The 56,676-nt window shown below is 68.2% G+C and carries 53 protein-coding genes and 1 tRNA gene (2 of these 54 running past the window's edge); 26 read left to right on the top strand and 28 right to left on the bottom strand.

Annotated elements, in window-relative coordinates; genetic code table 11:
• Together EV138_RS12995 and EV138_RS13000 are read right to left on the bottom strand one after the other, a co-directional pair.
• Window positions 1-462: the 5' portion of a sigma-70 family RNA polymerase sigma factor gene (locus EV138_RS12995; protein WP_166678570.1), read on the bottom strand. The gene continues 69 nt to the left of window position 1, outside the view; the window shows 462 of its 531 coding nt (coding positions 1-462); its start codon is at window positions 460-462; the stop codon falls past the left edge of the window.
• Window positions 463-482: 20 nt separating this feature from the next.
• Window positions 483-884, bottom strand: coding sequence for a DoxX family protein (locus tag EV138_RS13000; RefSeq protein WP_133979030.1), 402 nt, complete (start codon window positions 882-884; stop codon window positions 483-485).
• A 223-nt stretch (window positions 885-1,107) separates the two neighbouring features.
• Between EV138_RS13000 and EV138_RS13005 the strand changes: the two genes are divergently transcribed.
• A tRNA-Lys gene (locus EV138_RS13005) sits at window positions 1,108-1,180 on the top strand.
• Between the two features lie 286 nt (window positions 1,181-1,466).
• Window positions 1,467-2,375, top strand: coding sequence for an NADP-dependent oxidoreductase (locus EV138_RS13010; protein WP_133979032.1), 909 nt, complete (start codon window positions 1,467-1,469; stop codon window positions 2,373-2,375).
• A gap of 276 nt (window positions 2,376-2,651) precedes the next feature.
• Here EV138_RS13010 and EV138_RS13015 read toward each other — a convergent pair whose 3' ends face one another.
• Both EV138_RS13015 and EV138_RS13020 read right to left on the bottom strand, forming a co-directional pair.
• Complete coding sequence (locus tag EV138_RS13015) at window positions 2,652-3,074, bottom strand: hypothetical protein (RefSeq protein WP_133979034.1); 423 nt, start codon at window positions 3,072-3,074, stop codon at window positions 2,652-2,654.
• Window positions 3,075-4,221: 1,147 nt separating this feature from the next.
• On the bottom strand, window positions 4,222-5,205 hold the full coding sequence (locus tag EV138_RS13020; protein WP_238158102.1) for a phosphotransferase family protein: 984 nt from the start codon (window positions 5,203-5,205) through the stop codon (window positions 4,222-4,224).
• Window positions 5,206-5,574: 369 nt separating this feature from the next.
• On the opposite strand from EV138_RS13020, the gene EV138_RS13025 reads away from it, so the two are divergent.
• Window positions 5,575-6,459 carry a hypothetical protein gene (locus tag EV138_RS13025; RefSeq protein ID WP_133979036.1) on the top strand — a complete coding sequence of 295 codons (885 nt, stop codon included), beginning with the start codon at window positions 5,575-5,577 and terminating at the stop codon, window positions 6,457-6,459.
• Between the two features lie 118 nt (window positions 6,460-6,577).
• Entirely contained in the window at window positions 6,578-7,396 is an 819-nt protein-coding gene (locus tag EV138_RS13030; RefSeq protein WP_133979038.1) for an endonuclease/exonuclease/phosphatase family protein, read from the top strand.
• Here the strand turns inward: EV138_RS13030 and EV138_RS13035 are convergent.
• Window positions 7,389-8,717, bottom strand: coding sequence for an MFS transporter (locus EV138_RS13035; RefSeq protein WP_133979040.1), 1,329 nt, complete (start codon window positions 8,715-8,717; stop codon window positions 7,389-7,391). The genes EV138_RS13030 and EV138_RS13035 overlap by 8 nt on opposite strands.
• Before the next feature lie 417 nt (window positions 8,718-9,134).
• Between EV138_RS13035 and EV138_RS13040 the strand changes: the two genes are divergently transcribed.
• Complete coding sequence (locus EV138_RS13040; protein WP_255513749.1) at window positions 9,135-10,076, top strand: cation diffusion facilitator family transporter; 942 nt, start codon at window positions 9,135-9,137, stop codon at window positions 10,074-10,076.
• Between the two features lie 117 nt (window positions 10,077-10,193).
• Window positions 10,194-11,147, top strand: coding sequence for an SMP-30/gluconolactonase/LRE family protein (locus EV138_RS13045; protein WP_133979044.1), 954 nt, complete (start codon window positions 10,194-10,196; stop codon window positions 11,145-11,147).
• A 5-nt stretch (window positions 11,148-11,152) separates the two neighbouring features.
• On the opposite strand, the gene EV138_RS13050 is transcribed toward EV138_RS13045, so the two are convergent.
• Window positions 11,153-12,115, bottom strand: a complete 963-nt coding sequence (locus tag EV138_RS13050) for a methyltransferase (RefSeq protein WP_166678571.1) — start codon at window positions 12,113-12,115, stop codon at window positions 11,153-11,155.
• 113 nt (window positions 12,116-12,228) lie between these two features.
• Between EV138_RS13050 and EV138_RS13055 the strand changes: the two genes are divergently transcribed.
• Window positions 12,229-12,729, top strand: a complete 501-nt coding sequence (locus EV138_RS13055; protein ID WP_202866705.1) for a tetratricopeptide repeat protein — start codon at window positions 12,229-12,231, stop codon at window positions 12,727-12,729.
• Between the two features lie 9 nt (window positions 12,730-12,738).
• Here the strand turns inward: EV138_RS13055 and EV138_RS13060 are convergent, their stop codons facing one another.
• Both EV138_RS13060 and nhaA read right to left on the bottom strand, forming a co-directional pair.
• Window positions 12,739-13,194 (bottom strand): rhodanese-like domain-containing protein, encoded by a 456-nt coding sequence (locus EV138_RS13060; RefSeq protein ID WP_133979048.1) that lies wholly within the window; start codon window positions 13,192-13,194, stop codon window positions 12,739-12,741.
• A 101-nt stretch (window positions 13,195-13,295) separates the two neighbouring features.
• The gene (gene nhaA, locus EV138_RS13065; RefSeq protein WP_133979050.1) at window positions 13,296-15,233 is read right to left on the bottom strand and encodes a Na+/H+ antiporter NhaA; all 1,938 of its coding nucleotides are present in this window, start codon (window positions 15,231-15,233) and stop codon (window positions 13,296-13,298) included.
• A gap of 115 nt (window positions 15,234-15,348) precedes the next feature.
• Here nhaA and EV138_RS13070 point away from each other — a divergent pair, with 115 nt between their 5' ends.
• Together EV138_RS13070 and EV138_RS13075 are read left to right on the top strand one after the other, a co-directional pair.
• Window positions 15,349-16,500, top strand: coding sequence for an ROK family transcriptional regulator (locus EV138_RS13070; RefSeq protein ID WP_238158103.1), 1,152 nt, complete (start codon window positions 15,349-15,351; stop codon window positions 16,498-16,500).
• Window positions 16,501-16,538: 38 nt separating this feature from the next.
• Window positions 16,539-17,249, top strand: a complete 711-nt coding sequence (locus EV138_RS13075) for a GNAT family N-acetyltransferase (protein WP_166678572.1) — start codon at window positions 16,539-16,541, stop codon at window positions 17,247-17,249.
• On the opposite strand, the gene EV138_RS13080 is transcribed toward EV138_RS13075, so the two are convergent.
• The gene (locus tag EV138_RS13080; protein WP_133979055.1) at window positions 17,187-17,750 is read right to left on the bottom strand and encodes a CGNR zinc finger domain-containing protein; all 564 of its coding nucleotides are present in this window, start codon (window positions 17,748-17,750) and stop codon (window positions 17,187-17,189) included. The genes EV138_RS13075 and EV138_RS13080 overlap by 63 nt on opposite strands.
• A 24-nt stretch (window positions 17,751-17,774) precedes the next feature.
• Entirely contained in the window at window positions 17,775-18,884 is a 1,110-nt protein-coding gene (locus tag EV138_RS13085) for a hypothetical protein (RefSeq protein ID WP_133979057.1), read from the bottom strand.
• Between the two features lie 244 nt (window positions 18,885-19,128).
• Here EV138_RS13085 and alr point away from each other — a divergent pair, with 244 nt between their 5' ends.
• The 5 genes from alr (at window position 19,129) to EV138_RS13105 (ending at window position 23,640) form a co-directional block, all read left to right on the top strand.
• A complete protein-coding gene (gene alr, locus EV138_RS13090) occupies window positions 19,129-20,256 on the top strand; it encodes an alanine racemase (RefSeq protein WP_133979059.1) in 1,128 nt (375 codons plus the stop codon).
• Window positions 20,253-21,233, top strand: coding sequence for a D-alanine--D-alanine ligase family protein (locus EV138_RS13095; protein WP_166678573.1), 981 nt, complete (start codon window positions 20,253-20,255; stop codon window positions 21,231-21,233). Before alr ends, EV138_RS13095 begins: the two co-directional genes overlap by 4 nt.
• A complete protein-coding gene (locus tag EV138_RS13100; protein ID WP_133979063.1) occupies window positions 21,230-21,883 on the top strand; it encodes a M15 family metallopeptidase in 654 nt (217 codons plus the stop codon). The genes EV138_RS13095 and EV138_RS13100 overlap by 4 nt, the downstream gene beginning before the upstream one ends.
• Window positions 21,884-21,967: 84 nt before the next feature.
• A complete protein-coding gene (locus EV138_RS37255) occupies window positions 21,968-22,117 on the top strand; it encodes a hypothetical protein (protein ID WP_166678574.1) in 150 nt (49 codons plus the stop codon).
• Window positions 22,087-23,640: an N-acetylmuramoyl-L-alanine amidase gene (locus EV138_RS13105; protein ID WP_202866706.1), complete on the top strand. Its 1,554-nt coding sequence runs from the start codon at window positions 22,087-22,089 to the stop codon at window positions 23,638-23,640. Before EV138_RS37255 ends, EV138_RS13105 begins: the two co-directional genes overlap by 31 nt.
• A gap of 78 nt (window positions 23,641-23,718) precedes the next feature.
• Here the strand turns inward: EV138_RS13105 and EV138_RS13110 are convergent, their stop codons facing one another.
• From EV138_RS13110 to EV138_RS13135, 6 genes are all read right to left on the bottom strand, one after another.
• A complete protein-coding gene (locus tag EV138_RS13110; RefSeq protein WP_133979065.1) occupies window positions 23,719-24,153 on the bottom strand; it encodes a MerR family transcriptional regulator in 435 nt (144 codons plus the stop codon).
• Window positions 24,154-24,206: 53 nt separating this feature from the next.
• Entirely contained in the window at window positions 24,207-25,256 is a 1,050-nt protein-coding gene (locus EV138_RS13115; RefSeq protein WP_133979067.1) for an aminotransferase class V-fold PLP-dependent enzyme, read from the bottom strand.
• 72 nt (window positions 25,257-25,328) lie between these two features.
• Window positions 25,329-25,898 carry a COG4315 family predicted lipoprotein gene (locus EV138_RS13120; RefSeq protein ID WP_166678575.1) on the bottom strand — a complete coding sequence of 190 codons (570 nt, stop codon included), beginning with the start codon at window positions 25,896-25,898 and terminating at the stop codon, window positions 25,329-25,331.
• Between the two features lie 13 nt (window positions 25,899-25,911).
• The gene (locus tag EV138_RS13125) at window positions 25,912-26,397 is read right to left on the bottom strand and encodes a Rieske (2Fe-2S) protein (RefSeq protein WP_133979071.1); all 486 of its coding nucleotides are present in this window, start codon (window positions 26,395-26,397) and stop codon (window positions 25,912-25,914) included.
• Between the two features lie 26 nt (window positions 26,398-26,423).
• Window positions 26,424-27,017 (bottom strand): DUF6529 family protein, encoded by a 594-nt coding sequence (locus tag EV138_RS13130; RefSeq protein WP_133979073.1) that lies wholly within the window; start codon window positions 27,015-27,017, stop codon window positions 26,424-26,426.
• Window positions 27,018-27,103: 86 nt separating this feature from the next.
• Window positions 27,104-27,526, bottom strand: coding sequence for a MarR family winged helix-turn-helix transcriptional regulator (locus EV138_RS13135; RefSeq protein WP_133979075.1), 423 nt, complete (start codon window positions 27,524-27,526; stop codon window positions 27,104-27,106).
• A 58-nt stretch (window positions 27,527-27,584) separates the two neighbouring features.
• Here EV138_RS13135 and EV138_RS13140 point away from each other — a divergent pair, with 58 nt between their 5' ends.
• From EV138_RS13140 to EV138_RS13150, 3 genes are all read left to right on the top strand, one after another.
• Window positions 27,585-27,989, top strand: coding sequence for a VOC family protein (locus EV138_RS13140; protein WP_133979077.1), 405 nt, complete (start codon window positions 27,585-27,587; stop codon window positions 27,987-27,989).
• 65 nt (window positions 27,990-28,054) lie between these two features.
• The gene (locus tag EV138_RS13145; RefSeq protein WP_133979079.1) at window positions 28,055-28,330 is read left to right on the top strand and encodes a hypothetical protein; all 276 of its coding nucleotides are present in this window, start codon (window positions 28,055-28,057) and stop codon (window positions 28,328-28,330) included.
• The gene (locus tag EV138_RS13150) at window positions 28,311-28,961 is read left to right on the top strand and encodes a TMEM175 family protein (protein WP_133979081.1); all 651 of its coding nucleotides are present in this window, start codon (window positions 28,311-28,313) and stop codon (window positions 28,959-28,961) included. The genes EV138_RS13145 and EV138_RS13150 overlap by 20 nt, the downstream gene beginning before the upstream one ends.
• On the opposite strand, the gene EV138_RS13155 is transcribed toward EV138_RS13150, so the two are convergent.
• Window positions 28,936-29,397: a GNAT family N-acetyltransferase gene (locus tag EV138_RS13155; RefSeq protein WP_238158104.1), complete on the bottom strand. Its 462-nt coding sequence runs from the start codon at window positions 29,395-29,397 to the stop codon at window positions 28,936-28,938. The genes EV138_RS13150 and EV138_RS13155 overlap by 26 nt on opposite strands.
• Before the next feature lie 85 nt (window positions 29,398-29,482).
• On the opposite strand from EV138_RS13155, the gene EV138_RS13160 reads away from it, so the two are divergent.
• Window positions 29,483-31,537, top strand: a complete 2,055-nt coding sequence (locus EV138_RS13160) for a penicillin acylase family protein (RefSeq protein WP_133979083.1) — start codon at window positions 29,483-29,485, stop codon at window positions 31,535-31,537.
• 423 nt (window positions 31,538-31,960) lie between these two features.
• Here EV138_RS13160 and treZ read toward each other — a convergent pair whose 3' ends face one another.
• Genes treZ through glgX form a run of 3 tightly spaced genes read right to left on the bottom strand, consistent with a single transcriptional unit; the run spans window position 31,961 to window position 38,248 of the window.
• The gene (treZ, locus tag EV138_RS13170) at window positions 31,961-33,679 is read right to left on the bottom strand and encodes a malto-oligosyltrehalose trehalohydrolase (RefSeq protein WP_133979087.1); all 1,719 of its coding nucleotides are present in this window, start codon (window positions 33,677-33,679) and stop codon (window positions 31,961-31,963) included.
• 1 nt (window position 33,680) lies between these two features.
• Window positions 33,681-36,128, bottom strand: coding sequence for a malto-oligosyltrehalose synthase (treY, locus tag EV138_RS13175; RefSeq protein ID WP_238158105.1), 2,448 nt, complete (start codon window positions 36,126-36,128; stop codon window positions 33,681-33,683).
• Between the two features lie 2 nt (window positions 36,129-36,130).
• Entirely contained in the window at window positions 36,131-38,248 is a 2,118-nt protein-coding gene (gene glgX / locus EV138_RS13180) for a glycogen debranching protein GlgX (RefSeq protein ID WP_133979091.1), read from the bottom strand.
• A gap of 184 nt (window positions 38,249-38,432) precedes the next feature.
• On the opposite strand from glgX, the gene EV138_RS13185 reads away from it, so the two are divergent.
• Both EV138_RS13185 and EV138_RS13190 read left to right on the top strand, forming a co-directional pair.
• Window positions 38,433-38,903 carry a hypothetical protein gene (locus EV138_RS13185; protein ID WP_133979093.1) on the top strand — a complete coding sequence of 157 codons (471 nt, stop codon included), beginning with the start codon at window positions 38,433-38,435 and terminating at the stop codon, window positions 38,901-38,903.
• Window positions 38,900-41,035, top strand: coding sequence for a bifunctional polysaccharide deacetylase/glycosyltransferase family 2 protein (locus EV138_RS13190; RefSeq protein WP_238158106.1), 2,136 nt, complete (start codon window positions 38,900-38,902; stop codon window positions 41,033-41,035). The genes EV138_RS13185 and EV138_RS13190 overlap by 4 nt, the downstream gene beginning before the upstream one ends.
• A 6-nt stretch (window positions 41,036-41,041) precedes the next feature.
• Here EV138_RS13190 and EV138_RS13195 read toward each other — a convergent pair whose 3' ends face one another.
• Window positions 41,042-43,066, bottom strand: a complete 2,025-nt coding sequence (locus EV138_RS13195; RefSeq protein ID WP_133979095.1) for a DUF1906 domain-containing protein — start codon at window positions 43,064-43,066, stop codon at window positions 41,042-41,044.
• A 95-nt stretch (window positions 43,067-43,161) separates the two neighbouring features.
• A complete protein-coding gene (locus EV138_RS13200) occupies window positions 43,162-43,887 on the bottom strand; it encodes a GAF and ANTAR domain-containing protein (protein ID WP_133979097.1) in 726 nt (241 codons plus the stop codon).
• A gap of 117 nt (window positions 43,888-44,004) precedes the next feature.
• Here EV138_RS13200 and EV138_RS13205 point away from each other — a divergent pair, with 117 nt between their 5' ends.
• The gene (locus EV138_RS13205) at window positions 44,005-44,793 is read left to right on the top strand and encodes a S1 family peptidase (RefSeq protein ID WP_133979100.1); all 789 of its coding nucleotides are present in this window, start codon (window positions 44,005-44,007) and stop codon (window positions 44,791-44,793) included.
• Between the two features lie 2 nt (window positions 44,794-44,795).
• Here EV138_RS13205 and EV138_RS13210 read toward each other — a convergent pair whose 3' ends face one another.
• Together EV138_RS13210 and EV138_RS13215 are read right to left on the bottom strand one after the other, a co-directional pair.
• Window positions 44,796-45,998, bottom strand: a complete 1,203-nt coding sequence (locus EV138_RS13210) for a hypothetical protein (RefSeq protein ID WP_238158416.1) — start codon at window positions 45,996-45,998, stop codon at window positions 44,796-44,798.
• Window positions 45,982-47,025, bottom strand: a complete 1,044-nt coding sequence (locus tag EV138_RS13215; RefSeq protein WP_133979102.1) for a glycosyltransferase family 2 protein — start codon at window positions 47,023-47,025, stop codon at window positions 45,982-45,984. Before EV138_RS13215 ends, EV138_RS13210 begins: the two co-directional genes overlap by 17 nt.
• A gap of 324 nt (window positions 47,026-47,349) precedes the next feature.
• On the opposite strand from EV138_RS13215, the gene EV138_RS13220 reads away from it, so the two are divergent.
• From EV138_RS13220 to aceB, 3 genes are all read left to right on the top strand, one after another.
• A complete protein-coding gene (locus EV138_RS13220; RefSeq protein WP_133979104.1) occupies window positions 47,350-47,907 on the top strand; it encodes a TetR/AcrR family transcriptional regulator in 558 nt (185 codons plus the stop codon).
• Window positions 47,904-48,767, top strand: a complete 864-nt coding sequence (locus EV138_RS13225; RefSeq protein WP_133979106.1) for an LLM class F420-dependent oxidoreductase — start codon at window positions 47,904-47,906, stop codon at window positions 48,765-48,767. Before EV138_RS13220 ends, EV138_RS13225 begins: the two co-directional genes overlap by 4 nt.
• A 70-nt stretch (window positions 48,768-48,837) precedes the next feature.
• On the top strand, window positions 48,838-50,409 hold the full coding sequence (gene aceB / locus EV138_RS13230; protein WP_238158107.1) for a malate synthase A: 1,572 nt from the start codon (window positions 48,838-48,840) through the stop codon (window positions 50,407-50,409).
• Window positions 50,410-50,418: 9 nt separating this feature from the next.
• Here the strand turns inward: aceB and EV138_RS13235 are convergent, their stop codons facing one another.
• Window positions 50,419-50,814: a cupin domain-containing protein gene (locus EV138_RS13235; RefSeq protein WP_133979110.1), complete on the bottom strand. Its 396-nt coding sequence runs from the start codon at window positions 50,812-50,814 to the stop codon at window positions 50,419-50,421.
• Between the two features lie 84 nt (window positions 50,815-50,898).
• Between EV138_RS13235 and EV138_RS13240 the strand changes: the two genes are divergently transcribed.
• Window positions 50,899-51,831 carry an aldo/keto reductase gene (locus tag EV138_RS13240; protein WP_133981885.1) on the top strand — a complete coding sequence of 311 codons (933 nt, stop codon included), beginning with the start codon at window positions 50,899-50,901 and terminating at the stop codon, window positions 51,829-51,831.
• Between the two features lie 28 nt (window positions 51,832-51,859).
• On the top strand, window positions 51,860-52,201 hold the full coding sequence (locus tag EV138_RS13245) for a YciI family protein (RefSeq protein WP_133979112.1): 342 nt from the start codon (window positions 51,860-51,862) through the stop codon (window positions 52,199-52,201).
• 89 nt (window positions 52,202-52,290) lie between these two features.
• Here the strand turns inward: EV138_RS13245 and EV138_RS13250 are convergent, their stop codons facing one another.
• The 3 genes in view from EV138_RS13250 to EV138_RS13260 are tightly spaced (at most 5 nt apart) and all read right to left on the bottom strand, a layout consistent with a single transcriptional unit that may run on beyond the window.
• On the bottom strand, window positions 52,291-53,454 hold the full coding sequence (locus EV138_RS13250; RefSeq protein ID WP_133979114.1) for a VWA domain-containing protein: 1,164 nt from the start codon (window positions 53,452-53,454) through the stop codon (window positions 52,291-52,293).
• A gap of 5 nt (window positions 53,455-53,459) precedes the next feature.
• The gene (locus EV138_RS13255; RefSeq protein WP_238158108.1) at window positions 53,460-55,724 is read right to left on the bottom strand and encodes a DUF5682 family protein; all 2,265 of its coding nucleotides are present in this window, start codon (window positions 55,722-55,724) and stop codon (window positions 53,460-53,462) included.
• Window positions 55,721-56,676: the 3' portion of an ATP-binding protein gene (locus EV138_RS13260; protein ID WP_133979116.1), read on the bottom strand. It continues 124 nt past the right edge of the window; only the last 956 of its 1,080 coding nucleotides appear in the window; its start codon lies off the right edge, out of view; it ends in the stop codon at window positions 55,721-55,723. The genes EV138_RS13255 and EV138_RS13260 overlap by 4 nt, the downstream gene beginning before the upstream one ends.

The following is a 56,676-nucleotide window of genomic DNA, read 5'->3' on the forward strand; positions in this document are numbered from 1 at the left end:
CTTGACCGTCCCGGCCGGGATGTCGAGCTCCTCGGCGATATCGGTGACCGTGCGACGTCCGTAGTACGCGCGCACGATCACCTGCCGATGGTCGTGCGACAACTGCGCGAGCGAATCGGACACCAGCCACGCGTCCAGTACCGCGTTGGCATGGTCGGCGCTCGGTCGCTCGGGCAGATCGTCACTGGCCACCTCCCGGTTGACCCGGGCGCTGCGCCGATCGTCGATGACCAGATTGCGCGCCACCGTGAACAGCCAGGCCCGGGCCCCCGCCTCGTCCTCGGTCAGGATCTGCGGCCGGCGCCAAGCGCGCAGCAGCGTCTCCTGAACGATGTCCTCGGCGAACCGGTCGTCCCCCGTCAGCCGGACCACGAACCGCCACAACGAGGGCGCGTGCACATCGTGCAACTCACGCAACAGCGCCGCCCGGTCGTCGGCCATCGGCGCTCCAGCTTCTGTCATCGTCGTGGGGCTCGGTCGGGTCAGTCTGCCGCAGCCACCAGCTCACGATCCCGCCGGAGACTGCTCTCGAGAGCCCACGCCCCCGACCCGAGGAACGCGATCAGCAGGAACGCGAACGCGAACAACGCCGCCTTCTCCCCGCCATTCTGCACAGGCAGCAGCGCGTCCTTCTGGTGCACGGTGAAGTAGGCGTAGGCCATCGACCCGGAGCACAGCAACGCGGCGTACCGCGTCCCCAACCCCAGCATCACGAACAACCCACCGACCGCCTGGATCACCGAAGCCCACCACCCCGGCCAGACGAACGCCTGGATCTGATCCGTGCCCAGTACGCCGAACAACGCGGCGGCCCCATGAGTGGCGAACAAGAACCCCACCACAATCCGGAACAACCCCAGTACCTCGTGACGCCAGCGCTCCATACTCACTCCTCAGGTGAACGGGACGGGTTCAACGCCACCGGCCGGCCTCACCCGCCCAGCAGCGCCCTTCTCCCGCTTGAACGAACCGCCCCACCATCCGGTTCAACCGTCCGTAATCTTTTAATCACCCTCCGAATCCATTGACATCCCACCCTCCGACCCGCTAGACCACCCCAACGAGCGAAACCACCCGCAAACCTGACACACTGTCCCCACCACCCAGGGGCCTCTAGCTCAATTGGCAGAGCAGCGGACTTTTAATCCGCGGGTTGTCGGTTCGAGTCCGACGGGGCCTACGCATCTCGTACGCCGGGGAAGTACGCCCGCTTCGCGCCTCCTTCGTCGGCGCTCGACCCACCCACCCCAAGTCCGCCGCTCCTTCGTCGCGGCTCGCGGTTTGGTGCGGGTTGTCTGCTGCCCGGTTCGTCCCTGCCTAGAGGGTTGCCGCCAGTAAGGAGTGCTCAGGCGATCGCTGAGCTGCCAGTGGCCCATCGAAACTGCTTGTGAATGGACCAGTGGTCGTGGGGTGCGGGTGTCTACGGTCGAGGGGAGGGATTACAACGACGACTGCGAAGGATTCTCATGCGTGCCATCACTGTCCGGGATCGGGAGGCTGACGGCTTTGGGTTGTCGCTGAGCGAGCTGCCGTCTCCCAGCGCTGCTGAGAACGACGTTGTTGTTGAGGTTCATGCCGCCGGGTTTCTTCGGGGTGAGCCGGAGTGGCCTAGTACCTGGGCCGATCGTGCGGGGCGTGATCGTACGCCGAGCGTTCTTGGCCACGAGGTGTCTGGTGTAGTTGTCGAGCTCGGATACGGTACGACCGGTCTCACGATTGGGCAGCGGGTCTTTGGGCTGACCGACTGGGCTCGCAACGGTTCGCTCGCCGAGTACACCGCCGTCGAGGCTCGCAATCTGGCGCCGCTGCCCACCGACGTCGACCACACGACTGCAGCGGCTGTGGTGATGCCGGGGCTGACGGCTTGGCAGGCGCTGTTCGACCATGCTCACCTCCAAGCGGGCCAGAGCGTCCTTATTCATGGTGCCGGCGGCTCTGTCGGCTCGGTCGCCGTACAGCTGGCCCGCGAGGTCGGAGCCCACATCATCGGCACTGGTCGGGCCGCCGACCGGGACCTGGCTGGCACGTTGGGCGCTCATGAGTTCGTCGACCTGGACGGCGACCGTCTCGAGGACGTTGGCGAGGTCGATGTGGTGTTCGACGTGATCGGAGGGGAGATCCTCGACCGCTCTACCGCGCTGTTGCGCCCCGGCGGCACGCTCGTCAGCGTTGCCGCGCCGCCAACTGTCCATCCTGACAACGGCAGGGCAATCTTCTTCGTCGTCGAGCCTCATCGCGAACAGACGGCCCAGTTGGCTGCTCGCCTGCGCGATGGTCGACTCACACCGCTCGTCACGGCCGTCCGCGACCTGGCCGACGTCCCCGCCGCCTTCACAGAACGCACACGCGACAGGATCATCATCAAGGTGAAATGAATGAATCAACCGTCCTCTTACTGGAACCCCGGAAGACAGAAGCCAGTCGCACGATCGACCACCAGCTGAGTGTGTTGTTCGGCTTCTATGAGTGGGCGTGCTCGACCGGCGCGGGCCGCTCGTTAACCCCGTGCCGGCGTTGACCGGGCGTGGTGTCGTTCTGGTTGGCGAGCGGTGCGCGTGCGACCGACTTGCTGGGCCCGAGTTATGACCGTGACGTGATGCGGGCGCACGAACACGTGCATTCACGGTCTGCATTCATCGTCAGGTCGGGATCTACTGCGTCAGGCCGATCGCGATCATATGAACGGTCGCCCGGGCCAGGTACTCCGCGCTCTTGTACCAGGTCGTGAAGGTGACCGACAGCTCGTACGGCGGCGCCGAATAGCGCGCCGACACCTCGGTAGCACCCGACCCGCCGACCAACTCCAGGGGCTGGCCGAGCTTGCCGACGACCACGGGATAGGTGTCGGTGAAGGCCAGGCCTCCCGGCAGACTCCCGGCGTACTGGGAGAACCCGCCGCCGCCTTCGTTGGCGTACAGAACGATCGACGTGACGGTCATTGACGAATCCATGTCGAGTTCGAACCCGTAGTCGTTGCACATGATGTTTCCCAGTTGCCCTGGCCGCAGTCCGCACCGCTGGGCCCACGCATCCACCCGCGGGTCCGACATCGGCCGGCCCAGCAGCCCCAGCACGCCCACTTCAGGCTGCGGAGCGCTCGAAGGAACGGAACTGGGTGCCCTCGAGGGACGGGTACTGGTCGGCACCGGCGAAGGCCGGGTGCTGGTCGGCTGCGGAGACGGAATCGCCGTCGGGGACGGCAACGTCTGAGTCGGCACCGGAGTGGGGATCGGACCGACTTTCGGGTCCTGAGGCCACAGAAGCACCCCCGCCACCAAAACCACACACAACAGAGCGACACCGGCCAGCACCCACCAGACCCGCGCCGGCCCTCTCGATCCCGGCGACCGACCCGGCCCGCCCGGTCCACCGGGTCCGCCCGGACCGGGCACGCCGGGACCTGGGGGACCACCAGGACCGCCCTGGTACGGATCCACCGGCCCAGGCTGGTACGGCCAACCGGGCGTCGATCCCCCCAGCGGTGTCCGCGGCGGGTACGGCAGCGGTGGCGGTGGCAGTGGCGGTGGCGGTGGCTGCGGCGGTGGCTGCGGCGGTGGCGGTGGCTGGGCGGACTGCGACGACCCCATGATGACGACCTCTCGGCTGTTGTCTCGTGTGGCCACCATCGCTTGCCCGCCCGGTTCACCGCAGGGGCGAAAGGCACCATCTGACCAGGCATTTCGCCCAGCCACTGCCGCGTGGAAAGGATCGGCAATTGGACCGGTCCGCCATGACGGCCGGGTGACAACCGCCGAAGAAGTCTTCGCGAGCAACAACCTCGGCCTGGGGTCTTCGAACGAACGCGGTCTTTGCTGGAAGAAGCGATCGAAGTGCGGGCGGCGAAGGGCCGATCACCTTCCGGCGCCGACGCGGCTTTGCTTACCTCTGGAAGCCCGGCCGGTAGCTCCACGCCCAGACCGCCAAGGTCGTGCTGCCGATACCTCTCGGCAAACACGACCCCGTCGCAGCGCCGTTTGACTATTTCAGTGAAGGAAGTCATCTCACTTCAGCTCGAACCGCGAACGATCCATCGCCAGCGTCGCCACCGCGACCTCGACCAGCAGCCCCGCCCGGCATGCGGTTAGGCCCGGGGAGTTGGATTTCGGCCCGGGCCAGTTCCGGCGCTACCGGCCCGAGGAGATCGGGGCCGGCTTGGCCGCGATCTCAGTGTTGCTCGAGGCAAGCTTTCGGCCTGCCAAGCTGACCGGCCGCCGGCGGCTGCTACCAGACGAGGTTGTCTAGGTGGTTGTGGCCGGAAAGTAGGTTAGCGATTCGGTGTTGCGCCGCTGCGCGTGTCTCGGGCTCGGGGTGGTGGGCGTAGAGCGCGAGTTCGCCGTACATGTCGTAGAAGTTCAGCCGCTCGCGCAGATGCTCGCGCTCGAACAGTTCCGGATATGCGCTGTGGAGCCATCCGGGGATTGCTGTGAGGATGGTCTCGTCTAGGCCTTGTTCGTTGGGGGTGGGTGGGTATTCGCGTGCCCTCGCGCACCAGCGCAGGATGGTGTCGAGTTCGACGTCCGCTGGCTGAGTTAGCGCCTCGGCGAAGTCGATAAGACCGGTGACTCGCCCTTGGTCGACGATCACGTTGGATCCGTGGAGATCGCCGTGGACGAGGACGGGTTCGTCGGCGGCGAACAGGGCCAGCCGGTCCTGGATCCAGTCGGCGACGTCCGTGAGCAGGCGCGAGTCGTGGCTGGGCTGTCGTCGGGCGGCCTCGACCTGCTGGAGGGTCGCGCTCACTACGGGTGGGTGGAACGCGGGCCACGGCTTGCCGGCGAGCGCGTCGGCCAGCCAGGGCGGCAGGAGGTCGGCGGGGGCAGGAATGCGGTGAAGTGCGCGCAAGGCGGCGCCGAGGCTTTCGATCATTGCTTGGCGCGTGTGCGAGTCGGCCGCCGGCCATGCGTCGTACAGGGTTCGGCCGGGTAGGCGTTCGGAGATGTACCACGGGCCGTCGGGGCCGTCGCCGTGGGCGAGGTGGCGGGCGTGTGGGACCTCGGTGCCGGCGAGCAGGTTGACGACTGTGGCCTCGTGGCGGTAGGCGTCGCGGAATTGTGCGTTGGTGTTCAGCCGTACGACGTACTCGTCGCCGACCCACACGCGGCTGACCCAGCCGGCCTTTGATACAAAGCGCCCGGTTGCTGGAAGACCAGCGGCCGCCAGTGTCCTCCGCAGCGCCGGATCGGTAGCCCAGTCGCCGTCGGTCATGAGCGCGAGCCTATTCGTCAGGGGGCTGCGGCGATACGGGTTTCCAATTAGCCGCCGCCGCAGACCGCCGGCCTGTGCAATACGTCCCGAGCGGCTTTCCCAGTGATGACCACTACCTGTGTCACCGGCATTCGGCCGCCGGTGTCGCCGCGGCCGCGCAGGCTATCGCACCGGCCGAGATGTTGCTTTCGGCAAGTTCGAAAGTTGCTGAATGCTCTCAGTTGACCACTCCTTGCGGCTGGTTCGGGTCGACTTTCTTCTGGAGATCGTGGTCTCCGGGGGGGCGATTGATTGCCTGGGGCATCAGAAGGTGCTGCGCCGCGGGGCAATGTCTGGACGGGCGGGGAGGCGTCGGTGCACTGTGGAAGGGTGGATCTGGATGCGGTGGCGGTGGAGCTGTACGGGCTTGCGCCGGAGGAGTTCACCGCTGCTCGTAATCAGTTGGCCAAGACGGTTGGTGGTCAGGCCGCTGCCGTGATCAGGGCGCTGCGGAGGCCTACTCTGGCGGCGTGGCTGGCCAACCTGCTGGTCCGGACCGATCCGGACGGCGTTGATGCCCTCACCGAATTGGGCGAAGAGCTGCGCGCTGCTCACCTGTCGGCCGACGGCGCCAGGCTGCGCTCTCTCACCCCGAAACGCCACGCGCTGGTCAAAGAGCTCGTGGCCTCCGCCAGAGCTGAGGCAAGCGCCCTCGGTCGGTCGATCACTCCCGCGGTCGTCGAGCGCCTTACCGAGACGCTTGATGCCGCGCTCATCGATCCCGGCGCCGCGCAGCTGCTTCGGACTGGCCAGCTGACCAGCGCGTTGCGGCATGTCGGGTTCGGTGTGGTCGACGAGTCGGGCGAACCGGCCAAGCTCGCGCCGATGAAACCTCGCACTGTCCGCAGCGCGCCGGCCAAGAAGGCGACCAAGGCGGCGCGGCCGCAGCAGTCTGGTGCTGAGCGAGCTCTGCAGCGGCGCCGGGAAGAGCTACAGAGCCACGCCGATGAGCTCGAGCAGGAGTATCTACAGGCCGAGAAGGAACGGGCCGAAGCCGAGTCGGTCCTCGACGCGCACCAGCATCACGCCGGCGATCTGCAGGCCACGATCGGCCGGCTGACCGAGGAACTCGACCAAGCCCGGCAACAACTGAAGGGCACGCAGCGCGAAACAGCACGGCTTGAACGGGCACTGGACCGGGCAACGCGGACCGCCGCGCTGGCACGACGACGGCGCGACGCCCAACTGGAGCGGATCGCAACCTTCGACGCCTGAGCCCTGCCGCTGGACGAAGGGCGGCGCCTCCTCTCGAGGGCCTGGTGGGATCAGTGGTGACCCAGTCGTGTGGTTCGGTTTGGGGAGGAGAACTGGACTACACCAGAAAGGTTGTGCCGTGCGTAAGAGCAGCCGCCGCCTGTTCGCAGTACTGACCGGATTGCTTTTGCTGACGCCGACGGTTGCCGTCGCGGCGCCGGCTCGGGAGGTCAGTACGTTGTCTGTGTTGACGTACAACATTCATCACGCCGCCGGGGTGGACGGGGTGGTGAATCTTGAGCGGATTGCTGGGGTGATCAGTCAGTCGGGGGCTGATGTGGTGGGGCTGCAGGAAGTGGATGTTCACTTTGATGCGCGGAGCAATTGGGTGGATCAGGCTGCCTGGCTGGCTGATCGGCTGGGGATGGAATACCGGTTCGCGGCGAATCTTGATCAGCCGCCGGTGAATGAGGGTGAGCCGCGCAGGCAGTACGGGACGGCGATTCTCTCGAAGTACCCGATCAAGGATTTCAGCAACACCTTGCTGCCCTTGTACGCCGGTAGCGAGCAGCGCGGGTTGGCTGTGGCGACCCTGGACGTGGGCGGGCGAGATGTGCGGTTCGCCAATACCCATCTTTCCAAGCTCACCTCGGCGGAGCGGGTCGAGCAGGCGCAGAAGATCGTTCAGCTGTTGTCGGGGTCCACTGCGCCGACGTTGCTTGTCGGCGACCTGAACGGCGTACCGACGTCGCCGGAGATCAAGACGCTGACCGCGGTTTGGGCCGACACCTGGGCCGAGGTCGGTTTCGGGCTGGGCTTCACCAATCCGTCGCTGCTCCCGACCTCCCGGATCGACTTCACATTGCACTCTTCGGCTTTGAAGGCGAAGACCGCCAAGACCCCCAGCACGCTCGCCTCCGACCACCTTCCCTTGGCGACCACCTTCGAACTCAGCTGACCGACGCAACCGTCGTTGGGGGTAGGGCGAAGTAGGCGTAGATGCCGGCGCAGAGGATCAGGGCTGCTGAGGTGAGGAAGATCGTGTCGATTCGGCCGAGGTGGAGGCCGAGGACGGTGGCATGGAAATCGCGGAGGGTAGTGCTGGCCAAGGAGCCGGCCACCACCACCGAGATCATTGACGCTGCCGTGACGATCGGGCTGAGGACGCCCATCATGCGGCCGGTGAATTCCTTGGGAGTCACCGCCAGCAACTGTGGGCTGATGCCGGCATTCATGACTGCTACAGGAATGGCCATCACGAACATGAGGGCCACTGCGACGGAGTAGTGAGTCTGGCGGGAGAGGGCTGCGATTCCGGCGCCGCCGAAGATCAGGCCGAGCCAGGTGACGTTGCGGGCATGGAGGAGTCTGGTCAGACGGCCTGAGATCAAGGAGCCCGAGACCGCTCCCGCGCCGTACGCCATCCAAAGGATGCCGAGGAGGCCGGCGCTGACGTGCAGGTTGTCGGTGACGAAGAAGACCATCAGGGCGGTGAGTGCGCCGGTGCCCAGCGACGAGATGACCATGACCGCGAGCAGAGCGATGAGGAAGCGGTTGCGGGCGAACATCTTGATGCCGTCGGCGAACTGCGTGCGCCACGGCGTCCGATCGGCGGCCGAGACGTCGGTCCGGGTGGCGTCGGCGGCCGGGAAGCGGACCGAGCGGATGGCGAGGTAGGAGACGACGTACGAGGCGCAGTTGATGAACATCGCCCATTTGATGCCCAGGGCAAACAAGAGCGGCGCGGCGATCGGCGGGCCGAGGATGACGGCGGTCGCGGCGGTCGCCTGACCGAGCCCGAACGCCTTGGCCCGATCAGCCTCGCCCTCGACGATCTCGCCGATGGTGGCGAACCGTGCCGGGTTGAAGAACTGCCCGGCGGAGTTGACGACGAGGACCACGGCGTACAGCAGAATCAGCCAGACACCGACCGGGAGGGTGGAGGTCGGCAGAAGGGTGATCAACGCGAGGGTGCCGACGACGAGGCCGCGGATCACTTCCGAACGGAGCAGCGTACGGCGAAGGCTCCAGCGATCCACGAAGACACCGGCCATCGGTCCGACCACCATCGTCGCGAGGAACGCGCACAGCATCAACCCGCTGACGGCAGCCGGGGCCCAGTGGCTGTGGGCCAGCAGTTCGGTAGCGATCCAGAGAGTCAGCGTTGTGTCGAAGACGTAGTCGCCGATCGACGAAACCGCCTGCCCATACCAAAGCCGAGCAAAGTCCCGATTAACCAGAAACCTCGAAACCCGTACGCCGGTTACCTCCTCCGCCATGGACCCCCGCCTCCTCGGATCAGAACCGCCGCGTGACTCAAACTTTGTAGATCAACCACCGGTGGAAAGCCGCCGTAATTGTCGACTGCGGTCGGCGGTTTGTACAGAGCGTCCGCCACGGCAAAAGCTGCAATTGAGTTGGCGGCGGTTGCCTCGTCGAACCAGGCGGCGGCTCGACTCACGGACGGTAGGAAGCTAGCCGCAGGTGACCGCGAGCCGCGACGGAGGAGCGGCGGATGGGGGTGGGTGGGTCGAGCGCCGGCGTAGGAGGGGCGATGCGGGGCACTTTCCCGGTGTACTTGAAGTGTTCAACCCGCGGGCGAAAGTTCGGTGTGCTACGACTGGCTGATGGTGTCTGAGCGGGATGGTGAGCGGGTGGTGCCGCCGGGGGATGGGCGGCATGAGTTGTTGAAGGAGGTGCCGGGGGCGCAAGGGGGTGGTGGGTCGGAGAGTTTGACGACTGTTTTGGTCGCGTTCTTGGCCAATGTATTGATTGCGGTGGCGAAGTCGGTGGCGGCCTTTATGACTGGGTCGGCCTCGATTTTGGCCGAGGCGGCGCACTCCTGGGCTGATGCGGGCAACGAAGTGTTTCTCCTGATCGCTAACCGGCGGGCGCACAAGCCGTCCGACGAGTTGCATCCGCTTGGGCATGGGCGGGAGGCGTATGTCTGGTCGTTGTTCGCCGCGCTCGGGTTGTTCGTGGCCGGCGCGGCGGTGTCCATCACGCATGGGGTCCAGGAGTTGATCACGCCCGAGCCGGCGGGGCATTTCGTTGTCGGGTACGTCGTACTGGGTGTCTCCTTCGTGCTGGAAGGGATCTCGTTCCTGCAGTCGGCGAGGCAGGCCAGGGCGGAGGCGCAGACGCTGCAGCGGGATTTGATCGAGCATGTGCTGGCCACGTCGGATCCGACGCTGAGGGCCGTGTTCGTGGAAGATGCGGCCGCGCTGTCCGGCCTGATCATTGCGGCGATCGGCCTCATCGCGCACGAGGTGACCGGGTCTTCGATCCCGGATGCGATCGGGTCGATCCTGGTCGGCGTACTGCTTGCGTACGTCGCGCTTCTGCTGATCAACCGCAATCGGCGGTTCCTCGTCGGGCAGGAGGCCGATCCGCGGGTTCGCGAGGCAGCCCTGCAGGCGCTGCTCGCTGCTCCGGAAGTTGCCCGGGTCACCTATCTTCGGCTCGAGATCGTCGGCCCGCGGATGATTTCGGTCATCGGCGACGTCGACCTGGCCGGTGACGACACCGAATCGCATGTGGCGGTGCGGCTGCGAGCCCTCGAAGCCCGGATCAGCGCGTCCCCGGCGGTTGCGGGCGCAGTACTGAGCCTCTCGGCACCGGACGAACCGTCACTCTGACGACGACGCTGCGAAGCCGCTGACTGGCACGCAGTGACAGGGGTTTCGGAGCCTGGACGGTCCGCAAATACAGGCCTAGCGTCGAAAGGAAGGGGCACGGTCAGGGGAGGAAACGTCATGCGGAAGGTCACGAGGCTGCTGGTCGCTGTGCCGGCCATGGTGATGATGCTCGGGATGGGCGCGCCGCCGTCGGTGCGGTCCATACCGCTGCCGAACGATTTCTCGCCGGAAGGCATCGCGGCGGGGGCAGGATCGACCTTGTACGTCGGGTCGCTGGTCGACGGGGACATCTATCGCACCGATCTGCGCGGACGCCACGGCAAGGTCTTCGTCGACGCGCCGGCCGGGCGGACGGCGCTCGGGATGAAGTACGACAACGCCCATCACCGGCTCTGGGTGGCGGGCGGGCCGACCGGTCACGCGTACGTCTACGACACCCGGACCGGAAGGTCGATCGCGGACCTCAGTCTCGGTACCGCCGGTGCATCGTTGATCAACGACGTGGTGATCACCAGGCACGCCGCGTACTTCACCGATTCCTTCAATCCCGTGCTGTACAAGGTGCCGATCGGGTACCACGGCTGGATCGGCCGACCGCACAAGATCACGCTGAGCGGGCCGGCGGCAACGATCGTCGCGGGCGGCTTCAACCTGAACGGGATCGCCGCACCCGACGACCACACGCTGATCGCCGACCACTCCGCTCTGGGCACCCTGGTCGCGATCAATCCGCGCACCGGCTCCAGCCACAGCATCCAGGTGACCGGCGGCACGCTGACCCCCGGATCACCCGACGGCATCCTGCTGCACGGCCGATCGCTGTACGTCGTCGAGAACTTCGCCGAGCGACTGGTCACGCTCAAACTCGGTCACGAGCTCCGTACTGCGCGGATCACCTCGGTGGTCACCGACGCGGACGTCCACGGCGCCTTCCAGATCCCGACCGCGGTCGCCGAGCAGAACGGCCGGCTGGCGGTGGTCAACGCCCGCTTCGACGTCGGCCTCCCGCCGCCGCTGGGCACCGGCGTACCACCTGGCACCGAGTACAACCTCGTTGTCCTCAAGCGATAACGACGTCAGCGGGCCTCGAGGACGGACATCCGGGCCGAGGTGTGGATGACCCGGGACAACTCGAGGTCCGCGGCGGCGAAGAGCGCGGCGTACTGCGCTTCGGTGCGCTCGCGGCCGCCGGGAAGGGTCAGCATGTTGAGGTCGGAGAACGCGGCTTCGGCCTCATGCCCGGGCAGACCGAGGAGGCCCTCGACGACCAGGACGACGCCGCCAGGCGCGAGGGATCGACGGCAGGTCCGCAGGATCGACACGCATTCCTCGTCGGGCCAGTCGTGCAGGATCGACTTGAGGAGATAGGCATCGGCGACCGGCACGGATTCGAAGAAGTTGCCGCTGGCAAAGGACCAGCGGTCCTCGACGGACGGTGACGCACCGGGCGGCGGCTTGTGGCCGACGACATGCTCCTGATCGAAGACGACCCCGGTCACCTGCGGATACCTGTCCAGTACTGCGGCCAGCAGCACGCCCAGTCCCCCGCCCACATCGACGACGGTCTTCACCTCACTGAAGTCGTAGGCCTCCGCGACCGCACCGGCGACCACTGAACTGAGCGCCGCCATGTTGTCGTTGAAGATCTCGTTGAATTCGGGATGCTCGACCCGATGCTCCCAGACATCCACCCCGTGTAAGGCCTTGAACGCGTTCTCGCCAGTGCGGATGCTGTGCGCGAGGTTCCCCCAAGCCGCCCAGAGAGCCGGATCCTGCATCATCCTCGCCAACGGACGCAGACTGCCCGGTACGCCGGTACGCAGACTCTCCCCCATCGGCGTATTCGCATACGCGCCGTCTTCCTCCGCATACACCCCCACGGCACACAGCACCCTCAGCAACCGCAGCAGCGAGTCCTCGTCGGCACTCGCCTCGGCCGCCAGTTCGGCGACCGTTCGCGGCCCATCGGCCAGCCGGTCGGAGATCGCCAACTCGGCGGCCACGCTCAGCGCGGCCGACAGCCGGAACCCAGTGATCATCGCTTGAAGTTCTTCTCGTCCCCCCATGCGCCAGATCATCCGCCACCAGACCCTCAAACACCAGAGCGGAACTGCTGCACCCATCCTGATCCGGTCGCGGGCATGATGGTGGGGTGAGTGACGACCTGACACCGGAACTGGCGGCGACGATCGCGGACGCGTTCGCCCGCCGGGACCGGCAGAACATGCAGCCGACCATCGACTTCTTCGAGGACCTGCTGACGAAGCATCCGGGCAATCCCTCCGTGCTGTACGAGGTGGGCGGGTCGTACGACACGGACGGGCAGGAAGAGAAGGCGATCGGCTACTACGAGCAGGCGCTGCCCGGGTTGAGCGGTGACACGAGGCGGCGTTGCCTGTTGCAGTACGGGAGCACACTGCGCAACCTGGGCCGCCTCGACGAGTCACTCGCGGTGTTTGTTGCCGCGTGCAAGGAGTTCCCCGAGTCGGACTCGCTCCGGGTCTTCAAGGCACTGACCCTGCACGCGGCGGGACGGGAGAGCAAGGCACTGGCGACGATGCTCCTGCTCGTCGCCGACCGGCTCGAAACTCCCGAGATCAAGCGCTACGAGGCCGCCATCCGCGGCAACGCCGACTACCTCGGCAATCTCTAGCCGGAGAGGTCAGCAGGCGCAGGCGATCCCTAGTGGGGCAGTCAAGGGGTCGGTCGCGCGGCGGTCGATGCCGGCCGCGGTTTCGACCGGGAGCCCTTCGCGCGTCCAGTACTCGAAGCCACCGATCATCTCCTTGGCCGGGTAGCCGAGTTTGGCGAATTCCAGAGCCCCCTTGGTCCCGCCGTTGCAGCCCGGGCCCCAGCAATAGGTGACGACCGAAGAACCAGCCGGTACTACGGAAGCCGCGCGGGCCGCGATCTCGGCCGTCGGCAGGTGGATCGCGCCGGGCACGTGCCCTTGGTCCCAGCTCGCCTGGCTCCGGGTGTCGATCAGCACCCAGCCGGTGACGCCGGCGCCGATGTCGGCGGCAACGTCCGAGGGGTCGGTCTCGTACGACAAGCGGGCGGCGAAGTGCGCGATCGCAGCCTCCTGGGCGGCGGGCAGAGTACTCAGCACCGATGACATCGCAGAACTCCTTCTCGTTCAGGAGCCTCCAGCGTCGGGCACGCACACCACCACCGAAAGTGGCAGAAAAGACCACCTACTACAAAATACTGCCAGGCACTCTACGCGGGATCGCCCGAGCCCGCCGGTGCGCGGCGGCGGCGGAGCAGAGGGCCGGGGTCGTCGGTCTTGATGGCGGCCCGGGCGCGGGCCGTCTTGATGGCGGTGGTCAGAGTCGGGACGTCGTAGGCGCCGTAGTGGCGTTGGCCGTTGATGAAGAACGTCGGCGTTCCGGAAACGCCGCTCAGGTCGGCCGACTCGACGTCCTGGGCGACACGGGCGGCGGCGACGTGGCGCTTCACGTCGTCGTGGAATCGCCGCGAATCGAGACCGAGCTGCTCGGCGTACGCCATCAGGTCCTTCGGCAGCAGGTCTTCCTGGTTCGCCAGCAGCAGATCGTGCATCTCCCAGAAACGACCCTGAGCGGCAGCGGCCTCGGACGCCTCGGCGGCGATCTGCGCGCGCGGATGCACGTCCGTCAACGGCAGGTGCCGCCAGACGTAGCGCAGGTCGTCGTCGTGGAGTAGATCCCGTACGACGGGTTCGGCCAGCCCGCAGTACGGGCATTCGAAGTCGCCATACTCGACCAGGGTGACCGAAGCGGAGGCCGGGCCGCGGATGTGGTCGCGACTCGGGTCGACCGGATCGATCAGGTCGACCAGTTGGTCCACGTCGCCGAGCAACGCCTTCGCCTTGCGGGCCGGGGAGAGCATGCGGGCCAGGCGAAACACGACCCAGGTGATCGCGGCCGACAAGACGACCGCCGAGAGCAACCCGACCTTGGCTTCCGCCAGCTCGGGACCGTCGAACGCCAACGTTGCTATCAGCAACGAGACGGTGAAGCCGATCCCCGCGATCGTGCCGCTGCCGGCGACGCCGGCCCAGCCGACCAGCGGACGGATCCGGCCACCGGTGAAGCGGGCGAGCGCCGACGACGTGACGATCACGGCGAGCGGCTTGCCGACGACGTACCCGGCGACGATTCCGAGCGTGATCGGCGAGCTGACCGCCCGGGAGAGGAAGCTCGCGTCGATCGTGACACCGGCGTTGGCCAGGCCGAAAAGCGGAACGATCAGGTAGCTCGTCCACGGGTGGTAGAAGTGCTGCAGCCTGGCGTTCGGTGACAGCGTCGAGGTGAGGCCGACCGTCGCGGTGCGCGCCAGCTCGGGGGTCGGTTGCTCGCGGAAGAGGCGGAAGAGTCCGGTCGCCTGCTCGAGTTCGTCGCGACCGGGCGAGTACGCGGAGGCAGTGAGCCCGATCGCCAGGCCGGCCACCACCGGGTCCACCCCGCTGGTCAGCAACGCGGCCCAAGTAACGATGCCCAAGGCAACATAGACGGACGGATGCCGGAACTTGAGCAGAGCCGCGATCAGGACCGCCGCGAAGGCAGCGACAGCGATGACCAACGGCATCAGGGAAATGTTCTCGCTGTAGACCACGGCAATGACCAACAAGGCGATCAGGTCGTCGACCACGAAGACCGTCAGCAGGAAGACCCGCACACGATCCGGTACGCCGCGGCCGACCAGCGCGAGCAGACCGAGGGCCAGCGCCGTGTCGGTGGACATCGCGACGCCCCACCCGTGCGCGCCGGGGCCGCCGTGGTTGAAGGCGAGATAGATCAGGACGGGCGTCACCATGCCCGCGACGCCGGCGATGACCGGCAGCACGAACCGACTCCGGTCGCGCAGGTCGCCGAGGTCGAACTCGCGGCGCGCCTCCAGACCGACCACGAGGAAGAACAGCGTCATCAACCCACTGTTGATCCACTCCTGCAACTCCAGACCGAACTCGTGCCCACCGAAGGCGAACGAGAGCTCGGTGTGCCACAACGCGTCGTACGATCCCGGGGCCAGGTTGGCCCACGCGAGCGCCACCAGGATGGCGGCAGCCAGTACGCCGGAGCTGCCGGCCTCCGTCGTCAGGAACGCGCGCATCGGCGCGGCGACCTCGCGGGTCCAGTTCGTGCGGCCGCTCCAGCGGGCCGCGAAGTCGCTCATAGCCGTCAGCATACTGCCCGGATTGGGAGCTACAACCCAATCTGCGCTCTCGCCGGATACCGCGGAACCGGGCAGGAGCGCTAGTAGGCTGCGCAGGGCGAGGGAGGGAAGTCTGTTGGCGAACGGGGTCTGGCGTCCGCTCAGCGGGCCGTCGCATCAGGTCGCGCTGGAGATCCTGCTGGACGGACCGTTGTCGCGAGCCGAACTCTCCCGGCGCGTCGGCCTCTCGCCCGGCAGCCTGACCCGGATCACCAAGCCGATGGTCGAGTCCGGCCTGCTCGTCGAGGTCTCCGCCGGCCCCACCGATCCCCGCGTCGGCCGCCCATCCCAACCGCTCGACATCATCCCCGAGTCACACCACTTCGCCGGGATCAAGCTCACCGCGGACGCTGCCGTCGGCGTACTGACGACGCTGCGGGCCGAGGTGATCGCGTCGGCGGAGCGCCCGCTCACCGATCACGCGCCCGAAAGCGTCGCCGCCGTGATCGCCGACCTCGCCTCGTCGCTCGCGAGCGAACTGCCGGGCTCCGGCGCGCTCACCGGGATCGGGGTGACGCTGGGTGGGCGGGTCGCCGGGCGCGCGGACGTTCGCTGGGCGCCGTTTCTGGACTGGAACGACGTGTCGCTCGGGCAACTGCTCGCCGCCCACACCGACGTACCGGTGGTGGTCGCCAACGACGTACTCGCCTTGACCGAGGCGACCCACTGGTTCGGCGCAGGGCGCGGGGTGACCCGGTTCTGCCTGCTGACGATCGGGGCCGGGATCGGGTACGGCCTCGTCGTCCACGACAAGGTGGTCGACAACGCGGACGCCAGCCTCGGCCTGGTCGGACACATCCCGCTCCTCCCGGACGGCCCACTCTGCGACCGCGGCCACCGCGGCTGCGCCATGGTGCTCCTGAGCTCCTCAGCCATCACCGGACAGGTCAGTACTGCGCTCGGCCGCCCGGTCGGCTACGACGACTGCCTCGAACTCGCCGCGAACGGCGACCCGGTCGCCGCGAAAGTCGTCGGTACTGCGGGGCAGGCGCTCGGCCGCTTGATAGCGCTGGCCGCCAATTTCACGCTGCCCGAGCGGGTGATCCTCGGCGGCGAGGGAATCCGCCTCGCGACGCTGGCCGAAGCCGAGATGCTCGAGGGCCTGCACGCCGGCCGGGACCCGCTGGCCGTCGATCCCCCACTCGTCCAGCTACCCCCGGACTTCACCGAATGGGCGCGCGGAGCGGCGGTCACCGCGATCCAGACCTTCGTACTCGGTCAAGATTAGTAACTGACTATCTCGCTATAAGCAGTTACATTGGTCTCATGGATGAACTGGTGAGGCGTTGGCAGCGTGGGTGGGGGCTGTGCCGGGGGCTACCGCCGGCGCGGTTGCTGAAGCAGGGCGAGGCTCAAGCCGGGCTCCAAGCGGAGCTCGGGCTGCCGGGGCGGGCTCGGGAGATCTTCACCTTGAGCGACGACCCCGGACTGGTCGCGGAACTGGTGACCCCCACTCCGGAGACCTGGGTGACCGTGACAACCACCCGGCGGGCGGACGAGGTGGCGGCTGAGCTGACCGGGTTGGGGTTCGAGGTGTTCGCCGAGCGGAAGGCACTGATGACGATCGCCTTGGCAGATCACCCGGTCGCCCCCGCACGGCCGGAGTACGCCGTGGAACTGGAGACGGCAGCTTCGCAGTACGGGGCCGTGGAGCGGGTGCGAGTGGTTGATCAGGCCGGGGTTGTGGCGGCGCGGGGGATGGTGGCGGTGGTTGGGACGGATGCGGTGATGCATGACATTCACACCGACCCCACGCATCGGCGGCGAGGGCTGGGGAGTGTGGTGATGTCGACGCTCTCCCGGCGGGCAGCCGAGCTGGGGGCGACGACTGGGTTGCTGATGGCAACAGCCGACGGCGTACGGCTGTACGAGCGGCTCGGGTGGTTGTGGCGGGCAACCATGGTGACCGGCCGATCAGGAGTGAGCGCTCCGGGACCGGAAGGCGGCGACCTTCGTCCGGTTCTGGCAAGCCGTTGAGCAGAAGCGTTGCCGGTGGTTGCGGGTGGCATCGAGGAAGAGGTTGTCGCAGCGCTCGGCGGCGCAGGAGCGAAGTCGGTCGAGCTCGTCGCTGCCGAGCAGCATCGCGGTCGCAGTACCGAACTCAGCCAGCCAGCCTGTCGCGACCGAGACTCCTTCGGTGGCGAAGTGCAGGTGCCAGGCCGATTCGGGATGGCGCACGAGGACGGGCGCTGCTCGGGTCGAGGCCAGCAAGTCGTTGATCGCCGAGGCCGCGGCGTCTGTCTCGGCTTCGGCCAACTGCACGAGGGCGCGGTGGATGCGCTCGCCGCCGGCAGCGAACTCGGCGACCGCGGCATCGTCGATCGACGGCATCCGGTTGGTGGTGAGCCGCAACACCGCCTCAACTGTCACCTCATCCAGAGGCGAGCGAGCGCGACCTTGGTTCCACTCCGCACCGGTGGCGTTGGCCAACGCGATCGCCGCCTCGAGCGAGGCCTTGAGGTGATCGGTCGCATCCACCCGCCAAGTATCCCCGCCGAGGAACTAGTCGCGCTCCAGCGTCGGCTTGCTCGTCGCGGCGCCGGAGCGAGGCACGCCCTGTACTGCGGATTCGCCCGTCACCGCGGACGCCGGAGCCGCTCCCGCCTGCGTCAGCTCCATCGCCTTCGCAGCGTCCGCCGGAATCCCCTTCGCTTCCGCCGAAGGCGCCGCCTGGCCGGCGGGCGCCGCCCCCGCTTGCGCCGAGGCCGGACCGGCTGGGGTGTCGGGCGCGGCGAGGCGGCCGGTGGTTTCGATCTCGTGGCGGATGGTGCGGATCTCGGTCTGGCCGGCCAGAAAGGCGAGGGTGGCCACGCCGCGGGAGGCGGCTCGCTGGGTGCTCGGCGAGAGGGAGTCGTGGGTGGTCTGCTCGGCGTACGCGTTCCACATCGCCCGGCCCACTCTGCGCTCCGCTTCGGATCGCTGGTCGGGCGGCACGAGATCGGTCAGCCCGGAGGCGTCCCAGGTGATCCTGGTCACGTGGCCCCACTTGTCGCGGGGATTCAGGATCGCGAGTTGCCGGAGTACCTCGGCACCGTCCACTCCCGGGACAGCTTCGGAGACCCGGTCGGCCAGCTTGGTCAGTTCCATCGCTCCCGGCGTGAAAGCGTCGTACGTCGGGGTGTCCTCCACCCCCTTGATCCCCGGCGCGATCCGCTCGATCCCGAGTTCGTCGATGAAGTCGTCGAGCTTGGTGAAGGCGTACGCCTCGGTGACACCTTCTTCGAGCGCCTGGACGAAGGGCTGCCGCATGTACGGCTCGGCCTCGGTGTGGTTCGTACCGTGTGAGCTCAGCAGGTGGACGTGCTCGTGGAACAGTGTCTCCAGCGCCCGGCGGTACTTCAGCAGCGTCTGGGCGTCGTGCTGCGCCCCCGGCTCGGCGTACATCTGCCGTAGCGGCGCCATCACGTACGCGTAGTCGAGGCGCAGCCCCTGACCCCAGGTCGCCTCGCCGACGACGCGCAGGCCGCGGATGTGCCGGGCGTTCTGCAACTGGCCGGACCAGTTGGAGTGATCGGCTCCACTCACCTTGACGGCGGCGTCGCGGGCCGCCTCGATCAGCTCCTCCAGGCTGCGGGGTATGCGTCGCGGGTGCGACGGATAAGTACGCGCCATCGGGAATCCGGCCTCCACTGCTACTGGTCCAGGCCGGATCATATGAGCCGTCCGGGTCAACCATTTCCGTCCCGGCCGCGTCTTACCGCACGTGGCCTCGCAGGCGGAGGATTTCCTTCTCCGGCACCTATCGGGTCAGACTGCGTTATGCCAGCCCGTGCTACCAGGGTCGTACAGCGATGACGGAGAACATCCCCCCAATGTCCGATGCGGTGCGTCGTTGCCAGCCACAACAATGACCGACATGAACCTGGTTGAGGCCTCGGCCCAGCGTGTCCTCGGGCTTGCCGAGGCCGTCGTCGACCTGTCGGCGATCCGTGACAACGTGCGGACCTACCGGCGCCGGGTGCACCCGGGCACCGAGGTGATGGCCGTGGTCAAGGCGGACGCGTTCGGGCACGGCGCGGCACGGGTGGCGCGGACCGCCCTCGACGCCGGGGCCACCTGGCTGGGAGTCGCGCGGGCCGGCGAGGCGATGCAGTTGCGCGCAGCCGGGCTGACCGCGCCGATCTTCACCTGGCTGTACGACGAGACCGAGTTGATCTGGCTCGCCGATGTCGACGTGAGCGTGTCCAACGTCGCAGACCTGCAGCACGTCGTCGCCGCGCCGAACGTGCGGAACGTCCATCTCAAGCTGGACACCGGCATGCACCGCGGCGGCAGTACGCCGGACCAGTGGATCGAGCTGACCCGCGCGGCGGCGTACCACGAGGCCCAGGGGTCCATCTCCGTCCGGGGCGTCTGGTCGCACCTGTCCCACGGTGACGAGCTGGACGCGTCCCACAGTCGCCGCCAGCTCCAGTTGCTCACGACCGGTGTCGCCCTCGCGAAGAGGGCCGGGCTGGCGCCGCAGTACATCCATCTGGCCAACTCGGCCGGTGCGATCACGCTGGACGCGCCCGAGTGCAACCTGGCCCGGATCGGTGCCGGCCTGTTCGGGATCGACGAGGTCGGCGCGGGGCTGCGGCCGTCGATGAAGCTGATGAGCAAGGTCGCCCAGGTCCGCCGGATCAAGGCCGGCGAAGGCGTCTCGTACAGTCACACCTACGTCACGCCTCGCGACACCACCATCGCGCTGGTCCCGATCGGCTATGCGGACGGGATCCCGCGGATCGCGGCCGAGCAGGCGAGTGTGCTCTGCCGGGGCGTCCGGATGCCGGTGCTCGGCCGGATCACGATGGACCAGTTCGTCGTCGACGCCGGCGACCTGGTGGTGGAGCCCGGCGATCCGGTGACCATCTTCGGCGACGGCAGCTCCGGCGAGCCGACGATCGCCGAATGGGCGGGGTGGGCGCAGACCATTCCGCACGAGATCTACTGCGGCCTCGGAGCCCGGGTGCCGCGTCGCTACATCGAGGAGGCACAGCGGTGAAGGTGGTCGTGATCAGTGGCGGAGCCAGCCCGGAACACGAGGTGTCCCTGAAGAGCGGAGCCGGCATCGCCGATGCGGCCGCGAGCAAGGGACACACCGTGACACCGCTTGTCATCGAGCGGGACGGCAGCTGGGCGGCCGGTCAGCAGGAGGCCATCCGGACCCTGCTCGACTGCGACGTCGCGATCCCGGCGCTGCACGGCGAGGGCGGCGAGGACGGTGTCCTCCAGGGCTTCCTCGAGACGTTGAAGGTCCCGTACGTCGGCAGCGGGGTGGCCGCGAGTGCCGTCGGGATGGACAAGCAGCTCACCAAGGCGATCCTTACCGCTCACGGCATCCCGGTCACGCCGGGCATCGTCCTGCGCGGCGCGGACCTGACCGACGCGGAGTCGGCCATCCAGCAGTTGAAGGCAGCCGGTATCGGCTTCCCGGTGTTCGTGAAGCCGAACAGCGGCGGTTCGAGCATCGGCGTCACCCGGGCGACGGACCTGCCGTCGCTGGCCGAGGCGCTCAGCACCGCGGCCGCGCTGGACACGCACGTGCTGGTCGAGCAGGAGATCGTCGGCCGGGAGATCGACCTGTCGGTGCTGGAGTTCCCGGACGGACGGGTCGAGGTCGGCCCGGCGCTGGAGATCCACGCGGACCCGAGCCAGCCGTTCTTCAACGCGACCGCGAAGTACGACAGCACCGCGACCGAGTTCGTCGTACCGGCGCCGATGGATGCCGACCTGGCCAACCGGCTGCGCAGTACGGCGATCGAGGTCTTCGGCACGCTCGGCTGCGCCGGGCTGGCCCGGCTGGACTTCTTCGTCCCGGCCGACGGCCCGCCGCTGGTCAACGAGATCAACACGTTCCCCGGTTTCACCCCCGCCTCGCAGTTCCCGCGGATGTGGGCCGCGGCCGGCCTGTCGTACGCCGATGTCGTCGAGACCCTGATCGAGACGGCTGTCGCCCGCAACACCAAGGTGCGGGCATGACCTCTGTCGTGCTGATCAGCGACGAGCGGATCACCGGCATCCCGGCGATCGAGAGCGGCGAGGCGCTGGCCGACCTGGAGACCGTCGGCATCTCCGCCGAAGGACGCCAGTACGTCCGGGCGGGCCTCGCGGAGCGGCTTGCCCTGGCGCAGACCTTCCTGCCGACCGGAGTGCGACTGCATGTCGTCGAGGGCCTGCGGCCGCTCGAGAGCCAGCAGAAGATCTACGCCGGCTACCTCGCCGAGGTGAAGAGCCTCAACCCGGACATCTCCGATGCCGAAGCGCACACCCTGGCCAGCCGGTTCGTCTCGCCGGTCGAGGTCGCGCCGCACGTGGCCGGGGCCGCGGTCGACCTGACGCTGATCGGTGAGAACGGGCCGTACGACCTCGGGACGCCGATCGACGCGACGCCCGAGCAGAGCAACGGTGCCTGCTTCTTCGACGCCACCAACATCAGCCGTGAGGCCCGCACCAACCGGTCCCTGCTGGCCGACGTGCTGACCTCGGCCGGCCTGGTGAACTACCCGACCGAGTGGTGGCACTGGTCCTTCGGCGACCGCTACTGGGCGTACTGCGAGAAGCAGCCGAACGCCATCTACGGCCCGACCGTGGCACCCGAGCTGTCAACCCTTTCGACACCGGCGGAATGACCTTTTAGACGTAGGTGACATGCGTTGCTCCGGGGTTTTCGCGCTGATCTGATCAGCGCAGAAACCCGGTCGAAGGAGCACCTGATGACACCGCCACGCAAGCTGTCCCGCCGCCGAGTCCTGCTCGGCATCCCGGCTGTCGCTGTAGCTGCCAGGTTCGCCGCCCCCGCGGTACCGGCCGAGGCGCTGAAGAAGAAGCCCGAGTGCGTCGCCGACCTGATCAGGCCGTCCTGATGGCCGGCATTCCGTGGTTGATCGACGTACTGCGGGCCGCCGGCGTCCAGGTCGTCGAGGAAGGCGACTGGCGCAACCGCGGCGTCTCCGGCTCCTTCAACCCGATCGGCGTGCTGTGGCACCACACCGCCGCCAGGTCGAGCGCGACCAACCCGGCGCCTGCTTTGGGTACGGTCATCAACGGCCGCTCCGATCTGCAGGGCCCGCTCTGTCATGCGCTGGTCGACTACAACGGCGTCTTCCATCTCGTCTCGGCGAATCGGGCCAACCATGCCGGCCCCGCCAGGGCGAGTGGTCCGATCCCGGCCGGTGACGGCAACACCATGCTGGTGGGCTGGGAGATCGACTACGACGGGGTCAATCAGCACATGACTCCCGCGCAGTACACGGAATCCCTCAAGGCGACAGCCGCCGTACTGCGTCAGCTCGGCCGCGACGCGTCGTACGCCAGGGGCCACCGGGAGACCAGTACCACGGGCAAGATCGACCCGTCTTTCATCGACCTGGATGTGATGCGCTCCGACGTGGCCGCCCTCATCGCCGGAGGCGGCGCCGTACCAGGCCAGGCCTATCGGTACGGCGACCAGCAGCACTTCGCCGCGGTCAGCACCACCGGCACGCTGACCAACCTGTCCTGGTCGCCGTCCACCAACATCGTCCGGCCCGACTGGGGTGGTGCGCAGTTGGTCGGCCGTCCGCTCGGGTACATCCACAACAACCAGCAGCACGTGTTCGCCCGCGGTAGCGACAACACGATCCGGCACTGGTGGCAGGCCGGCACCGGCGCACCCGTGCTGGACAACTGGGGCACCACCGGCCGGGTGATGTCTAACCCGAGCGGCTTCGCGTACGGCGGCCAGCAGCATCTCTTCTACCGCAACCCCGACGGCAACCTGGAGCACAAGTTCTGGGACCAGGGCACCGACCAGATCACCACTGGTGTCTGGGCCGGTGGTCCCTTCGTGGGTAACCCGTTCGCCTTTGTGCACAAGGATCAGCAGCACATCTTCGCGCGCGACGCGGCCGGTGCGCTGAAGCACTGGTACTGGTTCCCCGGCGGCTCACCGAGCAACGACAACTGGGGTATCGCGTCCGGTGTCGCCTCCGATCCGACCGGGTTCTCCAACGGCTCGCAGCACCACATCTTCTTCCGCAACACCGACGGCCAGTTGCAGCACCGGTTCTCCGACGACCCGTCCGGGCAGATCCTCGGCGACATCTGGACCGGCGGACCGTTCGTCGGCAACCCGCACGCCATCACCCATCGCGATCAGCAGCACGTCTTCGCCCGCAAGGAGAACGGCGACCTGCTGCACTTCTACTGGTCCCCCACCATCGACCCACCGGCCAACGACAACTGGGGAGCCGTCGGCGTCGTCGCCGGAGACCCCGTCGGCCTGTCCACCAGCGACGGTCACCACGTCTTCTACCGCACCGCCAACGGGTCGGTCGAACACAAGGTCTTCCTCGACGCCTCCGCCCAGCTGATCACCGACAACTGGGGCGGCACCCTGGCCCCCTGACGCCCCACGTCCGCCCTGGCCGCCCGCCCGCAGCTACGCGAGCGGGCGGCTTATCGGTTGCGCGAGGTTGATGGAAGCTCAGGCTGATTCCTCGCAGCTGTTGGCGTTGGTGGACGGGCCTACCCACAACGTGCCGGCGGTGCCGCGGTTCAGGTGGTCGGTGTAGATGTCGACCTTGTAGGTGATCACCCGCAGGCACTCGGTGAGTTCCTCGATCTGCGCGGCGACGTGCTCCTGGTGACTGCGCAGCAGATCGAGCCGTTCCTGTTCGTTGCCGGGGCCCTGCCGGATCAGCTCGGTGTACTTGCGGATCGTCTCCAGCGGCATCCCCGACGAACGGAACTTGATGCACATCTCCAGCCAGTCCACGTCGTCCTCGCTGTAGACCCGGCGCCCGTTCGTCTCCCGCCGCACCGGCTCGGCCAGAATCCCCTCCCGCTCGTAGAACCGCAGCGCGTGCACGCTCAGCCCGGTCCGCTCGGCGACCTGCCCGATACTCAAGTCCGCAGTCATACCGCCAAGATAACCGAACTCCTAGAGCCGGCTCTAGGAGTTTCCGGCACGCACTAGGACGGCCGCACACCGTCGAGCGCCTTCAGCGCGAGGCGTACGTCGGCCTCGGTCGAGTACACGTGGAACGACACCCGCAACCGCCCACCCCGCACCGCGGCCCGTACGCCGGCCGCCGCGAACGCCTCCTCGGCACCGGCCAGCTCCGTGCTGACGATCGCCGAGTCGCCCGGTGGCAGACCGAGTCCGGCCCGGAACTCGTTCGCCAGCGCCAGGTTGTGCCGGTGGATCTGCTCGACCCCGATCTCCTCGACGAGTTCCAGCGCGGGCGCCGCTCCGACGAAGCTGAACCAGGCGGGCGACTGGTCGAACCGGCGCGCGTCCGGCGCCAGGTGCATCCGCGTTCCGTAGTACGAGGTGTGGGCGTCCTCGCCGGCGTACCAGCCGGCTGCCAGCGGACGGCAGCGCTCCTGCAGGCGCGGTGAGAGGTACCCGAAGGTGGCGCCGCGCGGCGACATCAGCCACTTGTACCCGTGCGCGACCAGCGCATCGACACCATCGACCGTGATCGGCAGCCAACCGACGGCCTGGCTGGCGTCCACCACCAGCAGCGCACCGACTTCCTTGCTAGCAGCAACCACCTTGGCGAGGTCGAGAACCGTGCCGGTGGCCGACTGAACGGCACTGACGGCGACCAGGTCGATCCCGGGCCGGATCGCGTCGACAAAGTCCGCCGTACCGGCCGAGACGACGTGGATGCCGCGATCCTCGTGCACCTTCCACGGGAAGACGTTCGAGGTGAACTCGATGTCGTCGACCAGCACGGTCGAACCGTCCGGCAGAGAGTCCGCGATGGGGACGAGGGCCGCCGACACCGTGCTGCCGACGAAGACATCCGCCGCGTCCGCCCCGATCAGCCGGGCGAACGACTCCCGGGCACGCGTCGTCGACTCGTCCCACGGCTCCCAGCTCGTCGCGCCCACCTGCCAGTCCCGCAGCGCCGCCTGCAAGGCCTCCCACCCCGGCCGCGGCGGCAACCCGTACGACGCTGTGTTCAGCCACCCGGGCCTGGGTTCCCACAGCTCCGCGTATTCGCTGACCGACATCCCGACTCCTCCGACGCGCGTTGCCCAACTTCCGACAACCAATTCGACCACGAGGGAGGAGCCGGCTGTCCGTCAGTGGTCGGCCCGTTTGCCGGCTGGGTCGAGGGCGTGCCAGGTACCCTTCACGCCTTCGCCCAGGACGTCACCGGGGGCCTTGTCCTTGATGAACAGGTAGAGCGGCCAGCCGCCGAGCGTTGCCTGCACGTCCCCGTCAGGCCGGACCACCTTGCCGAGCTTTGCCTGGTCAACCCCGGCACCGGCGACGACACCCGCCTTCCCTACATACACAGGCTTCCAGGCGGTCAAGCACTTCTTGCTCACACAGACCGACCGAGGTGGGTCAGTGCTGTCCAGCACCGACAGGTAGACCGTGAACCCTTCCGCGTTGACAGCAGTCGGGCCGAGCTTCGTAGTACCGGCTTTGATCACTACCGGCGCATCAGCTGATGGTGTCGTCGGCTGGGTGACCGGCGGTGGAGTCGGTAATGGGGTGGTGGCCGGCTTGGCTGCAGGTGGTTGCACAGCGGGTGGCTGTACTACAGCCGGGGCGCTCGTTGCGACGTTGCCGACCGCCGGGCTGAACGCAGCGACGGCGACCGTCGCACCGATGACCCACAGCATGGTGGGCAGGTTCTTGAACATGACCCAACCCCCTCTACGCCGGGAAGATCGCGCCGTCGCGCTGCTTGAACGCAACGGCCGGCAACGGCTTACGGGCAGGGCCGGCGACCGGCTCACCACTGGTCGCGTCGAACTTGCTGCCATGACACGGGCAATTGATCGTGCCCTCCTCGACAGCGGTCACGGAACAGCCTTGATGAGTGCAGATCGCCGAGAACGCACACACCTTGCCGCTCTGATCCTTGGTGAGCACCATGTTCTGCTCCTTCAGAATCACACCGCCACCGGCCGGAATATCCGCCACCTGCGCCAACGCGTTCTGCGCCGGCTGCTGCGGTTGCTCCGACTCCTGCGGCGCACTGGGAACCGAAGCGCGCGGCGCGGATGCGGTTGGTGCGGCCTGAGTCGCCACCGGTGGCTCCGCGCGCTGCACGACACAACCGCTCAGTACTGCGGTGGCTGCCGCGCCACCGGCGAGGAGTACCGTCCGCCGCTCGACGATCTGGTCAGACTTGGTCATTTCACAACTCCTGTTCGTGAGCGCTGTCAGCGCAACGGGACGCCGGATTGGGTGAAGTACCAGAGCGCCGCCGTGGCCCACGCTCCGACCAGCAGGGAGAACAAAAGGCCACCAGAGATCGGCAACGCCCATCTCGGCATCTTGTTGGCGCGCAGTGCGAGCATCTTGGTCGTAAAGGCGCCGTAGAACGCACAGCCGAACAACGAATGCAGAGCAGTGCGGGTGTCAAAGGTGCTGTAGCCGAGACTCCACAAGCAGTGGTAGGCCACCGGCAGCGTCGCCACGAACGCAACGGATCCACTCCACCGGTGCAACTGCGACAGGTAGCCAGGAGCCTTCCGCTTGACCGGCAACCGGCCGTACATCCACAGAGCCGACACCACCTGGAAGACCACCAGTACTACGGCCGCCGTGGCGAGCCAGGCCTTCATGGGGGTCAGCGACGTGAATCCGACCAGCAGCGCCAACGGACGCGCGGTCGGCTCGTGCACCTTCCCGTAGATCCCCAGCGACAAAGCGACCAGCGCTCCTGCCACCGCAAACACCACCAGCAGAATCGCTCCCTGTACAGGCGATCCAGCGTCGGACCCAGCGTCCGTAGTACCGGTCTTCGTCTCCATGGCCGTTCCGTCCCTCGATGACCTCACCCCTCCGCGAGGTCGTACAGGGCAGTACGTCCAACCGGCCCGACCGGTTCAACCGAAGTTCAGGGACGCTGGTGGATCTTGGTCACCAGGCGGTGCAAGGTCGCCCGTTCGGTGGCGGTCAGGGGATGCAGGGTCGTCTTTTCCACGTCCCGTACCACGGTTCGCGCGGTACTGAGCGCCTTCTTTCCCTGCGGGGTGAGGGAGATCCGGTAGCGGCGGCGATCAGCTGGATCACGGTCGCGGGAGACCAGGCCGTCGGCCAGCAGGCCGTCCATCAGCCGGACCATGTCACTCGGGTCGACGCCGAGGCCGGCGGCCAGTTCGTTCTGCGCGGCGGGGCCCTGGTCACCGAGCTCGGCCAGCGCGGCCAGTTGCCACAGGGTGATGCCGGGCTTGACCGCCAGCCGCTCGGCGATCGCCCGCCGGCCGGCCACGCCGACCTTGTGCAGCACGAACGTGGTCATCCCCAGCAGCGTCTCCATCGGGTTATTGTAGGCTGACACCAATGGTTGGTTATCCCCCACTAATCTGGAGCTGACGATGGACGCGCTGTACCCGCGCCTGCTGGTGCGCGATTTCCCTGCTGCCGTGGACTTCTACCGCGGCGTACTGGCCGAGCTGTTCGACGTCCAGCCGGTCAAGGTGATCTCCCAAGCGGCGTATGCGAACTGGGACATCGACGGACAGGCCGGACTGGTTCTCTACGGCCGGTCGGTGATGGCGGACACCATCGGGACCACCGGGTTGCCGGCGACGGCCGAGTCACAGGACGCTGCCATGCTCGTCTTCAAGGTCGACTCGGTGGACGAGGCGGTCACCGTCCTGGAGAAGTACGGCGCCACGGTCCTCGCCCCCGCCCAGGACCGCCCGCAATGGGGGCCGACCCTCCGCACCGCCCATCTCCGCGCGCCCGACGGCACCTTGGTGGAACTCCAGTCCTACTAGCGCACTGGGTGTTAGCTTGAGGTCAGCGGCCCGGGGCCTTTCCGGGCCGGCGGAGGAGGATCACGATGAGCTTCGACAGACCTGGACTTCCGCATCCCGGCGAGAAGGCGAACGAAGCCGAGCTCGACGAGACACTGCGCGAGGACGGCGTGGAGCTGACCGACGGCGAGCTCGACGGTCTTGACCACCCCGGGGCTCCGTCCAAGGGACCGGTGCCGAACGAACCGCGCCACCGAGCGCCCGGCGCAGCCGAAGGCGGGTCCGCGGACGGCGTACCGGCGTACGGGTCGGAGGACGACGAGCCGGTGGACGATCCGGCCCATGACGACCCAGCGCACTGACCCCGAGCCGGCCGAGACCAACCGGATCGAGGCGTTCAGCGACGGCGTGTTCGCGATCGCGATCACGCTGCTCGTGCTGGAACTGCACGTCCCCGACGCGCCCGAGGGCGAGCTCTGGCACGCGCTGCGGCAGGAGTGGCCGCAGTTCGGCGCGTACCTGACCAGCTTCGCCATCCTCGGCATCATGTGGATCAACCACCACTCGATGTTCCGGCAGATCCGGCGTGCCGACCGCGGAGTGATGTTCCTGAACCTGTTCCTGTTGCTGTGGACCGCACTGTTGCCGTTCCCGACCAACCTGTTCGCGGAGAAGCTGAAGGACCACACGATCGACGCCCACGTCGCCGCGGCCGTCTACAGCACCAATCTCACGCTGGCCGCGATCGCCTTCAGCGCGATCTGGTGGCACGTGCTGCGCAAGCACCTCGTCGACCACGAGATGACCCGCTCGGAGCAGCGCAAGTCTGTACTGCGGTACTCGGTGGGCACCGTCATCTACGCCGCGACCATCGGCCTGTCCTTCATCTCGGCCCCACTGACCCTGCTGCTCCAGTTCCTCCTGGCCCTGTACTACGGCTTCGAGCAACTCCGCACCCGCAGCGACCTCACCGCTGTCGACGAAAACGCGTGACCTGTACGCCGGGAGCGACCGTGATCCGCTCGGTCTCCTGGTAGCCGCGGGACAGGTAGAGGCGGGTCGCCGGGGTGTTCGCGGTGCCGGTCGAGACCAGGCCGATCGGGCGCGGCTCCAGTGCGTCGAGGTGGTCGAGGAGAGCTCGGCCGTGCCCCTGGCGAGCATGCGCCGGGTCGACGACCAGGCGGCTGATCTCGACGGTCGCGGCGTCGGGGAGTTCGTAGGCGACCGCGCCGACCAGCGAGTTCCCGTCGTACCGGGCGAGCCAGTGTTCGGTGGACGACATCAGCCCGGCGAGGTCTTCCCGCAGCGGTGGGATGCCGTCGAAGCCGATCAGTTCGGCCTCGACCGCGTAGGCCCGGTGCTGCACGGGCAACACCTGTTTCGCGGTCTCGGCGTCGGTCACGTCGATGGCTCGGATCTCGAAGCTCACGGCTCATCCTCACACGGCGTAAAAGCCGGGCGCGGCCCGCGACGGCGACGGTAGGTTGGTGGCCCCGACCAGCGGAGGATGTCGAATGAGCGCCGAGACGTTCCGCGATGCCTGGGGTGTGCCGCATCTGAGAGCAGCCGATCCACTCGAACTGGCTCAGCTCCAGGGCCGCAACGCAGCCATGGACCGGGCGTGGCAGATCGAATTGCAGCGCCGGCGGTTCCTCGGCACCAGCGCGGCGTTCCTCGGCGTCGAGGCGATCGGCTGGGACAGCTTCGCCCGCCAGGCCCGCCTCGCCGACACCGCGGAACGCTGCTACCGCAGTCTCGACGACGCGACGCGCGAGTGGCTCACGGCGTACGTGGCCGGGGTCAACGAAGGCATGCCGGCTGGTGCGGCGCGCGCTCCCGAGTTCGCCGAGACCGGGCTGATGGTGCAGGAGTGGGAGCCGTGGGCGCCGCTCGGCAACTGGCTGGCGATCCATGTCATGTTCGCCGGCTTCCCGAACAAGCTCTGGCGCGAACACGTCGTCCACCATCTCGGCGAGGCGGCCGTCGACCTGTTCGACTCCGAAGGACCCAGTACCGCGGGCAGCAACGGCTGGCTGATCGCCGGGGATCGCACCGCGACGGGTGCGCCCGTCATCGCCGGCGATCCGCATCGGTACATCGAGAGCCCGGGGATCTACCAGCAGGTGCGGCTCGCCTGCCCGCAGTACGACGTGATCGGGCTGGCCGTGCCCGGGATTCCCGGGATCGCGCACTTCGGCCACACCGGCAAGGTGGCCTGGGCAATCACCAACGCGATGGCCGACTACCAGGATCTCTTCGCCGAACAACTGAGGCGTACGGCGGACGGCGTGGAGGCGCTCAGGCCGGACGGGTGGCGGGAGACGGCCGTCCACACCGAGGTGTTCGAGGTCGCGGGGGCCGCGCCGGTCGAGGTCGAGGTGATCGAGACCGACCGTGGCCCGGTGATCATCGGCGGCCCGGACGAGCGCGCGATCAGCCTGCGGTATCCGCCGCGCGTCACCGGGCGACTGGGCTTCGAAGTACTCCCGAAGTTGCTAGCGGCAACCACTGTCGGCGATATCGACGCTGCGGTGGCCGACTGGGTGGAGCCGGTCAACGTGATCCTCGCGGCCGATACCGACGGTGGCCTGCTGCATCGGACGGCCGGCCGGGTGCCGACGCGGCACCCGGCCAACTCGCACCGCGTGGTACCGGCGTGGGATTCCGGGCATGCTTGGCAGGGCTGGTACGAGCCGATGCCTGCGGCAACCATCGACGAGTTCGCGGTGATGGCGAACGCGCGCGAACTGGCCGAGCCGCTGGGGACGGAGTTCGCCGCGCCGCACCGGTCCCACCGGATCCGTGAGCTGGTGAGCTCGCGCGACGACTGGACCGCCGCCGAAATGCCTGACATCCACCGCGACACCCTGCTCGGCTCGGCACCGCTGATGCTGGATCTCCTGGCGGGGTTGGAGGATCTGTCCGCCGAGGCGACTTCTCTGCGCGCGGAGCTGGCCACATGGGACCGGCGGATGGACGCGAGCAGTACCACGGCGTCGACGTACGCCGCCTTTCGCAAGGCGCTCGTCCAGCGCCTCGCCGACCATCCGGCGCTCGCCGTCCTCGAGGACGGCCTCGACTGTCCCGAGCTGTTCGTGCCCTGGATGGATCCGCTCGCCCATGTCGGCTTCGCGCTGGAGAACCTGATCACCACCGACCTGCTGCCGGACGTCAACGTCCGCTGGCTCGCGCGGGAGGCGCTCGAAGAGGTCGCGCACAGCAAACCCCGGAAGCCGTGGGGCGAGACGCACCAACTCTCTCCGCTGCACGCCCTTCGCGGCCCACTCTTCACGCCGGCCGAAGAGCCGATCGACCTGGCGCTGTCCGGCGACCACCACTGCGTGATGTCGACGTCGAGCCTCCCGGGCCTGACCGACGTCTGCATCCGCGCCTCAGCAGCCCGCTACGCCTGGGACCTGGCCGACCGCTCCGACAGCGCCTGGTCGGTCCCCTTGGGCGCCTCGGGCGTCCTGGGCGACCCTCATCACCACGATCAACTCCCCCACTGGCTGCAGGGCACCCTCGTCCCCATCACCACCAACTGGGACGAGCTGACCCCGGAACGCTGATCAGCCGCGCGGTGGTCGCCGGCCAGGTCTGGCGGAAGGTCGCTGGGCGCCGAGCTCAGGAGGGGGACGGTTCCGTGGTGCGGTGTTTGGGGTGGTCTCGGGTCGTGGGTTGGTGGTCGGTGGTGCGTGGGGCGGGGCAGACCGGGCCTCGGCGGATCGGGCCGCCTCCCAGTCGCCTGCTCTTCCACTGCTTCTCTTCGTAGTCGTAGTAAGTGTCGACGCCTCCGACTGTCATCTGCTGTCCCTCCGTCAACCCCCGCGACCTGCGTGCGATGCCTCATCTACAGTCCGTCACCGGCGGCCGGAACACAAGCGATTCTTGAACTACCACCGACAACCGGACTCCACCGCCCCGATTTCCCCTGTTTTGTCCAGACTGTTGAACCCACAAAGGGCAATCGGTGGGATCTCGAACGCCTTACTTCACACCGCGAAAACGGCAACCCCATGGCCTGAGATCCGAACACTCTCCGCTACCAATTCCACAGAACCGAACGACAGCACCTCGTACGCCGGTACGCCGTCCAGCGGGATCTCCGCCGTCTCGGCCGTCAGGTTCGCCACCACCCGCAAGGCTCCGCGGCTGACCACCAGCCATGACTCGGTGGCGTCCACCCCCACAGAGTCGAGTCGGTCGTTGCGCAGGTCGTCGCTCCGGGCCCGCAGGGCGAGCAGATCGCGGTACCAACGCAGCAGGTCGCGATGCGGCGGCTCGTCCACCTCGGTCCAGTCCAGCACCGAGCTCCGCCAGGTCTCCGGATCCTGCGGATCGGGGATCTCCTCCGCGTCCCATCCGTGCGCCGCGAACTCCTGTCGCCGCCCGGTCCGCACGGCCTCGGCCAGCTCGGGCTCCTCGTGATCGGTGAAGTACCGCCACGGCGTCGAGGCACCCCACTCCTCGCCCATGAACAGCATCGGCGTGTACGGCGAAGTGAGCACCAGGGCGGCGCCGATCGCCTGTTGACCCGGTGTGAGGGCGGGCCGGTCGCCGAGCGCGCGGTTGCCGACCTGGTCGTGGTTGGAGGTGTACGCGAGGAACGCCGAGCCGCGATGGCGCGCCGGGTCCACCGGCCGGCCCCAGTCCTTGCCGCGGAAGGTGGAGTACGACCCGTCGTGGAGGAACACCTGGGTGAGCGTCTTCGCCAGCACCTCCGGCTCGCCGAAGTCCACGTAGTACCCGGCTCGCTCACCGGTCAGCAGAGTGTGTAAGGCGTGGTGGAAGTCGTCGCTCCACTGGGCGGTCATCCCGAGGCCGCCCTCGGCGACGGGCTCGACCATGCGCGGGTCGTTGAGGTCCGACTCCGCCACCAGCCCCAGCGGTCGGCCCAGCTCCTTCGCCAGCGTGGCCGTCTCTGTCGACAGCTGTGCCAGCAGATGGGTCGGGCTGTCGTCGGCCAGCGCGTGTACTGCGTCCAGCCGCAAGGCGTCGATGTGGAACTCCCGGAACCAGCGCAGCGCGTTGTCGCAGATCCACCGGCGTACTTCGTGACTGCCGTCGTCGTCCAGATTGACTGCCGGACCCCACGGGGTGCTGTGCCGGGTGGTGAAGTACGGCCCGAAGGAGTCGAGGTAGTTCCCGCTCGGCCCGAGGTGGTTGTAGACCACGTCGAGGCAGACGGCCAGTCCGACCGCATGGCACTGATCGACGAAGCGCTGCAACGCCTCGGGACCGCCGTACGGCTCGTGGACGGCGTAGAGGTCCACACCGTCGTACCCCCAGCCCTGCCGCCCGGGGAAGGCGGCGACCGGCATCAGCGACACCACGTCGACGCCGAGCGCGACCAGGTAGTCCAGGTGGCCGGCAGCGGCCTCCAGCGTCCCCTCCGGAGTGAAGGTGCCCAGATGCAGCTCGTAGAAGACAGCACCGCTCACGTCTCGACCGGCCCAGCCCTCGTCACTCCAGGCGTAGCGACCGGAGTCGAACACCCTGCTGAAGCCGTGGACGCCGTCCGGCTGCCACGGGCTCCGCGGGTCGGGCATCGGGTCGCTGCCGTCGACAGAAAAGGCGTAGTCCGTCCCGTGCCCGCCCTCGGCCTCCACCGACCACCAGCCGCCTTCACTCGGCGACATCGGCACCGATCCGCTGGACAGCACCAAGTCGACGGTCGTAGCGGCCGGCGCCCAGACGGTGAAGGTGTGCAAGTCAGCTCCTTGCCAGCAACGCCACTGGAAGCTCGGCCAGCAGCTCGTGGATCCGAGCCGCTCCACTACCCACCGGACGCCCGGTCAACACGTCCTGCCAGTCCCCGTCAGGCAGTACGACGGTGCTGTCGCCCCAGCCGCCCAGGCGGTGCAGAGTGACCGGCAGCCGGGTCGCGATCGTCACAGCGGCATCTCCGCGAGCAAACGCCACAGCGTGGCCACTGGAGGTCGGCAGCGGCTTGTAACTCCCCGCGAAGGCGTCTGCTTCCTGCCGCCGATGCCGCAAGGCTCGCGACGTCACCAGCAGCTTCTCGTCGGCCAGTCCGTCCGGGCGAGCCCCGTCGTCGAGCCGGGCCAGTCGTGCGATGCGCTGCGCGTAGTCCACCGGCCTGCGGTTGTCCGGGTCGACCAGTGACAGGTCGACCAGCTCGGTGCCCTGGTAGACGTCCGGGACACCCGGCATCGTGAGCTGCACCAGCTTCTGCCCGAGGGTGGCGGCCCGCACGTACTCGGCCTGGGCGTCAGCGAACCGGCGTACGGAATCCAGTAGGGCCTGGTCGGCCAGGACGCCGGTAGCGAAGGCGGCGACGGACTCCTCGTACTCCGTGTCCGGCGAGGTCCAGCTGGTATGGCGTTTGGCCTCGCGGATCGCCTTCTGCAGGTAGGCCTGCAACCGGTCCTCGGCCAGCGGACCGTTGTCCCAGGTGCCGAACAAGGTCTGCCAGAGCAAGTACTCCGTACTGCCGTCCAGCCCCGCGTCGCGGTAGTCCGCCGACATCGCCCGCCAGGAGCGCACCGCCTCGGTCCAGGCCGCGGGCTGCTCCGAGAGCACGGCCAGCCGGGCGCGGACGTCCTCGGACCGCTTGGTGTCGTGCGTGGACAGCGTCGTCATCGTGCGCGGCCAGTGCTGGTTCAACCGGCCCGCGAACGCGTGGAACTCCTCCGGCGTGACCCCGAAGTGGGCCGGATCCCCGCCGACCTCGTTCAGTGACGAGAGCCGGAACCACCGGTAGAACGCGGTGTCCTCGACCCCCTTGGCCATCACCGGCCCGCAGGTCTGCTGGAACCGGACGATCAGCTCGTGCCTGGCGTCCTCGTCGATCCTGCTCGCCGTACCGGCCTCGCGGCCGAGCAGCAGGTCGCGGACCAGTTCGAGCGTGTCCTGCTGCTCGTCGTCCAGGTTGCGCCGGGCCAGCTCGACCGCATGCTCCATCGCCTGTACTGCGGTGTGCGGCGGCTGCTCCCCCGGTACTACGTACGCCCGGTACCGGTCGAAGTTCACCAGCAGCTCGACGACCACTTCGTGGAAGGCCCGCCGGGTGTGGTCGCGCAGTCGCACGTCGTCCTGGCAGATCTTGGCCAGCAGCTCCACCAGGCGATGCACCTCGGCGTACTGGCCGTGCCGCACGACCTCACGCTTGGCCTGCTCGACCACGGGCGCGAAGTCGGCCGGCTCGCCGGTGAGCTCCGAGTGGAACGCGGCCAGCGGGGCTGCACCCGCCGGGTCCACGAACAGGCCGCCGACTCTCAGCAGCGCGTCGTACCCGGTCGTACCCGCGCACGGCCAGTCACCGGGCAGGTCCTCGTCGCCTTCGAGGATCTTCTCCACCACGACCCACGCGCCACCCGTACGCTCGGCCAGGCGGCGCAGGTAGCCGCGGGGATCGGCCAGGCCGTCCGGGTGGTCGATGCGGAAGCCGTGCAGCTTCCCTTCGTGCAGCAACTCGAACAGCAGCTCGTGGGTGGCTTCGAAGACCTCACGGTTCTCCACCCGGACGGCGGCCAGCGTGTCGACGTCGAAGAAGCGGCGGTAGTTCAGCTCCTCGTCGGCGACTCGCCAGTGCGCCAGGCGGTACCACTGCTCGGTGACCAGTTCGGCGATCGGCAGCGTCTCGGTGCCGGGCCGCAGTGGGTACTCGTGGTCGTAGTACCGCAGTACGTCGCCGTCGACGGACAGCTCACCGTCCGCGAGCACCTTGCCGATGCGCTGACCCAGCACGGCCATCAGCAGCGGCTGGTTCCCAGCACCCCAGTCGACGTCGAACCACTCCGCGTACGGCGAGGTCGGGCCATCACGCAGTACGGACCACAGCGCGGTGTTCAGCCGAGCAGGTGTCGGCACCGCGACATGGTTCGGTACCACGTCCGCGATCGCGCCCATCCGATGGTCGGCCAGCGCCGCGGACAGCCGGTCGAAGGCCGCCCGGCCACCGGCCGGCTCCGACAACCGGGAGTGGTCCACCACGTCGTACCCGTGGGTGGAGCCGGGTGCGGCCTGCAGGATCGGGGACAGATAGGCGTGCGAGATCCCGAGGCTGTGCAGGTAGCTGACCACCTCTGCCGCGTCGTCGAAGCCGAAGTCGCCGTGCACCTGCAACCGGTAGGTGGCCTGCGGATGACCGCGGTGAGAGGTGGGCGGGCCGTCGTGGGGCGGGGAAGGTGAAGGCACCGTCATGCAGTGCCCTGCCGCGGGCGGGTCAAAACGAGCGTGCCGTGGGCCTCGATCCGGATCGTGGAGCCGGCGGCGTGGTCCTCCTCGTTGGCCCGACCAGTCGGCCGGATCGTGTCCACGACCACCGTCCATGCCTCGCCGTACTCCTTGGCGGGCAGCAGGAACTCCTGTGCTTCGTGGTTGCTGTTCAGCAGGATCAGGAACGAGTCGTCCACCACCGGCTCTCCGCGCGGGTCCGGCTCGGAGATGGCGTCACCGTTGAGGAACACGGCGATGGCACGCGCGTCGTCCCGGCTCCAGTCGCCGTCCTGCATCTCCTGACCGGCCGGGGTGAACCAGACCAGGTCGCCCAGCCCGTCGACACCGGTGTCGCCGTGGAAGAAGCGGCGACGGCGCAGGACGGGGTGCTCGTTGCGCAGCCGGACCAGATTGCCGGTGAACTCCAGCAGGTCCTTCTGCTCTTCGTCGAGATCCCAGTTCACCCAGGCGAGCTCGTTGTCCTGGCAGTAGACGTTGTTGTTGCCCTGCTGGGTCCGGCCCAGTTCGTCGCCGTGGGCGATCATCGGGACGCCTTGCGAGATCAGCAACGTGGTCAGGAAGTTCCGCTGCTGCTTGGCGCGCAGCTTGCGCACCGCATCGTCGTCGGTCTCGCCCTCGACGCCGCAGTTCCAGGAGCGGTTGTGGCTCTCGCCGTCGTTGCCGCCCTCACCGTTCGCGTCGTTGTGCTTCTCGTTGTACGAGACCAGGTCGCGCAGTGTGAAGCCGTCGTGCGCCGTGACGAAGTTGATGCTCGCCAGCGGGCGGCGGCTGTCGTCCTGGTAGAGATCGGACGAGCCGGTGAGCCGGGAGGCGAACTCGGCCAGCGTGTACCGCTCGCCCCGCCAGAAGTCGCGCACGGTATCGCGGTACTTGCCGTTCCACTCCGTCCACAGCGGCGGGAAGTTGCCCACCTGGTAGCCGCCGTCACCGACGTCCCACGGCTCGGCGATCAGCTTCACCTGGCTCACCACCGGGTCCTGCTGGACCAGGTCGAAGAACGCCGACAGCCGGTCCACCTCGTGGAACTGCCGGGCCAGCGTGGCCGCCAGATCGAACCGGAACCCGTCGACGTGCATCTCGGTGACCCAGTAGCGCAGCGAGTCCATGATCAGCTGCAGCACGTGCGGGTGCCGCATCAGCAGGCTGTTCCCGGTGCCGGTGGTGTCGTAGTAGTGCGACTTGTCGGAGTCCACCAGCCGGTAGTACGCCGCGTTGTCGATGCCCTTGAACGACAGCGTCGGGCCCATCTCGTTGCCCTCGGCGGTGTGGTTGTAGACCACGTCGAGGATCACCTCGATGTCCGCCTCGTGCAGCGCCTGCACCATCGTCTTGAACTCGGTGACCTGCTGGCCGCGGGTGCCGTTGGAGGAGTAGGCGTTGTGCGGGGCGAAGAAGCCGATCGTGTTGTAGCCCCAGTAGTTGGACAGGCCCCGCTCCTGCAGGTGGCCGTCCTGGGCGAACTGGTGCACCGGCATCAACTCGATCGCGGTCACCCCGAGGTCCTTGAGGTGGTCGATGATCGCGGGATGCGCCATCCCGGCGTACGTGCCGCGGATCTCCTCCGGGAGCCCGGGGTGGGTCTTGGTCAGGCCCTTCACGTGGGCCTCGTAGATCACGGTCTGGTGGTAGTCGTGGCCCGGCGGCCGGTCGTTCCCCCAGTCGAAGAACGGGTTGGTGACCACGGACAACATGGTGTGCCCGCGGTTGTCCATCGTGTTCAGTTCGTCCGGCTTGGCGAACCGGTAGCTGAACAGCGACTCGTCGGCGTCGACCTGACCGTCGATGGCCTTCGCATACGGGTCGAGCAGGAGCTTCGACGGGTTGCAGCGGTGCCCTTCGGCCGGGTTGTACGGCCCGTGGACGCGGTAGCCGTAGCGCTGGCCCGGCTGGACCGAGGGCAGGTACCCGTGCCACACGAACCCGTCCACCTCGGTCAACTGAACCAGTTGCTCCGAGCCGTCATCGGCGATCAGCGCCAGGTCAACCTGCTCGGCAACCTCCGAGAACAGCGCGAAGTTCGTACCGGAACCGTCGTACGTGGCTCCGAGGGGATAGGGACGACCAGGCCATTTCTGCACCCGACGAAGGTACCCATCCCTATCCCCAGCCGAAGAATCGTGGCGGGAATTCGTCCCGATTGTTCACTCGGGCCCGCCGCCGCCTCGAAAGGTAAGCGACAGTGTGTAGTCGTGGCAATACCTCAGGTGCGCTTCACTCACCGCACTGCCTGACCCGGCAGTAACCCGGTAGGATCCCGCGTTTGTGAAGTCGCCCTCCGCCCGCAGTCCGGTCTTCGTCGATTCGACCGGACGTCGGCACCGCAGGATTCGCCGTACGGGGGCTTGGCTCGCCGTGCCCGCAGCCGGGTATGTGATCCTGCTGGTCAGCAGTCTGCTGGGCGGACCGCGGGTGGACACGCCGCTGATCCCGTTGCCCGAGGCCGGGAAACATCAGCCCGAGAAGCGGGTCACGCGACCTGCCGCCACGGCGACGACCACTCCGAAGCCGGGTGAGCCCACCCGGAGCACTGAACCGACCTCCACACCGACGTCCGCTGACCGTCCGACCGAGTCGGCCCCCACCACTCAGCCGACCGCGACACCGTCGGTCACCGAACCGACGCCGACCAGCAGCGCAACACCCACCATCACCCCCGGCCCACCCATGACGACGCCCAGGCACGGCAAGCCGACCGCGCCACCCGGACGCACCAAGTCGCCGTCCAAGCCGTGACCCGCCGAGTCGCGCGCCGAGCCCGCCAGGTCCCGCTACGGACCCACTGGCTGATCCTCACCGTGTTGCTCGTCTGCCTGTCCGGCGCGCTGCTGCTGAACGGCTACACCCACCACCTGTACGGCACGACCCCCGACGGCGCGGCGGTCGTCGAGGGCTCGCACAACGCAGTACCGGCAGCCATCTCGAACGGCGGACCGGTCATCGACGCCGGCCGCAAGGACGCCCGGTCGGTGCGGCCGAAGGCCAAGACGATCGCGATCACCTTCGACGACGGGCCGGATCCGGACTGGACCCCGAAGGTGCTCGACCTGCTCCGTGCCCAGCACGTGCGGGCGACCTTCTTCGTGGTCGGCGCCCAGGTCGCGGCCCATCCGGACCTCGCCCGCAGGATCGTTGCCGAAGGCCACCAAATCGGCGTGCACACCTTCACGCACGCGAATCTGAGCACGGTACCGGGCTGGCGACGATCGCTGGAGCTGCGGCAGAGCCAGCTGATCCTGGCCGGCGCGACGGGAGTCAGTACGCCGTTGTTCCGGCCGCCGTACTCGTCCGAGCCCGATGCGCTGACCGATGCCGACTGGGCGTCGATCAAGCAGACCCGGGACGCGGGCTACCTCACCGTGCTGACCACCCAGGACAGCGAGGACTGGCGCCGGCCCGGGACGTCCCGCGTGATCGCGAACTCGACCCCGAGAGGCACCACCGGCCAGGTGCTGCTGATGCATGACGCGGGCGGCGACCGGAGCCAGACCCTGGCCGCCTTGCAGAAGCTGATTCCCTCCTTGAAGGCCCGCGGTTTCACCTTCGCCACGGTCAGCGACGCCGTCGGCCTGCCCCAGCCGGTGCACTCGGCGAGTGCGATCGAGCGCGGCCGCGGGCTCGCCGTGATCGAGGCGATGCGCTTGAGCGACAACGCGCTCACCGTGATCACCTGGCTGCTGTACGCCGCGGGTGCGCTGAGCGTGCTCCGGGCGTTGACCACCGTGATGGCGGCCCGGCGGCACGCGCGCGAGCGGTACTGGTCCTGGGGTGATCCCGTCACGGAGCCGGTTACCGTCATCGTGCCCGCTTACAACGAGAGCGCGGGGATCGAGGCGGCGGTCCGGTCGCTGGTCGCCTCGGACCATCCGATCGAGGTGATCGTCGTGGACGACGGCTCGACCGACGGCACCGCGGACCTCGTGGAGTCGATGGGGATTCGTGGCGTCCGGGTCATCCGGCAGACGAACGCGGGCAAGCCGGCCGCGCTGAACACCGGCCTGCAGGCGGCGTCGTTCGACCTCGTGGTGATGGTGGACGGAGACACGGTCTTCGAGCCGGACGCGGTCCGGATGCTGGTGCAGCCGTTCGCCGATCCCTCGGTGGGAGCCGTGTCGGGCAACGCGAAGGTGGCCAACCGCACCGGCCTGCTGGGCCGCTGGCAACACATCGAGTACGTCGTCGGCTTCAACCTCGACCGCCGGTTGTTCGACCTGGCCGAATGCATGCCGACCGTGCCCGGAGCGGTCGGTGGCTTCCGGCGCAGCGCGCTCGAGCGCATCGGCGGACTGAGCGACGTCACTCTCGCCGAGGACACCGACCTCACCATGGCTCTGTGCCGAGACGGCTGGCGAGTGGTCTACGAGGAGCGCGCACGCGCGTGGACCGAGGCGCCGGCCTCTCTCGGTGCGCTGTGGCGACAGCGATACCGCTGGTGCTACGGCACCCTGCAGGCGATGTGGAAGCACCGCGGCGCGTGGGTCCAGGGCGGCCAAGCGGGCAAGCTCGGGCGACGCGGGCTGACCTATCTACTGCTCTTCCAGGTCTTGCTGCCGTTGCTGGCGCCGGTGGTGGACGTGTTCGCCATCTACGGACTCGTGTTCCTGGATCCAGTCCGTGTCGGTCTGATCTGGGCGGGTTTCCTGGCACTGCAGTTCGCCATGGGGGTCTACGCGTTCCGGCTGGACGGCGAGAGGTACGGACCGCTGTGGAGCCTGCCTCTCCAGCAGTTCGTCTACCGGCAGCTCATGTACCTCGTCGTCATCCAGTCGGTCTTCACCGCGTTGGCAGGCTCACGGCTTCGCTGGCAGCGGATGGAGCGCTACGGCAGCCTCGGCGTTCCACCGAGGTCTGCCGGCGCTACTCCTTGATCCTGCTCAGCTGACGGTGATGGTCTTTACCGCACTGACGGTGGTGGCGTGGTCGGCGTCGGCCAGCCAGACGGCGCGGTAGTTGAAGGTGCCGCGCGTGCCCGGCTTGATGCTGAACGCGTAGTTGCCGGTCGTGTTCAGCTTGGTCGTCCCGACCGTCGGCCAGGTCGTGCCGCTTTGGCGCTGCAGGTAGACGGTCGTGCCGGGGTGCTGCGGGCGCAGGTACCCGTAGAACGACGTCGTGGCGCCGAGCTTGATCGCTGCTGACGTCACGTAGGCGGTGATCGTCGGACGGACTTCCACCGTGTAGTAGGCGCTCCGGGAGCCCAAGAGCGCGGAGGAGCCGTTGTAGCCCCACACGTAGACGGTCGACACGGTCGGCTTCACCACCGCGCTGACCGAACCGGTGGAGCTCGACGTGGTCGTGGCGACGGCGGCGAAGGTCGTGCCGTTCTTCGGCCGCGCGTACAGGGTCATCGGTACGCCGGCTACCCCAGCCTTCGTGTCCACCCTGGTCACCCGGCTGTAGAGAGTCGCCGAGCCGGTGTAGGGGATCGACGAGGAACTGGAGGCGATGGTCGAACTGGTCCCGGTCAGCCGCAGATCGATCCCGGGCCCGAACTTCCCGGAACTGTCCTTCACCCAGGCCCGGAAGGCTTGGCTGGTGGCGTTGCCCAGTCCGGTGGCCGTCGTGCTCGTGGCTGTTCCCGCGTAGACCGCAGTACCGACGTTCGGCAGCGGAGGCGGCGTCGTACCGACATTGCGACGCACGACCACCTGTCCAAGCGTCGTACCGGCCGGCACGGTCCACCGAAGGGTCGCGGAACCCGCAGCACCAGTACCTGTAAAGCTGGTGAGAGCGGCCGGCGGCGCAGTCAGATCCACCGCATTGCGGTCCACCTTCATCGTGACGCCGTTGATTGTCTCCGGCTGGTCAGCTTGGTACTGATGAACGCGCTGGTGGTTCGTCCATGCGGTTGCGCTGATCACGGTGGAGGCCGTGCTGTTCACACCGTTCCAGCGTGCGAACCAAAGATTGTCCGGGCGGCTGTAGGAGGCGTTGTTGTACGCATCGGACAGGTCCTTGCCGCCCGCCAACTCGTTGACATAGGCACCGCTGACATAGCCACGACTTTGCAGCTCAGTGGTCCAGCCGCTGAGGTAGGACAGCACGGCCGCCGTGCACGCCGCGGTGCCGGGCTTGTAGTTGTCATCGATGTCGCTGTAGATCGCACTGCGTTGCGCGAAGCCGAGCGCCTGAGCCGCGGCAATCGCATTGCCGGCGGCCGTGCGGCCCTGGGTCCGGGCGGTCGCGGGGTCCGCGGACATCTTCTTCGCCGCGGAGAAGACGGTGCTGCACGGAGCCTGGAGTCCCACGTCCAGCAGGAGGAACTGCCAGTTCTTGGCGGCGTTGGCTGCCACCCACTCAGGCGTCAGGTTCGGCTGGGCACACGCGCGGACGGCGCCGCTGAGGTAGATCCCGATGGCCTGGTACTTACCGCCGGCCCAGGCGTCCATCGTCGACTGCGGCGGTGCGGTGCAGACGTCGAAGGCCTGGCCGTTCAGGGTGCCGGTCGCGACGACAGATGGCGTTGCTGCCTGAGCCTTCGGCTGGGCGATGCTCGCGGACTTCGACATCACGCGGCCGGTGCTGAGGAGGTTGCGGGCGGTTTGTTCGCCGCCGGGGGCGTAATACGCGGTGGCCAGTACGCCGGCGTCATGTGCGGCCACCTGGAGCTCGCCGTCGGTCGAACGCGCGGGCTTGGTCAGCGGCGCGAGCACGATTCCTTCACTACGGCCGACCAGGTGCGCGGGGCAGTCGGCTTGCGCCGTACTGCTGCCCAGGTAGACCGCCGGGCGGTCGTACCGCACGCAGGCGGTCGGGTCCTTCGTCAGATCGACCACCGGCCAACTGGCGGGCACGGTGACCTGGTATCCGTGGTACGAGACGGTCTGGTCGCTGACCCCCTGAGCAGGGGTCACCCCAGTCGCCAGAACCACAACGGGCAAAGCGAATTTCCACAACCTCACAACAAAGCTCCTCACAGCGGCTAAGCGGGCCGACCGCGAGTATTACAGAGAAGCTCCGTAGTGCGCCTGAGTATTGCTACTTATGGCAGCAGGGCCTACCGCTCGGCGTTCTCGTTGGCCTGGGCAACGACCGCGTCGGCGATCTGGCGGAGTTTGGTGTTGCTGCTCTGGGAGAGCCGGACCAGGAAGGCGAAGGCGCGCTCCGAATTGAGCTTGTAGCGCTCCATCAGGATGCCGACGGCCTGGCCGATCACGTTCCGGGTGGCCAGCGCCTCGGTCATCGTCTGGTCCTGCCGGGCCCAGCCGAGCGCGACCGCGATCTGGCCGGCGAACATGCCGCCGAGCTGGATCGAGTCGTGGTCGATGGCGCGCGGCTCACCGGCGTACAGGTTGAGCGCGCCGCGCGTGTTCGGGCCGCCGGCCTCGAACTGGAACGCGACCTGGGAGCCGAAGCCGAGGGCAGCCGCCTTCGGGCCGAAGTCCGGCCAGCGCGCGTCGTTGGCGAGGTCCTCGACCACGACCACCGGCTCTTCCAGCGCGGCGTGCAGGCACGGGCCCTCACCCAGTTCGTACTGCAGGAAGTCGGCGCGCATCACCAGCGGCCCGGTCGGCGCCAGGGTCTGGATCTCGCCGGTCTTGGTGGTGATCGAGATACTCGCCTCGACGATGCCGGGAATCGTGTCGGCGGCGCTCCGAGTGATCAGTGCCAGCGTCTCGTCCAGGTCCATCGGAGCCTGCAACGATGCCGCCACCTCGGACATCGCCTCGGCGACCTCCAGGTGCAGCGGCTTCGCCGACCGGACTGCCTCGGATTCGATCATCTTGTCCCCTCCCACATCTGCCCGCCCCCAGGTGGCACCCAGTATGAATCACCCGGCAGTGTTCCTTTCAACTACGACTTACCGCGATCGGGCGACCACTTGGAGTAGGTTCGGCGCATGCTCCTTCGGGCCGCGGCGATCGCGGGTGCACTGGTCCTGGCTACGGCAGCGACTGCCTCGGCAACGCCTGCCACCGAGGATCAACCGCTGATCATCGGCGGCACCCTGGCGAGCACCAGCGAGGCACCGTGGGCGATCGCCCTGACGAACTCCGCCGGACCGGCGCCGACCGGCCGGTGGTGCGGGGCCGTCCTGGTCCGGGCGAACAAACTGATCACGGCAGCGCATTGCATGACCAGGCCGGCGGGCACCTACACCGCAGTACAGGGCCGTGCCGACCTGCGTGACCGCAGTAGCGGCCAGACCGCGAGAATCGCCGGCATCTGGATCCATCCCGGCTACAACCGGGCGAACAACCGCAACGACTTCGCGATCCTCACCCTGGCGCGCCCGCTGACCGGCGTACCGGTGATCCGGCTGGAGACGAACCCGAAGGCCGACCGCAAGGGCGTCGTCCCGACCGTCTACGGCTGGGGTGAGACCAGCGACACCGGGCCCGACGACACGCTCCAGAAGATCGCGGTCCCCGATCTCGGCGACGCGACGTGCCTGGCGAACAAGGAGTACGTCGGTTACGGGTACGCCGCGAGCGCCAACGTCTGCGCCGGCTATCTCGACGGCACCGGCGACTCCTGCCAAGGCGACTCCGGCGGCCCGCTCGTCCTCAACGGGCGCCTGCTCGCCACCGTCTCGTGGGGCAAGGGCTGCGCCGAACCGGGCTATCCGGGCGTCTACGCCGAAATCGCTCCGAATGCCAAGACTTTGCAGACCCAGCTCGACAAGTAGCGTCAGGCCTTGAGCAGGGTAGCGAGGTTGTCGGGGGCGTAGTAACTGCTGCTGTCCTCGCAGATAGGGGCTGAGGGCAACAGCTCGGCCAGAGCAGCCGGCGAGTCGGCCAGTACTGCGTCGCCGCGCTCGACGACCCGGAGCAGATACTCATGGCCGGGCAGTTGCGCGACCACTGTGCGGCAGCCGAGCACCATGCCCTCGAACAACGCCGTGGTCGCCACGCCGACCTGGTAGCCGGCCGACGCGAGCAACTCCAACGTCGACTCACCTCGCCCGGCCGAAATGCGCACTCCGGGCCGCGCCGTGTAATCGGACGCGTGCTCACTCGGATGCAGCCGGAACACGACCTCGTACTCCGGACGCGTGTCCGCCAATGACGCGGCGAACTCGAACAGCTTGGGCCCGATCGTCCCCTGGGAAAGGAAGACCACGCGCCGCGGTTCCTTGGCCGCGCGGCCGGCATCCTGCAACGGCTCGATGAACGGCGCGCCCGCCACCGCCGTCTTCATCCCAGCAGGCAACTCCGCCACGTCCGTCCAGTACGAACCGAAACACCACAGTTCATCCGGCTGGTCGGCGACCACCGGTCGTCCGGGATAGCTGTAGCCCAGGTGGAACGGCGAGATCGCGCCGTGCTGCAGCTCGACGACCCGGATCCCGAGGTCCCGGGCCGCACCGACGATGTGCTGGTGGAAGTAGGCGACCACGACGTACACGGTCTTGATCCCGCGTCGTTTCAGCAACGAGCGGTAGAGCGCCCGCAGCCGCAGGTGCTTCGGTACTTCGCGGGCGACCAGGGCGGCGATCGGCACCTTGACGCCGGTCAGTGCTTCCAGGGCGTCCGCGACCTTCTTGCTTCGCTCGTCCACGACCCGGCTCCGCACCGCCCCGGCTGCCGACGTGAAGAAGTCGAGATTCGTACTGCGCGGCAGCGGCATCCCGTTGATCCCGGAGTCCAGGACGAGGGCCGACGAGCCGAGGAGGGTGCGCAGCCGGTCGGTGTAGATCTCGACCCCGCCGGGCTTGCGCGGATGCGGCACCACCAGCGAGTCGGCGGATCCGCCCGCCAGGAAGGGGTTGCGAGTCGCCAGGCCGGTGACGTGCTTGCCGATCAGCCGGAGCTCGTCGGCGCGCGTACGGCGTACCGGGTGCGGTTCGCCGTGGATGCCGGTGCGCTTGGTCAGCTCATGGAAGACGCGCATCCGGATGATCGGCCACGGGTGCGCCTTCTGGATCCGCCAGGTCAGCAGGTCCAGTTCCCGCTCCACCTGCCAGATCGCCTGGCACAGCGTCGCCACCGTCTGGTCGGTGCCGTTCCCGGTACTCGTCATGATTGATCCCTACTATGCCCGCGAGGCTGCCGATACCGGAGAAGAACCGGCGGACGGCCTTCAGCAGGTAGGTCTTCCGGAAGGTGACCAGACCGCCGAGGCCGTAGATGAAGGCCGAGGCGATCCGCGCCAGAGCATAGGCCAGCACCTTCGCGTAGCTGGCGGCGCCGGGCCGTATCAGCAGCCGGCTGATCGTGTCGCCGCTGCCGGAACGGAAAGCGCGCCGGAACAACCAGCGCAACGTCGTCCTCGACGCCGGCACATCTTCTTGGATCCGGGCCTCTTCGCACCACACGATCCGGTAGCCGGCCTGGTGGACGCGGAGGAAGAAGTGCAGGTCACTCGAACCCGTGTAGCGAAAAGCCGCGTGGAAGGCCGGCGTGATCGAGTGGTAGACGTGCTGGGCGACGAGGGTGTTGTTCGTGTACGCCTTGTTCAGCAGGTCGCCGGTCGCGTGCTTGCCCATCGACGAGTGGACGTCGCTGTAGCGGTTCCAGGCGGGCGCGTCGGGCGGCAGGATGCCCTGGACCGGACCGGTCACCACGTCCGCGCGGGTCTTCTCCCACGCGCCGAGCAGAGTCGCGAGCCAGCCGGGCGGCGCGACCTCGTCGTCGTCGACGAAGATCAGCGCATCGTCGTCCCAGGCAAGCTGAACCGACTTCTCCCGAGCGAACGGAATCCCCGGCTCAGGCTCGATCGCCGTCTCGATCGGGTACTTTCCCTCGGCCGCCTCGATCACCTCTCGCGCGGACCCCTCGGCGTCGTTGTCGACCACGACGATCCGTACCGCGTAGTCGCTGTCCGCCGGAAGCTCCTGCGCCTGCAGACTCTCCAACAGCCCTTTCAGCAACTCAGGCCGCCTGAACGTGATCACGGCAACCGCGACGCTGATGCTCATGCCGACCGAGCCTAGCCCCGCACCCCCACCCCCAGCCATTCGCCACCCGCTGCCCGACCTACTGGCACGATCGATCGAGCAACTACTGACGCGGGAGACGAGGACGGCCTGCTGTTGTGGCTACCGATGGCCTCGGGATTCGAGCACCGCGCTGATCATCAGGGACGGGCCGATCGCATCACGAAAGCACCGGGTGCGCTTGCGCGATTCAGGCGCGACGGAGGAGCGGCGTGTTGGGGTGGGTGGGTCGAGCGACCGACGAAGGAGAGTCGCGACGTGGGCTGTACGCACCGAGCTGTACCTACGGGTGGGTACAGTGATTGGGTGGAGACCGTTGAGCGGTTGATTCGTAGTACGCAGGAACTGCTCTGGGAGCGTGGGTACGTCGGCACCAGTCCGAAGGCGATTCAGCAAGCTGCCGATGCCGGGCAGGGGAGTATGTATCACCACTTCAGCGGGAAGGCCGAGCTTGCCAAGGCGGCGATCGAGCGGTCTGGGGCTGAGCTTCGGAGCGCCGCCGAGGAGCAGTTCGCCGGCGACGGCAGCGCGACCGAGCGGATCACGCAGTACCTCCGCCGCGATCGCGACGTGCTCAAGGGCTGCCGGATGGGCCGACTCACCTCCGACCCCGACGTGATGACCGACCCCGTACTCCGGGCGCCGGTCGACGAGACGTTCCAGTGGATCCGTTCGCGGCTGACCGAGATCATTGCCGAGGGCAAGCAGAACAAGGAGTATCCGGCCGGCCTCGACCCGGCGAAGACTGCGGCCACCATCGCCGCGGTACTGCAGGGTGGTTACGTGCTCGCCCGCGCGGCGAACTCGCCGGAGCCGTTCGACCAGGCGATCGAAGGACTCATCGACCTGCTGGGAGCGAAATGAAGATCGGCGCGATCCTCCCCCAGCTCGAGATCGGCGCGGATCCGGCGGTGGTCCGGCAGTGGGCCGAGACCGTCGAGACCGCCGGCTACAACCACATTCTCGCTTATGACCACGTGCTCGGCGCCAGCCCGGAGCACCGGCCGGGTTGGAGCGGGTACACCGACAAGTCCTTGTTTCACGAGGTTTTCGTCCTCTTCGGCTACCTGGCGGCGATCACGTCGACGGTCGAACTCGTGACCGGCGTACTCGTGCTTCCGCAACGCCAGACAGCCCTGGTCGCCAAGCAAGCCGCCGAGGTGGACGTGCTCAGCGGTGGGCGCCTTCGGCTCGGCGTCGGCATCGGCTGGAACCAGGTCGAGTACCAGGCGCTGGGTGTCCGGTTCGCGCAACGCGGCGCGCGCCTGACCGAGCAGGTCGACGTTCTGCGGAAGCTCTGGGCCGAGCCGATGATCTCGTACGACGGTGCGTTCCACCAGATCGAGGAGGCCGGGCTCAACCCGCTGCCGGGGCGCAGGATCCCGATCTGGTTCGGCGGCTCCGCCGAGGCCGTCCTGCGTCGGACGGGCGAGATCGGCGACGGCTGGCTGCCGCAGAACACACCCGATGACGAGGCTCGCGAACAGCTGGAGCGAGTCCGCGCGTACGCCGTCGCGGCGGGCCGCGATCCGGCCGAGATCGGCTTCGAGGCACGCCTGTCACTCGGCCGCGTCCCGGAGCAGGACTGGGCGGCGTACGCCGAAGACTGGCGCGCGCTCGGCGCCACCCACCTCGGCATCAACACCATGGGCATGGGGTTGAAAACCCCAGGAGACCACGCCGCCGTACTCCGCGACGTGCTCCCACTCCTCCGAGCCGACTAGCACAGCGGTCAGGGCTCGCGGAGGCTGCGGGTAGCGTGGCGGGGACGACTACGCGCGGATGGAGGACCAGGTGGCGATCGAGATTGCCGGGCCGATGCTGGAGCGGTACGACGAGATCTTGACCGAGCGGGCGCTGGAACTGATCGAGCGGTTGCACCGGGAGTTCGACGGCCGGCGGCTGGAACTGCTCGAGCAGCGCCGGGAGCGCGTCGCCGCGATCGCCGCCGGGGGAACGCTCGGTTTCCTGCCCGAGACCGCGGCCGTCCGCGACGACCCCGACTGGCGGGTCGCGCCACCCGCGCCGGGGCTGGTGGACCGGCGGGTCGAGATCACCGGGCCGACCGACCGGAAGATGACGATCAACGCACTCAACGCCGGCGCCAAGGTCTGGCTCGCCGACCAGGAGGACGCGAACACGCCGCTGTGGGAGAACGTCATCGGCGGCCAGCTCAACCTGCTCGACGCGGTGACCCGCAAGATCGACTTCAGCACCGACGCCGGCAAGTCGTACGAACTGGGGCCCGACGACGAGCTCGCCACGATCGTCGTGCGACCGCGCGGCTGGCACCTGCCGGAGAAGCACCTGCTGGTCGACGGTCAGCGGACGTCGGGCTCCCTGGTCGACTTCGCGCTGTACCTCGTCGCCTGCGGGCAACTCCAGCTCGATCGCGGCCTTGGCCCGTACTTCTACCTGCCGAAGATGGAGTCGCACCTCGAAGCGCGACTGTGGAACGACGTGTTCGTGGCGGCGCAGGAGTTCCTCGGGATGCCGCGCGGCACGATCCGGGCGACCGTCCTGATCGAGACGTACCCGGCCGCGTTCGAGATGGAAGAGATCCTGTACGAGCTTCGCGAGCACTCCGCCGGCTTGAACGCGGGCCGCTGGGACTTCATGTTCAGCGTGATCAAGACGTACCGGACCCGAGGTACGCAGTACCAATTGCCCGACCGGAACTCGGTGACCATGACCGTGCCGTTCATGCGCGCCTACACCGAGCTCCTGGTCCGCACCTGCCACAAGCGCGGGGCGCACGCGATCGGCGGGATGGCGGCGTTCATCCCGAGCAAGGATCCCGCGGTGAACGAGCAGGCCTTCGCCAAGGTGGACGCCGACAAGCGGCGTGAGGCCGGCGACGGGTTCGACGGCTCGTGGGTGGCGCACCCCGGCATGGTCGAGACCTGTCGCGCCGTCTTCGACGAGGTGCTCGGCTCCGAACCGAACCAGCTCGGCAAGCTTCGCGAGGACGTCCACGTCACCGCCGAGCAACTGCTGGACGTCGGCTCGACGCCTGGTCAGGTGACCGAGGCCGGGCTGCGGAGCAATGTCAGCGTGGCGATCCAGTACCTCGCGGCGTGGCTCGAGGGCACCGGCGCGGTCGGCATCTTCAACCTGATGGAGGATGCCGCCACCGCCGAGATCTCGCGCTCGCAGATCTGGCAGTGGCGCCACAACAAGGTCACCCTCGACACCGGCTCCGTCGTCACCGCCGACCTGGTCACCCAGATCGCCGACGAGGAGATCGCCAAGCTCGGCGACGATGCCACCCGCTTCGCCGCCGCCCGCGAAACCTTCCTCGAAGTAGCGCTCGCGGACGACTACACCGACTTCCTCACCCTCCCCGCCTACGAACGCTTCCCCTGATCGAGGCCGTCACACCCGGCGACGGGGGCCCTGGTCAGCGGGGAAAGTTCTCGATGTTGACGGTGGGGATGCCGCCGCCGGCCCGGCGATCACGGCGACGGAGGGCTCGTCGCCGGGGTTGCTCTCGCGATGGATGGTGAAGGCCGGTACATGGATGAAGTCGCCGGCGACGGCGTCCAGATAGCCGTCGCCACCGTCGAACTCCAGCCGGAGAATGCCCGACACGACGTACAAGCTGGTCTCGTTGCGGTCGTGATGGTGCCATCCCGAGATCGCGCCCGGCTGCGTCTCGACCTTCCCGGCCCACAGGATCGGCAGCTCGAACGCCTTCTTCCGCAGCATCCCGCTGGTCGGATCCGAGGCGACCAGCTCCACCTCGCGAATCACACGAACAGGCTCACTCATCCCCCTAGTCTGCGCCTCCAGCGGCCCGGCTGCAGTCGGGCGCGGGAAAGTGTCGGTGGGCAGATCTAGCGTGCTGGCGTGGAGATGGTGGAGCTCGGGCGGACGGGGTTGCGGGTCAGCCGGCTGGGGTTGGGGCTGGCTTCGCTCGGTGGGATGTTCGCGGCGGTGCCGGAGCAGCAGGCGATCGCAACCATCGATCGCGCCTGGGAGCTGGGCATCCGGCTCTTCGACACCGCTCCGATCTACGGGTACGGACTGTCCGAGCAGCGCGCCGGTCTGGCTCTCCGCGGACGGCCGCGCAACGCCTTCGTCCTCTGCAGCAAGGTCGGCCGGCTGATCGAGCCCGGCGGCCCCGACATCCAGCCGATCTGGGCCGATCCACCACCCGGTCTCGGCCCGCGCCTGGACTACTCGTACGCCGCGGTGCTGCGCTCGTTCGAGGAGAGCCTGACCCGGATGGGCATCGACCGCATCGACGTCCTGCACATCCATGACCCCGAGCTCGACTTCGTCACCGCGTCCACGGAGGCCTACCGAGCGCTCACCGAGCTCCGCGACCGCGGCACGATCAAGGCGCTCTCGCTCGGCGTGAACCACGCGGACATTGCGGCGCGCTTCGTGCGAGCGACCGGTCGAGGACCCGACTGCATCCTGCTCGCCGGCCGCTACACGCTGCTCGACCAGTCCGGCGCGGACGACCTCCTGCCGCTGTGCCGCGACCTCGGCATCCCGGTCCTCGCCGCCGGCGTCTTCCACGGTGGCGCCCTCACCACCCCCGCGCTGGCCCCACGCATCGAGCGACTGCGCACGCTTTGCCGACGGTACGGCGTACCGTTGCTGGCCGCCGCGGTTCAGTTTCCGTTGGGGCACCCGGCCGTGCCGGCCGTTGTCGTCGGGGCGCGGAGTCCGCAGGAGATCACGGAGGTGGCGCAGTTGCTCCACTGCGAGATTCCGGCCGAGCTCTGGGCCGCGCTGGAGCGGGAAGAACTGATTCCTGCGCGTGCCGCCACTGGTTAGCCGGAGCCGGAGTGGCTACGGTCGGTCCATGCGGTACATGCTCCTGCACAAGACGAACGACAAGCTCGAAGCGGGCCTGCCGCCCGACGCCGACGTGCTGGCGCGGGCGGACGCGGTGCTGGAGGAGATGCGGCAAGCCGGCGTACTGCTGATCGCGGAAGGGCTGATGCCGAGTTCGCGCGGCGCCCGGATCGCGTTTCCCGGCGGTGGTCCACGCGTCGTCGACGGACCGTTCACGGAGACCAAGGAACTGGTCGCCGGCGTCTCGATCATCCGGGTCGACTCCAAGGACGAAGCCGTCCGCTGGGCCCTCCGCTTCGCCGAGGCCGACCCGGGCACCGAAATCGACATCCTCGAACTGGCCGGCTGACCATCCGGCGCTCGCTGACCAGACTGGTCGGTGCCCGCCTTCGCGGTCCGCGCACCCGCCTCGTCGCGTCCGTGACTACATGCGAGCCATTACTCCGCGAGGTTCACGGCTGCCCAGGCGGTGATGTCTTCGTGGCGGATGGCCGCGGCCATCAGGTCGGGGAAGAGGTCCGGGGTGCACGCGAAGGTGGGGATGCCCAGGTCGGTGAGCGCCGCCGCGTTGTCACCGTCGTACGACGGGGCGCCCGAGTCGGCGAGTGCCAGCAGCGCGATCACCTGTACGCCGGACTCCACCAGCGAGCGAGCCCGGCGCAACAGTTCCTCCCGTACGCCGCCCTCGTACAGGTCGCTGATCAGTACCAGCACCGTCTCGGCCGGCCGCGCGATCAGTCCCTCGCAGTACGCCAAGGCGCGGTTGATGTCCGTCCCGCCGCCGAGCTGGGTTCCGAAGAGCACGTCGACCGGGTCGTCCAACTGGTCCGTCAGATCGACCACGGCCGTGTCGAAGACGACCAGGCTGGTCCGCAGCGCGCGCATCGAGCCCAGTACGGCACCGAACAGACTCGCGTAGACGACCGATTCGGCCATCGACCCGGACTGGTCGATCGCCAGCACGATGTCGCGCTGGACGCTGTGGTTACGCCGGGCGTAGCCGACCAGCCGGTCCGGCACGATCGTCCCGAGCGACGGCGAGAAGTGCTTCAGGTTGGCCCGGATCGTCCGGTCCCAGTCGATGTCCGAGTGCCGCGGCCGGCCGGTCCGCCCGGCGCGGTCGAGCGCACCGGTCACGGCCGCCCGCGTCCTCTCGGCCAGACGTTGCTCGAGCTCGGCGACGACTCGGCCGACCACCTCGCGCGCCGTCTGCTTGGTCTCCTCGGGCATCACTTCGTTCAATGCCAGCAACGTGGTGACCAGGTGGACGTCGGGCTCGACCGCGCCGAGGAGTTCGGGTTCCATCAGCAGCCGGGTGATCCCGAGTCGCTCGACCGCGTCGCGCTGCATCACTTGGACGACGGTGCTCGGGAAGTAGCCGCGGATGTCACCCAACCACCGCGCGACCCGAGGCGCCGACGAACCGAGGCCGGCCGACCGGCGCGTTCCGGTCTCGCCCGGCTCGGCGTCGTACAGGGCGGCGAGGGCCGCGTCGACCGACTTGTCGGCGGCCGACAACGTCGTACCGGTCTCCGGTTCGGCTTCGCTGCCGAGGACGAGGCGCCAGCGCCGCATCCGTTCGTCTTCGATGGCGATCTCCATCGCGGTCACACCCCCAGCAATCGGGCGACGGCCGGCAGCACCGTGGCGGCCAGTTCCTCGTCCAGTTCGTTGTCCTCGGCAACTACGCGGATGCGACCAGCAGGGCCGAGCCGGGAAGCCCGCGAGCCGATCGAGCGCCGCTCCGGTGGGGCGAAGGTGCCGAACGTCCTCCGCAGCAACGGCAGCACCTCGACGAAGTCGTCGTCGCGGATCCCCGCCAGCCACGAATCCACCAACGCCAGCAGATGCTCGTCGTGGATCAGCAGCAATCCACCACCGGCCAAGAACCCTTCGATGTAGCCGGCCGCATCGCCGGTCGGCGTACCGGGCGTCAGCACGCGGCCCAGTCGCAGCCCGACCTCGCGAGATTCCAGCCGGGACGTGTCGAGCATCAACCGGGTCAGCCGCCCGGCGATCAGCGGCGGCACCGACGGCCGATCGCTCAGCCCTTCCAGCGTCGCCAGCCATTCGCCGCGGACCTCGGCCGGCAGCAACGCCGTCGCGTCCTGGACGCCGTCGATCAACTCCAGCACCTTCGCCGCGGCCTCGGGGTCAAGCCCGTGCACGGTCCGCGCCAGCCCGGCACAGACCCGCGAAACCATCCGGCTCGCGACCGACCCGAGCCCGCCGGTGTCGCTGCCGCGCACATCGCCGTACCGCGCGGAGCGGGCCAATGCGGGCAGGGCAGCCATCAGGTGACCGACGTCGGCATCCTTGGCCGCCCTCGTATCCACCCCGGCCAGCAACGCCGGCAAAGCATCAGCCAGGTCAGCGAGCAACGAGCGCTCCAGGGCCGCCGTCACCGCAGCGAGCGTCGACGACTCGTCGGCGACCCTCAGCATCGTCGTGGTCGCCGCACCGAGCACCGTCGTACCGTGTGCGCCCGCAGCCACGAGATCCACCTCCAGCCCGGGATCCCAGCTCAGCGTCCACGTCTCGCGGAACGTCCCCTGGTTGCGGCGCTCGTCTGCCGTCGGCACACCCCAGTCGATCCCCAGGATCCGCAGCCGATGCAGCAGCCGCGACTTCTCCAGATCGTTCGGCTTCCGCAGATCGAGCTCGACCACCCGCTCCACGGCGTCCCGCTTCAGCCGCAACCGTCGCGCCTGCGCAGCCAGGTCCGCCGCGACCGGCGCTTGCGGAGTAGCAGCCGGTACGGCGCCCAGCAACTCGCCGACCACGGCTTCCCGTGTCACCAGGTCAAGCAGTACGTCGTTTCCCCCGCACATCACCGCACGAGTCGCCTCGGTGACTTCGCTCAGTCCGGCCAGCGGCCGCTCACGCAGAGCCGCCAGCGTTTCGGCCAGCCGGACCGCCTCGATCACGTGAGCGCTGGACACCGGCAGGTCCTCGGCTCGCAGTACCCGGGCAACCTTCGAGAGCCAGCGGGTGGTGATCTGGTCGGGCGCGGTGAACAGGTGGTGATACCAGCCCGGTGAGGTGACTCCCGCGCCGTACCCACTGGCCGTCGCCAGCCGGCCATGCGTCCACGGCACCCAGGTGCACGCGACCTTCCGCTTCGGCAGGCCTTTCAGGATGCGGGCATCGTGAGTTGCCGGCGGCAACGGCAGCTCCAAGGCAGGCACGTGCCACGCGCCGCAGACCACGGCGATCCGTTCGAAGCCCTCCTTCAAAGCCTTCCGGATCACCGTCCGCATGTAGGCCTCCCGTTGCGCCTCCCGGCCGGTCGCCTCCTCGCCGATGCGTAGCTCGCCCATCGCCTCGGCGATCACGGTGAACGGCTCGGCGCCGTCGCGCCGGTGCTCGATGACGTCGTCCCACCAACGCTCCGGATCGTCGTACCCACCCGCCTCGGCCAGCGTCGCCAGCGGATCGATCGACAGCCCGCGCCGGCCCGCCGACCCGGACGACGCGAACTGCTGCGCGGCCGGGAGATCACAGAACCGAACCGGTACGCCGGCCGCCAGCGCGTACCGGATCGCCTGCCACTCCGGGCTGAACACCGCGAACGGCCAGAACGCCGCCCGCGTCGAGTCGTCCACCGCGTACGCCAGCAACGCGACCGGCGGAACCATCTCCTCGTCACCCGCCAACTCGACGATCTTGTCGGCCTCGGGCGGACCCTCGATCAGCACGATGTCCGGGCGCAGTTCGGCGAGCGCGGTCGCCAACGCCCGCGCCGACCCCGGCCCGTGATGCCTGATCCCGAACAACCGAACCGGGCCCCGCGCCTCGGCGCCGGACTCGATCCCGGCGCCCTCGCCGGTGGGTTCGGTGCGCGGCCCGGTGTCGGGGTCGGTCGTAGTCATCCGCTGATGTCCCGGCAGGCGCGGTAGAAGTCGGACCAGCCTTCCCGCTCGCGCACCACCGTCTCGAGGTACTCCGACCAGACCACCCGGTCCGCCGACGGATCCTTCACCACCGCGCCGAGGATGCCGCCCGCCACGTCGTACGAGCGCAGCACTCCGTCGCCGAAGTGCGCGGCCAGCGCGAGTCCGCCCGTCACCACGCTGATCGCCTCTGCGGTCGAAAGCGTTCCCGAGGGCGACTTCACCGCAGTACGGCCGTCCTCCGTGCGACCAGCGCGCAACTCGCGGAACACCGTCACCACCCGGCGGATCTCAGCCAGGGCGTCGTCGGGCTGCGGCAACTCGAGCGACGACCCCAGCTGCGAGACGCGCCGCGAGACGATCTCCACCTCGTCCTCGGCCGAGTCCGGCAATGGCAGGACCACCGTGTTGAACCGGCGCCGCAACGCGCTCGACAACTCGTTGATGCCCTTGTCCCGGTCGTTCGCCGTCGCGATGACGTTGAATCCCTTGCGGGCCTGGACTTCCGTTCCCAGCTCGGCGATCGGCAGCGTCTTCTCCGACAGAATCGTGATCAGTGCATCCTGGACGTCCGACGGCATCCGGGTCAGCTCTTCGATCCGGGCGATCTTCGCGTCCGCCATCGCCCGGTGCACGGGACTCGGCACGAGCGCGGCCTCACTGGGGCCCTGGGCAATCAGTTGCGCGTAGTTCCAGCCGTACCGGATCGCCTCCTCGGCCGTGCCCGCCGTCCCCTGCACCAGCAGGGTGGAGTCGCCACTGATCGCCGCGGCCAGATGCTCACTCACCCAGGTCTTCGCGGTTCCCGGTACGCCGAGCAGCAGCAGCGCGCGATCCGTCGCCAGCGTCGCCACCGCGACCTCGACCAGCCGCCGCGGACCGACGTACTTCGGCGTGATCTCGACCTCGGCGGCTTTCCCGCCGAGCAGAT

Source organism: Kribbella voronezhensis (assembly GCF_004365175.1).
GTDB classification, from domain to species: Bacteria; Actinomycetota; Actinomycetes; order Propionibacteriales; family Kribbellaceae; genus Kribbella; species Kribbella voronezhensis.

Bases quoted from the DNA above. Each gene is read 5' to 3' on its own strand.
- EV138_RS13100 (WP_133979063.1), top strand. From the start codon at position 21,230: ATGACCTCTGTCGTGCTGATCAGCGACGAGCGGATCACCGGCATCCCG.
- EV138_RS13130 (WP_133979073.1), bottom strand. From the start codon at position 27,017: ATGGAGACGAAGACCGGTACTACGGACGCTGGGTCCGACGCTGGATCG.
- EV138_RS13250 (WP_133979114.1), bottom strand. From the start codon at position 53,454: ATGGAGATCGCCATCGAAGACGAACGGATGCGGCGCTGGCGCCTCGTC.
- EV138_RS13045 (WP_133979044.1), top strand. From the start codon at position 10,194: ATGCGGAAGGTCACGAGGCTGCTGGTCGCTGTGCCGGCCATGGTGATG.
- EV138_RS13215 (WP_133979102.1), bottom strand. From the start codon at position 47,025: ATGAGCATCAGCGTCGCGGTTGCCGTGATCACGTTCAGGCGGCCTGAG.
- EV138_RS13060 (WP_133979048.1), bottom strand. From the start codon at position 13,194: ATGTCATCGGTGCTGAGTACTCTGCCCGCCGCCCAGGAGGCTGCGATC.
- EV138_RS13010 (WP_133979032.1), top strand. From the start codon at position 1,467: ATGCGTGCCATCACTGTCCGGGATCGGGAGGCTGACGGCTTTGGGTTG.
- alr (WP_133979059.1), top strand. From the start codon at position 19,129: ATGAACCTGGTTGAGGCCTCGGCCCAGCGTGTCCTCGGGCTTGCCGAG.
- EV138_RS13020 (WP_238158102.1), bottom strand. From the start codon at position 5,205: ATGACCGACGGCGACTGGGCTACCGATCCGGCGCTGCGGAGGACACTG.
- nhaA (WP_133979050.1), bottom strand. From the start codon at position 15,233: ATGAGCGACTTCGCGGCCCGCTGGAGCGGCCGCACGAACTGGACCCGC.
- EV138_RS13150 (WP_133979081.1), top strand. From the start codon at position 28,311: ATGACGACCCAGCGCACTGACCCCGAGCCGGCCGAGACCAACCGGATC.
- EV138_RS13125 (WP_133979071.1), bottom strand. From the start codon at position 26,397: ATGACCAAGTCTGACCAGATCGTCGAGCGGCGGACGGTACTCCTCGCC.
- EV138_RS13210 (WP_238158416.1), bottom strand. From the start codon at position 45,998: ATGCGCGTCTTCCATGAGCTGACCAAGCGCACCGGCATCCACGGCGAA.
- EV138_RS13200 (WP_133979097.1), bottom strand. From the start codon at position 43,887: ATGATCGAATCCGAGGCAGTCCGGTCGGCGAAGCCGCTGCACCTGGAG.
- EV138_RS37255 (WP_166678574.1), top strand. From the start codon at position 21,968: ATGACACCGCCACGCAAGCTGTCCCGCCGCCGAGTCCTGCTCGGCATC.
- EV138_RS13245 (WP_133979112.1), top strand. From the start codon at position 51,860: ATGCGGTACATGCTCCTGCACAAGACGAACGACAAGCTCGAAGCGGGC.
- EV138_RS13050 (WP_166678571.1), bottom strand. From the start codon at position 12,115: ATGATCACTGGGTTCCGGCTGTCGGCCGCGCTGAGCGTGGCCGCCGAG.
- EV138_RS13225 (WP_133979106.1), top strand. From the start codon at position 47,904: ATGAAGATCGGCGCGATCCTCCCCCAGCTCGAGATCGGCGCGGATCCG.
- EV138_RS13035 (WP_133979040.1), bottom strand. From the start codon at position 8,717: ATGGCGGAGGAGGTAACCGGCGTACGGGTTTCGAGGTTTCTGGTTAAT.
- EV138_RS13145 (WP_133979079.1), top strand. From the start codon at position 28,055: ATGAGCTTCGACAGACCTGGACTTCCGCATCCCGGCGAGAAGGCGAAC.
- EV138_RS13235 (WP_133979110.1), bottom strand. From the start codon at position 50,814: ATGAGTGAGCCTGTTCGTGTGATTCGCGAGGTGGAGCTGGTCGCCTCG.
- EV138_RS13140 (WP_133979077.1), top strand. From the start codon at position 27,585: ATGGACGCGCTGTACCCGCGCCTGCTGGTGCGCGATTTCCCTGCTGCC.
- EV138_RS13120 (WP_166678575.1), bottom strand. From the start codon at position 25,898: ATGTTCAAGAACCTGCCCACCATGCTGTGGGTCATCGGTGCGACGGTC.
- EV138_RS13160 (WP_133979083.1), top strand. From the start codon at position 29,483: ATGAGCGCCGAGACGTTCCGCGATGCCTGGGGTGTGCCGCATCTGAGA.
- EV138_RS13135 (WP_133979075.1), bottom strand. From the start codon at position 27,526: ATGGAGACGCTGCTGGGGATGACCACGTTCGTGCTGCACAAGGTCGGC.
- EV138_RS13000 (WP_133979030.1), bottom strand. From the start codon at position 884: ATGGAGCGCTGGCGTCACGAGGTACTGGGGTTGTTCCGGATTGTGGTG.
- EV138_RS13205 (WP_133979100.1), top strand. From the start codon at position 44,005: ATGCTCCTTCGGGCCGCGGCGATCGCGGGTGCACTGGTCCTGGCTACG.
- EV138_RS13255 (WP_238158108.1), bottom strand. From the start codon at position 55,724: ATGACTACGACCGACCCCGACACCGGGCCGCGCACCGAACCCACCGGC.
- EV138_RS13115 (WP_133979067.1), bottom strand. From the start codon at position 25,256: ATGTCGGTCAGCGAATACGCGGAGCTGTGGGAACCCAGGCCCGGGTGG.
- EV138_RS13240 (WP_133981885.1), top strand. From the start codon at position 50,899: ATGGTGGAGCTCGGGCGGACGGGGTTGCGGGTCAGCCGGCTGGGGTTG.
- EV138_RS13085 (WP_133979057.1), bottom strand. From the start codon at position 18,884: ATGGCGCGTACTTATCCGTCGCACCCGCGACGCATACCCCGCAGCCTG.
- EV138_RS13110 (WP_133979065.1), bottom strand. From the start codon at position 24,153: ATGACTGCGGACTTGAGTATCGGGCAGGTCGCCGAGCGGACCGGGCTG.
- EV138_RS13075 (WP_166678572.1), top strand. From the start codon at position 16,539: ATGGATGAACTGGTGAGGCGTTGGCAGCGTGGGTGGGGGCTGTGCCGG.